At 68.3% G+C, this 55,445-nt stretch carries 57 protein-coding genes and 2 tRNA genes (1 of these 59 running past the window's edge); 35 read left to right on the plus strand and 24 right to left on the minus strand.

The annotated features are described in order from the left end of the window. From OXR60_RS15570 to OXR60_RS15585, 4 genes are all read right to left on the minus strand, one after another. A partial coding sequence (locus tag OXR60_RS15570) for a DUF2849 domain-containing protein (RefSeq protein WP_267396919.1) occupies window positions 1-119 on the minus strand: 119 nt, incomplete at its 3' end. Continuing rightward, entirely contained in the window at window positions 116-916 is an 801-nt protein-coding gene (gene cobA, locus OXR60_RS15575; RefSeq protein ID WP_267396857.1) for a uroporphyrinogen-III C-methyltransferase, read from the minus strand. The genes OXR60_RS15570 and cobA, both read right to left, overlap by 4 nt. Window positions 917-1,173: 257 nt before the next feature. Beyond that, window positions 1,174-2,586 carry a succinylglutamate-semialdehyde dehydrogenase gene (gene astD, locus OXR60_RS15580; RefSeq protein WP_267396858.1) on the minus strand — a complete coding sequence of 471 codons (1,413 nt, stop codon included), beginning with the start codon at window positions 2,584-2,586 and terminating at the stop codon, window positions 1,174-1,176. Window positions 2,587-2,806: 220 nt separating this feature from the next. Continuing rightward, window positions 2,807-4,165, minus strand: coding sequence for a protein adenylyltransferase SelO family protein (locus tag OXR60_RS15585; RefSeq protein ID WP_267396859.1), 1,359 nt, complete (start codon window positions 4,163-4,165; stop codon window positions 2,807-2,809). A 37-nt stretch (window positions 4,166-4,202) separates the two neighbouring features. Here OXR60_RS15585 and OXR60_RS15590 point away from each other — a divergent pair, with 37 nt between their 5' ends. The 3 genes from OXR60_RS15590 (at window position 4,203) to OXR60_RS15600 (ending at window position 7,806) form a co-directional block, all read left to right on the plus strand. Continuing rightward, the gene (locus OXR60_RS15590; protein ID WP_267396860.1) at window positions 4,203-5,087 is read left to right on the plus strand and encodes an alpha/beta hydrolase; all 885 of its coding nucleotides are present in this window, start codon (window positions 4,203-4,205) and stop codon (window positions 5,085-5,087) included. A 50-nt stretch (window positions 5,088-5,137) separates the two neighbouring features. Next, on the plus strand, window positions 5,138-6,277 hold the full coding sequence (locus tag OXR60_RS15595) for a glycosyltransferase family 4 protein (RefSeq protein WP_267396861.1): 1,140 nt from the start codon (window positions 5,138-5,140) through the stop codon (window positions 6,275-6,277). Window positions 6,278-6,402: 125 nt separating this feature from the next. Continuing rightward, a complete protein-coding gene (locus OXR60_RS15600) occupies window positions 6,403-7,806 on the plus strand; it encodes a nitronate monooxygenase (RefSeq protein WP_267396862.1) in 1,404 nt (467 codons plus the stop codon). Window positions 7,807-7,873: 67 nt separating this feature from the next. Here OXR60_RS15600 and OXR60_RS15605 read toward each other — a convergent pair whose 3' ends face one another. From OXR60_RS15605 to OXR60_RS15615, 3 genes are all read right to left on the minus strand, one after another. Continuing rightward, complete coding sequence (locus OXR60_RS15605; RefSeq protein WP_267396863.1) at window positions 7,874-8,071, minus strand: hypothetical protein; 198 nt, start codon at window positions 8,069-8,071, stop codon at window positions 7,874-7,876. Window positions 8,072-8,196: 125 nt separating this feature from the next. After that, entirely contained in the window at window positions 8,197-8,616 is a 420-nt protein-coding gene (locus tag OXR60_RS15610; protein ID WP_267396864.1) for a low affinity iron permease family protein, read from the minus strand. After that, entirely contained in the window at window positions 8,607-9,617 is a 1,011-nt protein-coding gene (locus OXR60_RS15615; protein ID WP_267396865.1) for a D-glycerate dehydrogenase, read from the minus strand. The genes OXR60_RS15610 and OXR60_RS15615 overlap by 10 nt, the downstream gene beginning before the upstream one ends. A 75-nt stretch (window positions 9,618-9,692) precedes the next feature. Here OXR60_RS15615 and OXR60_RS15620 point away from each other — a divergent pair, with 75 nt between their 5' ends. After that, complete coding sequence (locus OXR60_RS15620) at window positions 9,693-10,214, plus strand: SH3 domain-containing protein (protein WP_267396866.1); 522 nt, start codon at window positions 9,693-9,695, stop codon at window positions 10,212-10,214. A gap of 84 nt (window positions 10,215-10,298) precedes the next feature. Here OXR60_RS15620 and OXR60_RS15625 read toward each other — a convergent pair whose 3' ends face one another. Beyond that, window positions 10,299-11,501, minus strand: a complete 1,203-nt coding sequence (locus tag OXR60_RS15625) for an acetyl-CoA C-acyltransferase (RefSeq protein WP_267396867.1) — start codon at window positions 11,499-11,501, stop codon at window positions 10,299-10,301. Between the two features lie 130 nt (window positions 11,502-11,631). Between OXR60_RS15625 and OXR60_RS15630 the strand changes: the two genes are divergently transcribed. From OXR60_RS15630 to OXR60_RS15665, 8 genes are all read left to right on the plus strand, one after another. Beyond that, window positions 11,632-11,883 carry a hypothetical protein gene (locus OXR60_RS15630; protein WP_267396868.1) on the plus strand — a complete coding sequence of 84 codons (252 nt, stop codon included), beginning with the start codon at window positions 11,632-11,634 and terminating at the stop codon, window positions 11,881-11,883. Then, window positions 11,876-12,646, plus strand: coding sequence for an A24 family peptidase (locus OXR60_RS15635; protein ID WP_267396920.1), 771 nt, complete (start codon window positions 11,876-11,878; stop codon window positions 12,644-12,646). The genes OXR60_RS15630 and OXR60_RS15635 overlap by 8 nt, the downstream gene beginning before the upstream one ends. Then, window positions 12,643-13,101 (plus strand): hypothetical protein, encoded by a 459-nt coding sequence (locus OXR60_RS15640; protein WP_267396869.1) that lies wholly within the window; start codon window positions 12,643-12,645, stop codon window positions 13,099-13,101. Before OXR60_RS15635 ends, OXR60_RS15640 begins: the two co-directional genes overlap by 4 nt. A 170-nt stretch (window positions 13,102-13,271) precedes the next feature. Continuing rightward, window positions 13,272-15,434 (plus strand): BamA/TamA family outer membrane protein, encoded by a 2,163-nt coding sequence (locus OXR60_RS15645; protein WP_267396870.1) that lies wholly within the window; start codon window positions 13,272-13,274, stop codon window positions 15,432-15,434. Beyond that, window positions 15,434-19,690, plus strand: a complete 4,257-nt coding sequence (locus OXR60_RS15650; RefSeq protein ID WP_267396871.1) for a translocation/assembly module TamB domain-containing protein — start codon at window positions 15,434-15,436, stop codon at window positions 19,688-19,690. Before OXR60_RS15645 ends, OXR60_RS15650 begins: the two co-directional genes overlap by 1 nt. Window positions 19,691-20,444: 754 nt before the next feature. Next, window positions 20,445-21,773, plus strand: coding sequence for an EAL domain-containing protein (locus OXR60_RS15655; RefSeq protein ID WP_267396872.1), 1,329 nt, complete (start codon window positions 20,445-20,447; stop codon window positions 21,771-21,773). A 155-nt stretch (window positions 21,774-21,928) separates the two neighbouring features. Continuing rightward, complete coding sequence (locus tag OXR60_RS15660; protein WP_267396873.1) at window positions 21,929-24,250, plus strand: ATP-binding protein; 2,322 nt, start codon at window positions 21,929-21,931, stop codon at window positions 24,248-24,250. A gap of 58 nt (window positions 24,251-24,308) precedes the next feature. Then, complete coding sequence (locus OXR60_RS15665; protein ID WP_267396874.1) at window positions 24,309-24,695, plus strand: response regulator; 387 nt, start codon at window positions 24,309-24,311, stop codon at window positions 24,693-24,695. A gap of 40 nt (window positions 24,696-24,735) precedes the next feature. On the opposite strand, the gene OXR60_RS15670 is transcribed toward OXR60_RS15665, so the two are convergent. Further along, window positions 24,736-25,581, minus strand: coding sequence for a methyltransferase domain-containing protein (locus OXR60_RS15670; RefSeq protein WP_267396875.1), 846 nt, complete (start codon window positions 25,579-25,581; stop codon window positions 24,736-24,738). A 42-nt stretch (window positions 25,582-25,623) separates the two neighbouring features. Here OXR60_RS15670 and OXR60_RS15675 point away from each other — a divergent pair, with 42 nt between their 5' ends. From OXR60_RS15675 to OXR60_RS15705, 7 genes are all read left to right on the plus strand, one after another. After that, window positions 25,624-26,367, plus strand: coding sequence for a ComF family protein (locus OXR60_RS15675; protein WP_267396876.1), 744 nt, complete (start codon window positions 25,624-25,626; stop codon window positions 26,365-26,367). Window positions 26,368-26,416: 49 nt separating this feature from the next. Further along, window positions 26,417-26,674 (plus strand): glutaredoxin 3, encoded by a 258-nt coding sequence (gene grxC, locus OXR60_RS15680; protein ID WP_267396877.1) that lies wholly within the window; start codon window positions 26,417-26,419, stop codon window positions 26,672-26,674. Next, window positions 26,671-27,498, plus strand: coding sequence for a carbon-nitrogen hydrolase family protein (locus OXR60_RS15685; protein WP_267396878.1), 828 nt, complete (start codon window positions 26,671-26,673; stop codon window positions 27,496-27,498). Before grxC ends, OXR60_RS15685 begins: the two co-directional genes overlap by 4 nt. Further along, a complete protein-coding gene (locus OXR60_RS15690) occupies window positions 27,495-27,986 on the plus strand; it encodes a DUF1178 family protein (RefSeq protein WP_267396879.1) in 492 nt (163 codons plus the stop codon). Before OXR60_RS15685 ends, OXR60_RS15690 begins: the two co-directional genes overlap by 4 nt. A gap of 61 nt (window positions 27,987-28,047) precedes the next feature. Next, window positions 28,048-28,124: transfer RNA gene (locus OXR60_RS15695), tRNA-Arg, on the plus strand. A gap of 488 nt (window positions 28,125-28,612) precedes the next feature. After that, window positions 28,613-29,125: a hypothetical protein gene (locus tag OXR60_RS15700; RefSeq protein WP_267396880.1), complete on the plus strand. Its 513-nt coding sequence runs from the start codon at window positions 28,613-28,615 to the stop codon at window positions 29,123-29,125. 230 nt (window positions 29,126-29,355) lie between these two features. After that, window positions 29,356-29,481, plus strand: coding sequence for a hypothetical protein (locus tag OXR60_RS15705; RefSeq protein WP_267396881.1), 126 nt, complete (start codon window positions 29,356-29,358; stop codon window positions 29,479-29,481). 122 nt (window positions 29,482-29,603) lie between these two features. Here the strand turns inward: OXR60_RS15705 and OXR60_RS15710 are convergent, their stop codons facing one another. Next, window positions 29,604-29,864: an SWIB/MDM2 domain-containing protein gene (locus tag OXR60_RS15710; protein WP_267396882.1), complete on the minus strand. Its 261-nt coding sequence runs from the start codon at window positions 29,862-29,864 to the stop codon at window positions 29,604-29,606. A 45-nt stretch (window positions 29,865-29,909) separates the two neighbouring features. Then, window positions 29,910-30,113, minus strand: coding sequence for a DUF2945 domain-containing protein (locus OXR60_RS15715; protein ID WP_267396883.1), 204 nt, complete (start codon window positions 30,111-30,113; stop codon window positions 29,910-29,912). Between the two features lie 165 nt (window positions 30,114-30,278). Here OXR60_RS15715 and folE point away from each other — a divergent pair, with 165 nt between their 5' ends. From folE to OXR60_RS15730, 3 genes are read left to right on the plus strand one after another with little or no spacing between them, the layout of a single operon-like run. Further along, window positions 30,279-30,905: a GTP cyclohydrolase I FolE gene (gene folE / locus OXR60_RS15720; RefSeq protein WP_267396884.1), complete on the plus strand. Its 627-nt coding sequence runs from the start codon at window positions 30,279-30,281 to the stop codon at window positions 30,903-30,905. Beyond that, entirely contained in the window at window positions 30,902-31,648 is a 747-nt protein-coding gene (locus tag OXR60_RS15725; protein WP_267396885.1) for an SDR family oxidoreductase, read from the plus strand. The genes folE and OXR60_RS15725 overlap by 4 nt, the downstream gene beginning before the upstream one ends. Continuing rightward, complete coding sequence (locus OXR60_RS15730) at window positions 31,641-31,994, plus strand: dihydroneopterin aldolase (RefSeq protein ID WP_267396886.1); 354 nt, start codon at window positions 31,641-31,643, stop codon at window positions 31,992-31,994. Before OXR60_RS15725 ends, OXR60_RS15730 begins: the two co-directional genes overlap by 8 nt. A 615-nt stretch (window positions 31,995-32,609) precedes the next feature. Here OXR60_RS15730 and leuA read toward each other — a convergent pair. Next, window positions 32,610-34,265 (minus strand): 2-isopropylmalate synthase, encoded by a 1,656-nt coding sequence (gene leuA, locus OXR60_RS15735; RefSeq protein WP_267396887.1) that lies wholly within the window; start codon window positions 34,263-34,265, stop codon window positions 32,610-32,612. Between the two features lie 283 nt (window positions 34,266-34,548). On the opposite strand from leuA, the gene OXR60_RS15740 reads away from it, so the two are divergent. Beyond that, window positions 34,549-34,944 (plus strand): BLUF domain-containing protein, encoded by a 396-nt coding sequence (locus tag OXR60_RS15740; protein ID WP_267396888.1) that lies wholly within the window; start codon window positions 34,549-34,551, stop codon window positions 34,942-34,944. Window positions 34,945-34,993: 49 nt separating this feature from the next. Here OXR60_RS15740 and OXR60_RS15745 read toward each other — a convergent pair whose 3' ends face one another. The 5 genes from OXR60_RS15745 to miaA all read right to left on the minus strand — a co-directional run bounded on the left by OXR60_RS15745 (window position 34,994) and on the right by miaA (window position 40,322). Beyond that, entirely contained in the window at window positions 34,994-35,617 is a 624-nt protein-coding gene (locus OXR60_RS15745) for a YceI family protein (RefSeq protein ID WP_267396889.1), read from the minus strand. A 211-nt stretch (window positions 35,618-35,828) separates the two neighbouring features. After that, window positions 35,829-36,848: a ketol-acid reductoisomerase gene (gene ilvC / locus OXR60_RS15750; protein WP_267396890.1), complete on the minus strand. Its 1,020-nt coding sequence runs from the start codon at window positions 36,846-36,848 to the stop codon at window positions 35,829-35,831. 137 nt (window positions 36,849-36,985) lie between these two features. After that, window positions 36,986-37,501 carry an acetolactate synthase small subunit gene (gene ilvN, locus OXR60_RS15755; RefSeq protein ID WP_267396891.1) on the minus strand — a complete coding sequence of 172 codons (516 nt, stop codon included), beginning with the start codon at window positions 37,499-37,501 and terminating at the stop codon, window positions 36,986-36,988. A gap of 89 nt (window positions 37,502-37,590) precedes the next feature. Then, entirely contained in the window at window positions 37,591-39,336 is a 1,746-nt protein-coding gene (locus OXR60_RS15760; protein WP_267396892.1) for an acetolactate synthase 3 large subunit, read from the minus strand. An 80-nt stretch (window positions 39,337-39,416) separates the two neighbouring features. Next, window positions 39,417-40,322, minus strand: coding sequence for a tRNA (adenosine(37)-N6)-dimethylallyltransferase MiaA (miaA, locus tag OXR60_RS15765; protein WP_267396893.1), 906 nt, complete (start codon window positions 40,320-40,322; stop codon window positions 39,417-39,419). 10 nt (window positions 40,323-40,332) lie between these two features. Between miaA and serB the strand changes: the two genes are divergently transcribed. Next, complete coding sequence (serB, locus tag OXR60_RS15770; RefSeq protein ID WP_267396921.1) at window positions 40,333-41,211, plus strand: phosphoserine phosphatase SerB; 879 nt, start codon at window positions 40,333-40,335, stop codon at window positions 41,209-41,211. Window positions 41,212-41,278: 67 nt separating this feature from the next. Here the strand turns inward: serB and OXR60_RS15775 are convergent, their stop codons facing one another. Beyond that, window positions 41,279-42,328, minus strand: a complete 1,050-nt coding sequence (locus OXR60_RS15775; RefSeq protein ID WP_267396894.1) for an SPOR domain-containing protein — start codon at window positions 42,326-42,328, stop codon at window positions 41,279-41,281. A 172-nt stretch (window positions 42,329-42,500) separates the two neighbouring features. Between OXR60_RS15775 and OXR60_RS15780 the strand changes: the two genes are divergently transcribed. The 3 genes from OXR60_RS15780 to OXR60_RS15790 are packed head-to-tail and all read left to right on the plus strand — an operon-like array spanning window position 42,501 to window position 45,164. Beyond that, a complete protein-coding gene (locus OXR60_RS15780) occupies window positions 42,501-43,217 on the plus strand; it encodes a ParA family protein (RefSeq protein WP_267396895.1) in 717 nt (238 codons plus the stop codon). Window positions 43,218-43,219: 2 nt separating this feature from the next. After that, complete coding sequence (locus OXR60_RS15785; RefSeq protein WP_267396896.1) at window positions 43,220-43,849, plus strand: hypothetical protein; 630 nt, start codon at window positions 43,220-43,222, stop codon at window positions 43,847-43,849. A 10-nt stretch (window positions 43,850-43,859) separates the two neighbouring features. Beyond that, window positions 43,860-45,164 (plus strand): SPOR domain-containing protein, encoded by a 1,305-nt coding sequence (locus OXR60_RS15790; protein WP_267396897.1) that lies wholly within the window; start codon window positions 43,860-43,862, stop codon window positions 45,162-45,164. Window positions 45,165-45,241: 77 nt separating this feature from the next. Here the strand turns inward: OXR60_RS15790 and OXR60_RS15795 are convergent, their stop codons facing one another. From OXR60_RS15795 to OXR60_RS15810, 4 genes are all read right to left on the minus strand, one after another. Beyond that, window positions 45,242-46,459: an amidohydrolase family protein gene (locus OXR60_RS15795; protein WP_267396898.1), complete on the minus strand. Its 1,218-nt coding sequence runs from the start codon at window positions 46,457-46,459 to the stop codon at window positions 45,242-45,244. Further along, window positions 46,456-47,439 (minus strand): aspartate carbamoyltransferase catalytic subunit, encoded by a 984-nt coding sequence (locus tag OXR60_RS15800; RefSeq protein WP_267396899.1) that lies wholly within the window; start codon window positions 47,437-47,439, stop codon window positions 46,456-46,458. The genes OXR60_RS15795 and OXR60_RS15800 overlap by 4 nt, the downstream gene beginning before the upstream one ends. Window positions 47,440-47,549: 110 nt before the next feature. Next, a complete protein-coding gene (gene ruvX, locus OXR60_RS15805; RefSeq protein ID WP_267396900.1) occupies window positions 47,550-48,011 on the minus strand; it encodes a Holliday junction resolvase RuvX in 462 nt (153 codons plus the stop codon). Beyond that, window positions 48,008-49,132, minus strand: coding sequence for a DUF3089 domain-containing protein (locus tag OXR60_RS15810; protein ID WP_267396901.1), 1,125 nt, complete (start codon window positions 49,130-49,132; stop codon window positions 48,008-48,010). The genes ruvX and OXR60_RS15810 overlap by 4 nt, the downstream gene beginning before the upstream one ends. A gap of 80 nt (window positions 49,133-49,212) precedes the next feature. Here OXR60_RS15810 and gatC point away from each other — a divergent pair, with 80 nt between their 5' ends. The 6 genes from gatC (at window position 49,213) to OXR60_RS15840 (ending at window position 53,920) form a co-directional block, all read left to right on the plus strand. Beyond that, entirely contained in the window at window positions 49,213-49,500 is a 288-nt protein-coding gene (gene gatC, locus OXR60_RS15815) for an Asp-tRNA(Asn)/Glu-tRNA(Gln) amidotransferase subunit GatC (protein ID WP_267396902.1), read from the plus strand. After that, window positions 49,500-50,984 carry an Asp-tRNA(Asn)/Glu-tRNA(Gln) amidotransferase subunit GatA gene (gene gatA / locus OXR60_RS15820; protein ID WP_267396903.1) on the plus strand — a complete coding sequence of 495 codons (1,485 nt, stop codon included), beginning with the start codon at window positions 49,500-49,502 and terminating at the stop codon, window positions 50,982-50,984. The genes gatC and gatA overlap by 1 nt, the downstream gene beginning before the upstream one ends. 48 nt (window positions 50,985-51,032) lie before the next feature. After that, window positions 51,033-51,335, plus strand: coding sequence for an AbrB/MazE/SpoVT family DNA-binding domain-containing protein (locus OXR60_RS15825; protein WP_267396904.1), 303 nt, complete (start codon window positions 51,033-51,035; stop codon window positions 51,333-51,335). Continuing rightward, window positions 51,332-51,748 (plus strand): type II toxin-antitoxin system VapC family toxin, encoded by a 417-nt coding sequence (locus tag OXR60_RS15830; protein ID WP_267396905.1) that lies wholly within the window; start codon window positions 51,332-51,334, stop codon window positions 51,746-51,748. The genes OXR60_RS15825 and OXR60_RS15830 overlap by 4 nt, the downstream gene beginning before the upstream one ends. Next, window positions 51,745-53,217: an Asp-tRNA(Asn)/Glu-tRNA(Gln) amidotransferase subunit GatB gene (gene gatB / locus OXR60_RS15835; protein ID WP_267396906.1), complete on the plus strand. Its 1,473-nt coding sequence runs from the start codon at window positions 51,745-51,747 to the stop codon at window positions 53,215-53,217. The genes OXR60_RS15830 and gatB overlap by 4 nt, the downstream gene beginning before the upstream one ends. A gap of 91 nt (window positions 53,218-53,308) precedes the next feature. Then, window positions 53,309-53,920, plus strand: a complete 612-nt coding sequence (locus tag OXR60_RS15840; protein ID WP_267396907.1) for a peptidylprolyl isomerase — start codon at window positions 53,309-53,311, stop codon at window positions 53,918-53,920. A gap of 85 nt (window positions 53,921-54,005) precedes the next feature. Here OXR60_RS15840 and OXR60_RS15845 read toward each other — a convergent pair whose 3' ends face one another. Both OXR60_RS15845 and OXR60_RS15850 read right to left on the minus strand, forming a co-directional pair. Next, window positions 54,006-54,251, minus strand: a complete 246-nt coding sequence (locus OXR60_RS15845) for a hypothetical protein (RefSeq protein ID WP_267396908.1) — start codon at window positions 54,249-54,251, stop codon at window positions 54,006-54,008. Window positions 54,252-54,271: 20 nt separating this feature from the next. Next, window positions 54,272-54,430 (minus strand): hypothetical protein, encoded by a 159-nt coding sequence (locus OXR60_RS15850; protein ID WP_267396909.1) that lies wholly within the window; start codon window positions 54,428-54,430, stop codon window positions 54,272-54,274. A 107-nt stretch (window positions 54,431-54,537) separates the two neighbouring features. On the opposite strand from OXR60_RS15850, the gene OXR60_RS15855 reads away from it, so the two are divergent. Both OXR60_RS15855 and tig read left to right on the plus strand, forming a co-directional pair. Then, a tRNA-Leu gene (locus OXR60_RS15855) sits at window positions 54,538-54,622 on the plus strand. A 62-nt stretch (window positions 54,623-54,684) separates the two neighbouring features. Then, window positions 54,685-55,445: the start of a trigger factor gene (tig, locus tag OXR60_RS15860; protein WP_267396910.1), read on the plus strand. 904 nt of this gene lie beyond the right edge of the window; the window shows 761 of its 1,665 coding nt (coding positions 1-761); it begins with the start codon at window positions 54,685-54,687; the stop codon falls past the right edge of the window.

Consider the following 55,445-nt stretch of genomic DNA (forward strand, 5'->3'; position numbering starts at 1 on the left):
AGGATGCCCTCGCCGGCAAGGCCGACGTCGACCGCCTCCTCGACATGGCGCGACCAGCTCGAACCGGTCCACCATACCACATCGCCCGAGGGCAGGTCGTTGCCCGTGAGCAGCTTCATGCGCCGAGATCCTGGAGCGTGGTCGCGGCCTGCGCCCAGCGCGCGAGCTTGTCCTCGGCGTCCGACAGCTCGACGACCTCGCCGACGACGATGATCGCCGGGCTCTCGACGCCCTCGCGGGTCACCATCGCGCCGAGATCGGCGAGCAGCGTCTTGAGCGCGCGGTGGCCGGCAAGCGTGCCTTTCTCGAGCACCGCGACCGGCATGTCCGGCGCGACGCCGTCGGCCATCAGCTTGTCGGCGATGTCAGTAGCGGTGGCGACGCCCATGTAGATTACCAGGGTGCGGCCCTGGCCGGCGAGGCCGGACCAATCCTGCTCGGCGAGCCCCTTGCACTGGCCGGCGACGAAACTGACCGCGCTCGAATGATCGCGATGGGTGAGTGGCAGCATCGCCTCGGCGGCGCAGCCCAAGGCCGCGGAGACACCGGGAATGACCTCGACGGGGAGGCCGGCGGCGCGCACCGCTTCGACTTCCTCGCCGCCGCGGCCGAAAATGAATGGGTCGCCGCCCTTAAGCCGCACCACAATTGCGCCGGTCTTCACATGGGCGACGATCAGCGCGTTGATCGCTTCCTGCGGCAGGGTGTGGCGCGCGCGCTTCTTGGCGACCGAGATGCGCTGCGCGGCGGCAGGCGCGATCTCGAGCACGCGCGGGTCGATCAAACCGTCGTGGACGACGACGTCGGCGCTTTCGAGCGCCTTGACCGCGCGGACGGTGAGCAGCCCCGGATCGCCCGGGCCGGCACCGACGAGAATGACCCGCCCGCGGGCGGTGGGATCGAGGAGACTGGCCATGAATGGCAGATGCGCCGTAGCGCGCTGCGTCGCAACGGAAACCTGCTTGGGGGGTGGGTAGGGAAGCTTTTGTCGGGGGCGGAGGCGGCCCCTTTCTCCTCCTGCCGTCACTCCAGCGCAAGCTGGAGTCTCAAGCCGCTTGGGCGAGTGCTTTAGCCGAGCGACCCCAGCTTTCGCTGGGGTGACGAATGGGGGCGGGGTTGACGGATCGGGTTGACGTTCGTGATGGGGCGACGACGAAGAGCGCGCGCTCCCGCTCAGGCGTCGCGAAGGCCGATGCCGATGTTGGCGCGGGCGGTGTCGGCTTCGTTGCTGACGACGGGATAGGCGCAATAGTCGGCGGCGTAATAAGCGCTCGGGCGGTGGTTGCCGGACCAGCCGATGCCGCCGAACGGCGCGGCCGAGGAGGCGCCGTTGGTGGGGCGGTTCCAGTTGACGATACCGGCGCGGATCGTCGCCCAGAAGCGATCATACAGGGCGGGGGTCTGGCTGATCAGCGATGCCGACAGGCCGTAGCGGGTGTTGTTGGCCTCGGCGATCGCCTCGTCGAAATCGTCGGTGCGGACGATCTGGAGGATCGGGCCGAACAACTCGATGTCGGGCCGGTCGGCGATGCCGGTGACATCCATCAGCGCGGGCGTGAGGAACGGCCGCGCGGGATCGATCCGCTCGAGGTGGCGGATCGGGCGGCCGCCGCGCATCAGCAGCGCGAGGAAGCTCTCGGTGAGCTGGTCGGCGGTGTCATTGTCGATCACCGGGCCCATGAACGGTGCCGGATCGTCATGCGGCGCGCCGACGATCAGCCGGCCGACCATGGTGTTGATCGTGTCGATCAGCGGTTCGTAGAGCCGCGCCTCGACGATCAGCCGGCGCGCGGCGGTGCAGCGCTGGCCGGCGCTGGTGAAGGCGGACTGGATCACCAGCACCGCGGCCGAGTGGAGATCGGGCGTGTCCCAGACGATGATCGGGTTGTTGCCGCCCATTTCGAGCGCGAGGATCTTCTCGGGCTTGTTGGCGAAAGCGCGGTTGAGCGCGAGCCCGGTGCGCGCCGAGCCGGTGAACAGCAGCCCATCGATGTCGGCATGGTCGGCGAGCGCCTTGCCTTCGGCCGGGCCGCCGATCAGCACCCGGATGCAGCCCTCCGGCACGCCGGCGGCGCGGTAGCAATCGACCAGGAAGGCGCCGGTGGCGGGGGTCTTTTCCGACGGCTTGAACACCACGGCATTGCCCGCGAGCAGCGCGGGGACGATGTGGCCGTTGGGCAGGTGAGCGGGAAAATTATACGGGCCGAGCACCGCGAGCACGCCGTGCGGCTTGTGGCGCAGCGCCATGCGGCTGCCCATCGGCGATTCGAGCCGGCGCTGCGCGGTACGATCGGCATAGGCGCTCACCGAGATGTCCACCTTGGCGATCACCGTATCCACCTCGGTGCGCGCTTCCCACAAGGGCTTGCCGGTTTCGCGCGCGATCAGGTCGGCGAACGGCTCGTGGCGCTGGCGGATGACGTTGGCGAACCGGCGCAGGGTCTCGATGCGGACGGTGAGCGGCTGCGCCGCCCAGGCCGCCCAGCCCGCGCAGGCGGCGGCCACCTCGTGATCGACATCGCCGATGGGCGCGCGCCACAACAGGGCACCGGTGGCAGGTTCGTAGGACAGGAGCTCGTCGGCCATGCTTTCCTATCCACGGTCGGACGGGTGGCCGCAAGGGAGGGGTGGGATCAACGTGGGACAACAGGATGGGCGGTGACGCTGCTTCCCTTTCCGCTGTCATGCTGAACGTGGTTCAGCCTCCATGGCCTGCGCTGCCCGGGTGCCTGGGGTGAGCGACGGGCCATGGATCCTGAAACGAGTTCAGGATGACGGTGGGAGGAGGCGCGGTGGCGCGTTCCCGCTAGGCGAGGGCCTCGCCCATCGCCCGGATCGCGGCGACCTTGGCGTGGAGCGGCGCCCAATCGTCGTGCTCGGCGATGGCGCTCCAGATCGATTCGACCTCGTCGATCAGCATCGAGCAGGGCTCTCCCGACCAGTAAGCGTCGCGGCGTGGCTTGCGCGGGTGATAGCCGGCAAGCGCGGCGCGCAGCTCGGCCCAGGGTTCGCCATAGCCATCGGGCAGGATGCCGCCGAACGCGTCGAAGAAGAAGCGGTCGAGCGGCACCGCGGTGGTGCGGAGCGCGCGTTCGAGCGCCTGGACCAGCGCGCGATCGGTGGCGGGGTCGTGGGGGAGGAGGCCGAGCCGCCACAGCAAGGCATCGGTGATGGCGGGCTGGTAGCGCGCGCCGAACTGCTCGATCAGCGCGATCAGCGGGTCGCTGTCGGCAACGAGGCGCAGCGACGCGGCGAGCTGCATCACGTCCCAGTGGATCGCCTCGGGCTGGCGGCCGAAGGCGTAGAGGCCGGCGTGATCGAAATAAGCGGCGGTGAACTGCGGGTCCCAGATCGGCGCGAAGCGCCACGGGCCATAATCGAAGCTTTCACCGGTGAGGTTGATGTTGTCGGTGTTGAGCACGCCGTGGACGAAACCCGCCGCCATGTAGCGCGCGGCGAGGGTGGCGGTGCGGCTGACGGCATGGTCGAGCAGCGCCACCGGATCGTCGGACTCCTCGCCGTAAAGGTTGCGCAGCGTGTAGCTGACCAGCCGGCGCATCGCGGGCTCGTCTTGCTCATAGGCGAGCCGCTGGAAGCTGCCGATGCGGACATGGCTGTGGCTGAGGCGGACCAGCACGGCCGAGCGGGTGGGGGAGGGCTCGTCGCCGCGGACCAGCTCCTCGCCGGTTTCGATCAGCGACAGGGTGCGCGAGGTGGGCACGTTCAGCGCCTCGAGCATCTCGGTGGCGAGGATCTCGCGGACCCCGCCCTTGAGCGTCAGCCGACCGTCGCCGAAGCGGCTATAGGGGGTCTGCCCCGAGCCCTTGGTGCCGAGGTCCATCAGCCGGCCGGCGGCGTCGCGCGCCTGCGCGAAGGTAAAGCCGCGGCCGTCACCGATCTCGGGATTGTAGGAGCGGAACTGGTGACCGTGGTAGCGCAGCGCCAGCGGCTGGGGGAGGCTGCCGGGCAGGGGATGGAAGCGGCCGAAATGCGCGATCCATTCATCGTCGTCGAGCGTGCCGACGCCGATCTCGGCCGCGGCGGCGTCGTTGCGGAAGCGCAGCCGCGTCTCGGAGAAATCGGCAGCCTGCACCGGATCATAGAAGTCGCCACCGAGGTCGAGGAGCGCGGTGGCGGGGCGGTATGCTTGCGGGCTGAAGGGCATCTGTGGATATGGAGGTCGCTTACCCGGAGACGCAACCATGGCCGGCCATCAAAATCACGCGTGGCAAAACTGTTACTGGACGTCGCCCGACGGGCTGCGGCTGCATTATCGCGATTATCCCGGCGACGAGACGCTGGCGCCGATCCTGTGCTTCCCCGGGCTGACCCGCAACGCGCGCGATTTCGAAGCGCTGGCGGCGCGGCTCGCCGGGCATCAGCCAGGTGGACGGCGCTTGCTCGCGATCGACCTGCGCGGGCGGGGCAAGAGCGATCATGCCAAGGAGGCGGCGAGCTATGTGCCCGCGACCTATGTCGCCGACATCCAGGCGCTGCTCGCCGAGCGCGAGATCGGGTCGTTCGTGGCGATCGGCACCTCGCTCGGCGGGATCGTCGCGATGCTGCTCGCGGCGGCGGGGGCGCCGGTCCGCGGCCTGCTGCTCAACGACGTCGGGCCAGAGCTCGACCCGGTCGGGATCGCGCGGATCCGCGGCTATGTCGGCCGGGCGAGCGTGTTCCCGACCTGGATGCATGCGGCGCGTGCGGTCGCCGAGACCAATGGCGATGCCCATCCAGGCTGGCGAATCGAGCAATGGCTGGCGATGGCCAAGCGATTGTACCGGCTCAACAGCGCCGGGCGGATCGTGCTCGATTACGACCTCAAGATCGGCGAGGCGTTCCGCGTGCCGGGACAGGAAACCGGTGCCGACATGTGGGGGGCGTTCGCCACGTTGCGCACCGTGCCGGTGCTGATCGCGCGCGGTGCGCGATCGGACGTGCTCGCGGCGGCGACCGCGGCGCGGATGGTCGCGGCGCTCGACGATGCCGAGTTGGTCACGGTGGCCGGCGTCGGCCATTCGCCATTGCTCACCGAACCCGAACTCGAGGCGCCGATCGAGCGCTGGCTGGCGCGCATTTCGGGATAGCTGACGTTTCAGGATAGCGAATGGGCGCGGCGATGCTGTAGCCCGGCGCCATGTCGCAGCCGGTCAACATCCTCCACCTCCATTCGAGTTTCAGCCTGGGCGGCAAGGAGGCGCGCGCGGTGCGGCTGATGAACGCGTGGGGGACGCGCGCGCGCCACACCATCGTCTCGGGCGTGCCGGACGCGCTCGGTGCGCGGGCGGCGATCGCCCGGGGGATCAACTATGAGATCGCGCAGGACCCGCCGGCGCTGACCGGGCGACCCTCGGTGGCGCGCTACGAGGCGCTGGCGCGCTACATGCGCCGGTTCGATCTGGTGCTGACCTATAATTGGGGCGCGATCGACGGGGTGATGGCGCGGCGGGTGTTCGCCAAGGGCGCGCCGCCGCTGATCCATCACGAGGACGGCTTCAACGCCGACGAGGCCGCGGGCCTCAAGATCGAGCGCAACATCTACCGCCGCATGGCGCTCGGCGCGGCGGACGCGCTGGTGGTGCCCTCCGAGGTGCTCGAGGCGATCGCGCTCACCACCTGGAAGCAGCCGCGCGCGCGGGTCCACCGCATCGCCAACGGCATCCCCACCGCGCTTTATGCGGGCAAGCCAGAGCTGAAGGCGATCCCCGGGCTGGTGCGCAACCGCCAGGAGGTGGTGATCGGCGCGCTTGCCGGCCTGCGCGAGGTCAAGGACCTGCCGGTGCTGGTGCGCGCATGCGGCGGGCTGGCGGGCAAGTTCAGGCTGGTGATCGTCGGCGAGGGGCCGGAGCGCGACCGGATCAACGCCGCGGCGGCGGCGCTCGGCATCGCCGACCGGCTGGTTATGCCGGGGTTCCTCGACCGGCCGCACCGGTTCATGGGCCTGTTCGACGTGGTCGCGCTGTCGTCGAAGAGCGAGCAATTCCCGATCTCGGTGGTCGAGGGGATGGCGGCGGGGCTGCCGATCGTCAGCCCGCCGGTGGGCGATGTCGCGCGGATGGTGGCGGCGGAGAATGCGCCGTTCATCACCGCCAAGCCTGGCGAGGTGAAATTGCGCGATGCGCTGGAGGCGCTGGTCGCCGATTCCGATCTGCGCCGCCGGGTGGGGGCGGCCAACCAGGCCAAGGCGCGGGGCGAGTTCGACGAGCAGGTCATGATCGAGCGTTACCGGACATTATATGAGGGAGCGATGCGTCGTCCGGGGGTGTTGGCCGTTTAGCGTGGGCGGTTCGTCACGACGTCCAGTGCTGGTTCTTCGAGGCCCACGCCTAACGCATTTAATTCGCTTAGCCGGTATCATTTGGTATGGGCCGCGCGTTTGCCCCAACAGAGGTGCCCCTTAACGTGTTTAAAGGCCTGTCGCCGATCAACTACAATGGCCGCGAGGTCTGGCCGCTCGTCGAGGGCGGCAAGGGCGTTGCTGCGACCAACCACGCCTCGGCGGGGGCCTGGGCGGCGGCGGGCGGGATCGGCACGGTGTCGGCGGTCAACGCCGATAGCTATGACCCCGATGGCAAGATCATCCCGCAAATCTATCACGCGCTCACCCGCCGCGAGCGGCACGAGGAACTGATCGAGTATGCGATCGAGGGCGCCGTGCAGCAGGTGCGTCGCGCGTTCGACATCGCCGGCGGCAAGGGCGCGATCAACATCAACGTGCTGTGGGAAATGGGCGGTGCCCAGCGCATCCTCCACGGCGTGCTCGAGCGCACCCGCGGGCTGGTCGCGGGCGTGACCTGCGGCGCGGGCATGCCGTACAAATTGTCCGAGATCACCGCCTCCTATGGCGTCAGCTACCTGCCGATCGTGAGCTCTGGCCGCGCCTTCCGCGCCTTGTGGAAGCGCGCCTATTCCAAGGCCTCGGAATGGCTGGCGGCGGTGGTTTATGAGGATCCCTGGCTCGCCGGCGGCCACAACGGCCTGTCCAACGCCGAGGATCCGCTGAAGCCCCAGGATCCCTATCCGCGGGTCAAGGAACTGCGCGAGACGATGCGCGAGGGTGGCATCCCCGACAGTACGCCGATCGTGATGGCCGGCGGTGTCTGGTACCTGCGCGACTGGAACGACTGGATCGACAATCCCGAACTCGGCACCATCGCCTTCCAATATGGCACCCGGCCGCTGCTGACCCGCGAAAGCCCGATCCCGCAGGATTGGAAGGACCGGCTGACCACCATCGCCGAGGGCGACGTGCTGCTCCACCGCTTCTCGCCGACCGGCTTCTATTCGTCGGCGGTGCGCAACCCGTTCCTGCGCGCGCTCGAGGCGCGCTCCGACCGGCAGATCGCCTTCTCGACGCAGGAAGCGGGCGACCATGTCTTCCAGCTCGACGTCGGCGTGAAGGGCAAGAACTTCTGGGTGACGCGCAACGACCTGCTGCGCGCGCGCGAATGGTTCGGCGCCGGCTTCACCGACGCGCTGAAGACGCCCGACAATACGCTCGTGTTCGTCTCGCCGACCGAGAAGGGGATCATCCGCAAGGACCAGGCGGACTGCATGGGCTGCCTGTCGCAATGCTCCTTCTCGAGCTGGGCGGATACCGAGACCAACTCGACCGGGCGGCTCGCCGATCCACGCAGCTTCTGCATCCAGAAGACGCTGCAGGACATTGCCCATGGCGGCGATGTCGAGCAGAATTTGATGTTTGCCGGTCATGCCGCGTACAACTTCAAGCAGGACCCGTTCTATTCGAACGGCTTCGTGCCGAGCGTAAAGCAATTGGTCGATCGGATCCTGACCGGGGACTGATCCTGCGCGGTGTTTCTACCCCATCGCCGTGCCGGACGTGATCCGGCACGGCGGGGGAACCGATCGATCAGTCGGCGACGGTGCCGACCACGGCGCCGCCGGTGCCGCCAACCGCCGCACCCTTTTCGACGCTGCCGCCGGTCGCTGCGGCGATGCCCGCACCGCCGGCTGCACCGATGCCGGCGCCCTTGAGCGTCGAGCAGGCAGACAGGCTGGTGCCGGCGGCGAGCAGAAGGGCGGCGGTGCTGACGAGCTTGATGGTCATGGTAATTCTCCCGGTTGATCTGAGGCCGGGTGAATGCTGCAACGCAACATGGGTTCCGATCAGCAACGTAATAATACTGTAACGGTCTTGGTCGGTGGCGCTGCCGATCGCGACGTTGATCCGGTCTACAGGCGTTCGGCAAGGCTCGCCACGGTGCGTTCGGCGCTCTGGTCGCGATCGCTGCATTCGCGCTCCAGCGCGCTGCGCAGCTCCTCGATCTGATGATCGGTCATATGCTCGATGCCGATGAAGCCCGAGCGGGCGCCCTCGACGGCACGGATCAGCTCGTCGAGCTTGGCCTGCATCGCCGCGCCATCGCGGTTGCTCGAATTCTGGATCAGGAATACCATCAGGAAGGTGATGATCGTGGTCGCGGTGTTGACCACCAATTGCCACGTGTCGGAATAGCCGAAGATCGGGCCGGTGACGCCCCAGATGACGATCGAGGCGACCGCCAGCACGAACGCGCCGGGCTGGCCGGCGAAGGCGGCGATGCTGCTGGCGATGCGGGTGAAGACCCGGTCGAGCGTGCCGGCTACATCCATCCTTCGAGCACCTGGTCTGGCGGGCGGTGGCCATCGGCCCAGGCCCGGATGTTCTGGATCACCCGGTCGCCCGATGCGAGCCGGCCCTCGACGGTGGCCGAGCCCATGTGCGGGGTCATGACGACGTTGGGCAGCGCGAGCAGCCGCGGGTCGATCTGCGGCTCGTGCTGCCACACGTCGAGCCCGGCGCCGGCGAGCGCGCCGAGTTCCAGCGCGTCGACCAGCGCGGCCTCGTCGACGATGCCGCCGCGCGAGGTGTTGATCAGATAGACGTGGCGGCGCATCAGCGCGATCCGGCGGCGGTCGATCAGATTGCGGCTGTCGTCGTTGAGCGGGGTGTGGACGGTGACGATGTCGGCGGCGGCGAGCAGATCGTCGAGGTCCGCGTGGAAGGTCGCGCCGAGCTCCGCTTCGAGCACCGCGGGCAGCCGGCGGCGGTTGTGATAATGGATCGACAGGCCGAACACGCGCGCGCGCTGCGCGACCGCCTGGCCGATCCGGCCCATGCCGACGATGCCGAGTGCCTTGCCGCCGATGCGGTGGCCGAGCATGCCGCCCGGGCTCCAGCCATGCCATTCGCCCGAGCGCACCAGTTTCTCGCCCTCGGCCAGCCGCCGCGGCACCGACACGATCAGCGCCATCGCCATGTCGGCCGTATCCTGGGCGAGGACGCCCGGCGTGTTGGTGACGATGATGCCGCGGGCGCGGGCCGCCTTCAGCGCGATATGGTTCACCCCCGCGCCGTAATTGGCGATGAGCTTCAGCCGGTCGCCGGCGCCGGCGATCAGCGCCGCGTCGATCTCGTCGGTGACGGTGGGGACGAGCACGTCGCAGCTCGCCATCGCGGCGGCGAGCGCGTCGCGGCTCATCTGCCCGTCGTCGCGGTTGTTGACGGTGTCGAACAGCGCTTCGAGCCGGTCCATCACCGGATTGGCCAGTTCGCGCGTCACGATCACCCGCGGCGTGCTGATCCTGGACGAAGCATGGCGCATATCCGGCATGGCTGATGACGTGGCGGAGTGCGGCGCGGGCGTCAACGCGGTTGATGCCGGCGATGCGCTCGCTACACAGGCAGGGTGAACCACAAGCCCTTGCTCCGCTTCGCCCCTTTCCGCCCGCTGGTGATCGCCGCTGCCGCCGTCGCGACGCTGGCCACTGCCGGCAGTGCGCTCGCCGCCGACGCCAAGAAGCAGCCGCCCTATTTCGCCTCGATCACCGCGGGGCAGGCGCGGATGCGGACCGGGCCGGCGAAGAACTATCCGGCAAGCTGGCTGTACCGCCGCGCCGATCTGCCGGTGCGGGTGCTCGCGGTGTTCAAGGAATGGCGCAAGGTGGAGGATCCGGGCGGCACCCAGGGCTGGATGCTGGCCGGGCTGCTGAGCGAACGGCGCACCGCGATCGTGCGCGGCGCGGTGCCGCTCGAGATGCGCGACCGACCGTCGGTGGGCGCGCGGCTGCTGTGGCGCGCGGCGCCGGGCGTGGTCGGCCGGCTCAGCGCCTGCGCGGACGGCTGGTGCCGGCTCGACGTCAAGGGCCAGGCCGGTTTCGTCGAGGTCGGTGGCCTGTGGGGCGTCGATGCCGGCGAGCGGCTGCCGTGAGCTGACCGAGGGCGCACCACCGCCCTTTCCTCCATCATGCCGAAACGAGTTCAGCATGATGGAGGGGGGCAAGGGCGGCGCTGCTTAGTTGATCAGTTCCACCGCCATCGCGGTGGCCTCGCCGCCGCCGATGCACAGCGAGGCAAGGCCGCGGCGCTGGCCGGTGGTCTCCAGCGCCGAGAGCAGGGTGGCGAGGATGCGCGCGCCGCTGGCGCCGATCGGGTGGCCGAGCGCGCAGGCGCCGCCGTGGATGTTGACCCGGGCGTGATCGAGACCGAGATCGTGCATTGCGATCATCGAGACCGCGGCGAACGCTTCGTTGACCTCGTAGAGATCGACGTCGCGCGCGTCCCAGCCGGCCTTGGCGAGCGTCTTGCGGATCGCCGACACCGGCGCGGTGGTGAACTTGGCCGGCTCATGCGCGTGGGCGGCATAGGAGACGACCCGCGCGATCGGGGTGAGACCGAGCCGCTCGGCGACGCTGGCGCGGGTCATCACCAAGGCTGCGGCGCCGTCGGAGATCGACGAGGCGTTGGCGGCGGTGATGGTGCCGTCGGTGGAGAAGGCGGGTTTGAGCGTCGGGATCTTGGCGACGTCACCACGCGCGGGCTGCTCGTCGACCGCGACGGTGGTGCTGCCCTTGCGGCCGGCAACCTCGACCGCGACGATCTCGCGATCGAACGCGCCGCTCGCCTGCGCGGCCTGGGCGCGGTGGAGCGACTCGATCGCATAATCGTCCATCGCCTTGCGGGTGAACTGATACTCCTCGGCGGTCTCCTCGGCGAAATTGCCCATCAGCTTGCCGGGTTCATAGGCATCCTCGAGCCCGTCGAGGTACATGTGGTCGTAGAAGGTGTCGTGGCCGATGCGCGCGCCGCCGCGGTGCTTGCGCGACAGATAGGGCGCGTTGGTCATGCTCTCCATGCCGCCGGCGACGAGCAGGTCGACCGCACCTGCGCCGAGCGCGTTGGCGGCGAGGATCGCGGCCTGCATGCCGGAGCCGCACATCTTGTTGACCGTGGTCGCCTCGACATGGCTGCCGAGCCCGGCGAGGATCGCCGCCTGGCGCGCCGGTGCCTGGCCGAGACCGGCGGAGAGCACGCAGCCCATGTAGATGCTCTCCACCGCGGCCGCGTCGACGCCGCCACGCTCGACCGCGGCCTTGACCGCCGCTGCGCCCAATTGGGTGGCGCTGGCGCCGGCGAGGCTGCCCTGGAACGACCCCATGGGGGTGCGCGCATAGCTGAGGATGACGACGGGGTCGCGGGCGGGGTCGGCGGCGGACATGACAGGCTCTCCGGGTTTATGCTTTGGCGGCTATGTAGAGACGCCCAAGGCAAAGCGGAAGCTGGCTGAATGGGGCGTGCATCGTCTCGCCATGGTTTGGCCGGCGCCGATCATCGGCTAGGGCGAGGCCATGGAAGATTATATCACCGCGATCCGCTGGTTTGCCTCGATCAGCGGCATGATCGCTGCCGGCGTCGTGTCGCTCGACTGGGGGCGGCGCGACACCGGCTGGGCGATGGTGCTGTTCTGCCTCTCGGCGGTCGCGTGGATCACCGGCGCGGTGATGGCAAAGGACTGGGCGCTCGGCACCCAGAATGTGGTGCTGCTGATGATCGATATGCTCGGCGTCTATCGCTATCTGGTGCGCGATGCCGATGGCTGACGGGTCGCTTGCCGGCGCGGCGCTGTGGGCGGCGATGCTGGGCGTGCTGGGCGCGATCCTGGGCAGCTTCATCGCCGCGCTGGTGAGCCGCTGGCCCGAGGGCCGATCGGTGATGCGCGGGCGATCGGCGTGCGACGGCTGCGGGCGGACGTTGAGTAGCCTCGAGCTGGTGCCGCTGCTCAGTGCGCTGTGGTTGCGCGGACGATGCCGGCGCTGCGGGGTGCGGATTGCGCCGTTGCACTGGATCATCGAGCTTGCCGCGCTGGCGATCGGCGCCGCTGCAGGCTGGGTGGCGCCGGGGGTGGTCGGGATTGCCGGTGCGGTGTTCGGCTGGTTGCTGCTGGCGCTCGCGGCGCTCGACTGGATCGCCTTGTGGCTGCCCGACCGGTTGACCGGGCTGCTCGCGATCGGCGGGGTGGCGGCAGCGTGGCTCGGGGTGGCGCCGGCGCCGGCGGAGCGGTTGATCGGCGGCGTTGCCGGCTTTGCCGCGCTGTGGCTGGTCGCAGCCGGCTATCGGCGGCTGCGCGGGCGCGACGGGATGGGCGGCGGCGATCCCAAGTTGCTCGGCGCGATCGGGCTGTGGCTCGGCTGGCGGCTGCTGCCGGCGGTGCTGGTGGTCGCAGGGCTGGTCGGGCTCGGCGTGGTGCTAGTCGCAGCACTGCGCGGGCGGGCGATGACGCGTGACACGCAACTGCCGCTCGGCACGCTGATGGCGGTGGCAGCTTACCCGGCGTGGCTGGCGATGATAGGCTGGGCGCCATGATCGCGTTGCTTCTCGCTCTCGTCCAGGCGGCGGCCCCCGGTTCGCCGCCGGTGGGTCCCCCGGCGACCATCTCGCCCGGCGCCGCGCTGCCGCTCGGGCCGATCGGCCCGCAGGCGCTGCCCGCCAAGGGCTGCGCCGCCTTTCTGTGGAGCGCCGGCGGCGATCGCCAGTTGGTGGCGATGGCGGTCGCCGACCCCGGCATGATCCGCCTCGCGATCGGCGGCAAGACCGGCGACTATCAGCGCAGCGCGATGGCCGAGCAGGGCGGGTTCGGCTTTGGCGGCAGCAACGAATATCGCGGCGGCGATGTGGTCGCGACGCTCGATCTGCAGATCGTCACCAACGCCAATTTAACCAATGGTGCGCAAGTGCCGGCGGGGACGCTGCGGATCGATCGTACCGGCCAGGACACGCTGGTGATCCCGGTCGCCGGATTGATCGGCTGCCGCGGCTGAGCAGGGCCTTTCAGGGCGCCGCAAAGTTTGGATGATGGCCATTGCCGACGGAACCGTATTGATACTGGCACGTTGGCGAGGGGCTTGGGGGTGGGTCGAAAACGGACATCCCTGCAAAGGGGATTTTGTTGCGCGTGGCTGTTTCGACTCGACGTCATTATTGGCTTGCCGTGGCTCTGGCCGCCGCTTCTCCCGCCGTCGCACAGCTGTCCCAGCCCGGAGTCGCCCCCGCGAAAGGTCCTGACGCGCCCAAGCCCGATGCCACCCAGGTGTCGCCGGACGGCACCGGCCAGACCGATCCCAACGGCAATGCGCCGATCGTTCCCGAGGCCGAGTTCGATGCGGCGATGCCGCCGCTGAGCGGCGACATCAACGCGCCGCTGGAACCGATGCCCGCCGCGCCGGTCGCGCAGGGGACGGCGCCGGTACCCGCGCCGGCGACGCAGCCGACGGTGGTCACCACCACCGGCGACGATCTCGGCCCGGTGCCGGTCCAAAGCCCCGAGCTCGCCCAGCCGCTGCCGGCGCTCGCCAGCTACGATACCGCGCCGCTCGAGACCGCGGCCGACATTAAGGACAAGGATGCGCCGCAGATCCGTTATGCGACCGAGCTGAAGGGGCTCGACAAGCTCAAGCTCGATGCGGCGTTCAAATCGCTGTCCGCGCTCAAGAAGGGCGGCGGCAAGGCGGCCAATGCGACCCAGGTCGCGGCGCGCGCCAAGGAAGACGAATCGCTGGCGGTGCGGCTGATGAAGTCGCTCGGCTATTATGACGGCACCGCGATCTCGACGGTCGAGCAGGTGCCGGGCGAGGACGGCAAGCCGGGCACGTTGCGCGCAACGGTGACCGCGAACCCCGGCCGGCTCTACACGCTGTCGTCGGTGACGGTGAATGCCCAGCCGGTGATCCCGGCCGATCTCGTCACGCACAATCTGCCGCTCAAGGTGGGCGACCCGATCGAGGCGGCGCGCATCCAGGGTGCCGAGGCCAATGTCAGCCTGGTGCTGCCGCAGCAGGGCTATCCGTTCGTCAAGGTTGGCGACCGCGACATCCTGCTCGACGATCAGGCGCCGACCGCGACCGGCGCCTATACGCTTCCCGTCGACACCGGCCCGCGCAGCAGCTTCGGCCAGCTCGTCACCACCGGCGATCCGGTGTTCAACCTCGAGCATCTCAACGTTTTCCCGCGCTTCAAGCAGGGCGAGCTGTATGACGCGCGTAAGACCGACGACCTGCGCGACGCGCTGGTCGCGACCGGGATGTTCCGCGGCGTCTCGGTGGTGCCGCAGCAGACCGGCAAGACCAACCCCGACGGCACCGAGCAGGTCGACCTGCTGATCAACCAGACCAAGGGCCCGCAGCGCAGCCTCGCGGGCAGCGCCGGTTACTCGACCGGCCAGGGTTTCCGCGCCGAGGCGAGCTGGACGCATCGCAATCTGTTCCCCTACGAGGGCGCGCTGATCGGATCGGTGATCGGCGGCACGCAGGAGCAGGGCCTGTCCGGCACCTTCCGCCGCTCCAACGCCGGCAAGCGCGACCGCACCTTCACCGCGGTGCTGTCGGCCGATCACAGCAATTACGATGCCTACAACGCCTTCACCACCACGGTGTCGGCGCGGTGGAGCTACGATTCGACGCCGATCTGGCAGAAGCGCTTCACTTATTATTATGGCGGCGAACTCGTGGGCACCAACGAGAGCGTCTATGATTTCGACCGCGCCGAGGATGTCCGCCGCACCTATGGCATCGCCGCCTTGCCCACCCAGGTGATGTGGGACACATCGGACAATCTGCTCAACCCGACCAAGGGCTATCGGCTCAAGCTCAACGTCAGCCCCGAGACGTCGGTGCAGGGCAGCGTCAGCCCCTATGTGCGCACGATGGTGGAGGGCACCTTCTATTATCCGGTGTCGCCGAGCCTGGTGATCGCCGGCCGGGCCCGTGCCGGATCGATCGATGGAATCTCGCGCGACGACCTGGCGCCGTCGCGACGCTATTATGGCGGCGGCGGCGGCTCGGTGCGCGGCTATGGCTATCAGCGGCTCGGGCCGTTCGATCCCAAGGGAGATCCGGTCGGCGGGCGCAGCCTCAACGAATTCTCGATCGAGGCGCGTTACCGGTTCGGCAATTTCGGCGTGGTGCCGTTCCTGGATGCCGGCAACAGCTATGAATCGAGCCTGCCGACGGCGTCCGACCTGAAGTTCGGCGCCGGCATCGGTGGCCGCTTCTACACCAACTTCGGCCCGCTGCGCTTCGACGTGGCAACCCCGCTCAACCCGCGCAAAGGCGACGGCAAGATCGCACTCTACATCTCCATCGGGCAGGCCTTCTGATGGCCGAGGACAGCGCCGTGACGCAGCTCGCCGACACCACCGCGCACGAGACGGTGATCGTGACCAAGCCCCCCTTGTGGCAGCGGATCCTCAAATGGCTCCTCTGGCTGGTGCTCGGCCTCGTCGTGCTGATCGGCATCGTCGTGTTCGGGATCAACACCGATCCCGGCCACCGCTTCGTCGCCAACCAGATCGGCGGCTACAACACCGCCTCGGGGCTCAACATCAAGGTCGGGCGGATCGACGGCTCGCTCTACGGCCAGATGGTGCTGAGCGACGTGCGCGTGTCCGATCCCAACGGCGTGTTCCTCACCAGCCCCAAGCTCGCGGTCGACTGGCGGCCGTTCGCCTTCGCCAAGAATCACGTCGACGTCCGTGCGCTCTCGACCGACCTCGTCACGCTGGCGCGGCGGCCTGAGCTCAAGGCGACGCCGAGCGATCCCAACGCGCCGCTGCTTCCCGACCTCGATATCGACGTCAACAAGCTGCACATCGGCCGCTTCGTGATCGGCAAGCCGGTGACCGGCGAAACGCACATCGTCCGCATCGATGGTGCGGTGCACATCGCCGACAAGCGCGCGCAGCTCGTTACCGATGCCGCAGCGCTGAAGGGCGCCGGGATCGCTGGCGGCGACACGCTGTCGCTGCGGCTCGATGCCGTGCCCGAGCAGAACAAGCTCGACGTCAAGCTGAAGCTCAACGCGCCGGTCGGCGGCGTGGTCGCGACCATGGGCGCGCTCAAGGCGCCGCTGACCGCCAACGTCGACGGCCGCGGCAGCTGGGCCTCGTGGCAGGGCAAGGCGCTCGCCACCCTGGGCGGCGGCCAGCTCGCCAACCTCGACGTCACCGCCAAGAGCGGCCACATCGAAGTGCGCGGCTTCACCAAGCCCGGCCTCTATCTCGAAGGGCCGGTGGAGCGGCTGACCGCGCCGCAGCTCGCGGTCGCGATCGATACGACGCTCAACGACCGCAAGGCGGATACGCGGATCAAGCTCACGTCCGATGCGCTGGCGGTGGACGCCGGCGGCCTGATCGATCTGGCCGCCAGCAAGTTCGGCAATTTCGCGGTCGACGCCAAATTGCTCACTCCCGGCTCGATCATGCCCAACCTGCGCGGCCGCGACGTCACCGCGCGCGTGGTGCTCGACGGCGCGTTCGCGACGCCGACGGTGGATTACAAGGTCAGCGCCGCGGCGCTCGGCTTTGGCACCACCACGGTCGAGAATGTCTATGCCGAGGGCCTCGCCCGCGTGAACAGCGACCGCATCCTGGTGCCGGTGAACGCGCGCGCCAAGCGGGTGACCGGGCTCAACGCCGCGATCGGCGGGCTGGCGACCAACGTGCGCATCAACGGCGATTTCGCGATCTCGATGCCCAACATCCTGTCCGACAATCTCAAGATCCGTTCCGACAAGATCGATGCCACCGCGATCGTCGTCGCCAACATGAAGACCGGCCGCTACACCGGCGCGCTCAAAGGGCGGGTGAACGGCTACCGCGTCGAGAGCATCGGCATCATCAATCTCGACACCGACGCCAAATTGGTGCCGGGGCCGAACGGCGGCTTCGGCATCACCGGCCGTGTCGCCGCGCGCACCACCCAGCTGTTCAACAGCGGCGTGCGCAATTTCCTCGGCGGCAATGCCGTCGTCCGCGCGGACATCGGCTACAGCCCCGAGGGCATCGTCACCTTCCGCAATCTTAGGATGAACGCGCCACAATTCCGCATCACGCGTGGCGATGGCCGGTTCAATCCCGCCAACGGCGCGGTGCTGGTCAGCGCCGATGCCTATTCGACGCAATATGGCCCGCTCACCGCGCGGGTTACCGGTAGCGCGACCGCGCCCGTGGTGGTGCTGCACGCCGCGCGTCCCGGTGTGGGCGTCGGCCTGGTCAACCTCAATGCGCGCGTCGTCGGGCGCGGCGGCGCCTATGCGGTGACCGCCAGCGGCGGCACCAATTATGGGCCGTTCACTGCCGACGTGCTGGTCAACCCCAGCCCGCAGCTGACGGTCGACGTGCGCCGCGTGGTGTTCGCCGGGATCGTGGCCAACGGCCGGGTCGCCGCAACCAAGGCGGGGCCGTTCGCGGGCCGCCTGCAGTTCGCCGGCCGCGGCATCACCGGGGCGGTCAACCTCGGCAACCAGGGCGGCTATCAGCGCGCCGACGTTGCCGCGCGGGCGTATAACGCGACCATTCCGGGGCTCGCCGATTTCACCGTCGGCCGCGCGATCGTGAACGCCAATGTGGTGATGTACCCCAAGGCACCGTCGGTGGTCGCCGATATCCAGGTCGCCGACACCCGCTACAACAGCCTCGTCATCCAGGCGATGCGCGCCAAGGTGAACTACCAGAACGGCAAGGGCAGCGCGCAGGCGCTGCTCACCGGATCTACCGGCGTGCCGCTGCGGGTGGCGGTGAACGCCCAGCTCTCACCCAACAATTATCTGGTTGCCGCGCAGGGCCAGGCCAATGGCATCGCCTTCCGCACCGTCAATCCGGCGCGGATCACCGGCGCCGCCAAGGGCTATGCGCTGGCGCCGACGCGGATCGATTTCGGCCAGGGGCCGACGGCGGGCTCGGCGCGGGTCGCCGGCTCGTTCGGCGGCGGTGTCACCGCGGCGCAGGCGCGGCTCGACCGGCTCAACCTGTCGATGCTCTCGGCATTCATGCCCAACCTCGGCCTGTCGGGCGCGGTGACCGGCAGCCTCGACTATCGCCAGCAGGGGTCGGCGATCCCGCAGGCCGATGCGCGGCTGACGATCGCCGGCTTCCAGCGCACCGGGCTTGCCGCCGTCTCGGAGGCGGTCGACGTCCAGTTCGTCGGCAAGCTGCTCCCGGATGGCGGCGAGGCGCGGGCGCTGATCAAGCGTGGGCCGACCACCATTGGCCGGCTGGTCGCGGGGCTGCGGCCGCTGGCGCCCGGCGCCGGCTCGTGGACGACGCGGCTGATGCAGGCGCCGCTGTCCGGCGGGATCCGTTACAACGGCCCCTCGGCCGTGCTGTTCAGCCTCGCCGCGCTGCCCGAGCAGCAGCTCTCCGGGCCGATCGCGGTGGCGGCGGACTTTGCCGGCAAGGTCTCGGCCCCGCAGCTCAACGGGCTGATCCGCGCCGACAACCTGACCTATGACAATGAGGCCTATGGCACCCGCCTGTCGCAGATGAAGATCGGCGCGCGCTTCACCAACGACCGGCTCGAGCTGACCAACCTCAGCGCGCGTGCGGGCGAGGGTACCTTCCAGGCGCAGGGCAGCGTCGGGCTGGCGGCGGACAGCGGCTTCCCGATCGACATGCGGGCGACGCTGAAGGACGCGCAGCTTGCCAAGAGCGATGCGCTGAGCGCCACCACCTCGGGCACCATCCACTTCACCAACGGCCGTGACGGCGGGCTGGTGCAGGGCGATCTGGTGATCCCGAACGCGCGCTACGAGATCATTCGCCAGGGCGCCGCCGAAGTGCCCGAGCTGACCGGCGTGCGCCGCAAGAGCCAGATCGTGACGCCGCGGCCGACCGATCGGCCCAAGCCCGCGCCGGTGAGCACGATCAAGCTCGACCTGCGCGTGCGCGCGGAGAACCAGCTGTTCGTCTCGGGCATGGGGCTCGAATCCGAATGGGAGATGGACCTCAGGATCGGCGGCACCTCGGCGGCGCCGGTGATCTCGGGCGGGCTCGACCTTGTGCGCGGCACCTATTCGTTCGCGGGCAAGCGCTTCGAGGTGAACCGCGGCACGATCCGCTTCCGCGGTGGCGCGCTGACCGATCCGGACATCAACATCGAGGCGACCACCACCACGGATGGCATCACCGCGGTGCTCGATATCACCGGTACCGGCCAGCGCCCGCAGATCGCCTTCACCTCCACCCCGACGCTGCCGCAGGACGAGGTGCTAAGCCGGCTGCTGTTCGGCACCAATCCGGAGAATCTGTCGGCGACCGAGGCGATCCAGCTGGCTTCCGCGCTCAACTCGCTGCGTGGCTCGGGCGGCGGCGGGCTCAACCCGCTCGGCAAGTTGCGCTCGGCGACCGGGTTCGACCGGCTGCGGATCCTCGGCGCCGACGAGGCGACCGGGCGCGGCACCAGCCTCGCGGCCGGCAAGTACCTGACTGACAACATCTATGTGGAGATCGTCACCGACGCCAAGGGCCAGACTGCGACCCAGCTGCAGATCGCGCTGACCAAGGCGCTGAGCCTGCTCACTTCGACCGGATCGTTCGGCGGCTCGGACGCGCGCCTCAAATATTCCAAGGATTATTGAGGAACGCGCCGCCGCCGGGCGAGAGGCCATCGCCGTATCCGGGGAACACTGGAACGGGAGGATCGATGGCCGCGCCTTTTGTGATGATTGGGGAGGGCTAGGGCGCGCGGACAAGCGGCAAGGTAGATGCCTGCCGTTTGGTTCCAAGCCCGGCGTCTCGGTACAGGCCTCAAGCGAAGGCGTTGCGCCGTGACGCAGGGCCTGAGGCAAGCAGCAGCACAAGGGTGGCGAGCGTATCGCGGATGGGTGAGAGCTGCGGCTGGGCATGGCACGCGCATGAGGCGGGGTCGGGTAGCCGTGCGGCATGCCGATCGATCATGCTGCAGTTTGGTCTATTTGGGCGGGCGCCTGATGCGCGCCGCCGGGGCTGGCCTGGTTAAGCGGGTGATTCGCCCCTTGATCGATGCGCGTGCTGGCCGGCTGCTATGGGGTTCGCGAGGAAGGTTGCGGCGGCTGATCGCGGTCAGTTGCCGGCTCGGAAATCACGGACAAACTGGGATATTTCACCCACTGCCGCGCCGCCGAGCCGGCGGTAATCAGCTTACCAGGGCTTGATGTCGGTGCCGTAGATAAGTGCGATGATGAATGCCAGCATGCTTATGCTCCCTTATTATCCACCCGAAGGTGGTTAACATACTTAACAACAAATTAAGCATCTCTCAACCGCGTCTTGCGCGTCGCTCGACGGTTAACGCCCACTGAATCGGTTGCGATCTTAAGGGTATTTCAAGGGGTGGCGGGTAGCGTCGCGGCCATGACTGTCGCCCCGCGCCCAAGCCGTGAACGCCTGCAGGTTGCCAAGACAGGGCAGGCCGTGGCCGCTGTGGATCCTCGTCCGGGAATGTCGGTCGTCGGTACCCTGCAATTTCACCTGCTGATCGAGTTGGCGAACTTCCGCGAGCTGCGTCGGCTGCTCGGGTGCGCGCGCGCGGAGCTGCTGGTGGGCGAGGTGGTGGAGCGACTACAGACGCTGCTGCCCGAGGCGATCATCTCGATCGTGAGCCGGACGCTGATTGTCTGCTGTCTGCGTGGCCGCGAGGCTGCTGAACTGGACAGCTGCATCGCTGCGGTAGAGCAGGCTTTTACAGCGCCGCTGGTGATCGATGAGGAGCTCCATACGGTCGAACTGACCTTTGGCGCTGCCAGCGCACCGCTGCACATCGTCGACGAGGTGCGGATGGCGGAGGAGGCCGAGGCGGCCCTGATCGAGGCGCGCGCCGCCTACCGCGCGGTGACCCACGCGGTGGAGGCGCACCTTCCTGCCGACATCCGGCAGATTGCGCGCGAGTTGGAGCATGCGATCGACAACGACCAGTTGTTGCTGCTCTACCAGCCCAAGATCCACGTCCGGCGACAGGAGATCGGCAGCGCCGAGGCGCTGGTGCGCTGGCGTCACCCAGAGCGCGGGATCGTTCTGCCCAACGACTTCATCATGATCGCCGAAGAGTGCCATCTGATCGGCAAGATGACGCTGTGGACGATCCGCCAGGCGATCGCTGATCAGCGTATCCTCGCGGCCGACGGCCATGATCTACGACTGTTCATCAACATCTCCGGGCAGCTGCTGGCAGATGCCGCGTTTGTCCGGGCGGCTTGCGACCTGGTTGCGGGGAGCGATGCCAAGCTCGGATTCGAAATCACCGAGACGTCCGTCATTCGCGATCCCGGCAGCGCCATCGCCAACCTTCAGGTGTTCGCCGATTACGGCATCACCATCGCGATCGACGATTACGGCGCGGGCTTGTCGTCGCTCGCTTATCTGAAGCAGCTCCCCGCCCGCGAGCTCAAGATCGACAAGATGTTCGTCACCCAGCTGACCAGCTCCAACCGCGATCCGCTGATCGTGCGATCGACCATTGATCTGGCGCATGCGCTGGAAATGGAAGTGGTCGCCGAGGGGGTGGAAACGCACGCTGCGTTGGCGCTGCTGACGGTGATGGGCTGTGACATGGTGCAGGGCTTTCTGATCAGTCGGCCCGTCGCGTTGGACGCGCTGATCGTCTATCTGGCGGAGGGCAAGCATAGACCTGCAGCCAACGATCCTCGATTGAGTTTCGCCACCTTCGCCGCTGCCGCCAAATAATGATCTCAGTCCGCCGATCATGGTGGGGGCTCTGCGCCTCGGGGTTGTTGGTGTTGAGCTTGCCCGGCGCCACCCGCGCTGGGGCCGAAACAGCAACCGATGCCGTCAAGACGGATCAAGCCTTTAACGCACTGGTCGAGGAGGCAAAGGCGGCGATGTTGGCGGATCCGCGCACCGCCGTCGCCAAGGCGGTCGTCGTTGAGCAATTCGCCGATAACGTGAAGGATGTGCAGCGGCGCACCATGATGCGCGCGACCGCGCAATGGCTACGCGGCGAAGCCCATCTACGGCTGAACGACATGGCAGTGGCGCGGCCGTTGATCGCAAGCGCGTTGAAGACTGCAGCCCGCGTCGCCCCAGGCTCAGTGCTTCATGGCGACGCGCTATTGTCGGCCGCTTGGATCGCGACAACGGACGGGAATGTCGGCGAGGCGCTGGTCGACAACCAGAATGCCCATGCCATTTTCCTCAAGCTTGGCGAGGTCCGCAGCCAGTCCAAGGCATTGCAGTCGATCGGATCGCTATATGGCGGCGGCAACGACTACGTCACCGCGCTACGCTATTATGATCAAGCGCTTGCGCTTTATGTCGCCGATCCTCGGTTGAGTATCTCCCTGTACAACAATCGTGGCAATATCCTGAAGGAGCTCCATCGCTACAAGGATGCAGAAGACCAGTTTGGCAAATCGTACGATCTCGCCAGACAGATGAAGAGCCCGCTGCTGCAGATCCTCGTGTTGAGCAACATCGCCGAAACCCGCTTGGCTGCCAATGACGTGTCGGGCGGCGAGCGCGCCATCGCGGAGTGCATGCAGCTCTCCACGCGCGGTGAAGCCGCGGGATTTCGGCGGAAGTTGTACGCTTTGGCAGCGCAAGCCGCATTTCAGCGTCACGATCTGTCGACTGCCGTGCAACTGATCAACCGACGTTTCGCCGACCACGATACCTCCAGGCCGACGCTGCTTGATCGCGAGGCTCACCGCACCGCCTACCGGATCTATCAAGCGACCGGTCACGACGATCTCGCGCTTCAACACCTCGAGATTCTCAAGAAGCTCGACGACGAAGCCACCAAGCTCGCCCGGTCGACCAACGCGGCGCTGATGGCGGCGCGGTTCGATTTCGCCAATCAGGAACTCAAGATCGCCAATCTGCAGCGCGACGAGGCGCGGCGGAGCGTTGCCTATGAACAGGCGCGCGCGCGGACGCAGCAGCAGATCTTCCTCGGCATCGTGCTCGGCACCGCGATCGTGATCGCGATGCTCGGCTTCGGCATCGTCACCCTGCGGCGCAGCCGCAACCAGGTGAGGGCGGTCAATGAGGATCTCGAGGTCACCAACAACGCGCTCGGCAAGGCGCTGGCGGCCAAGACCGAGTTCCTCGCTACCACCAGCCACGAAATCCGCACGCCGCTCAACGGCATCCTCGGCATGACCCAGGTGATGCTCGCCGATGCAACGCTGGAGCATGACCTGCGCGACCGGCTGAAGGTGGTGCATGGCGCCGGGCTGACGATGTGCGCGCTGGTCGACGACATCCTCGATGTTGCCAAGATGGAGACGGGCAACCTCGCGATCGAGCAGGCGCCGTTCGATCTTCACGCGACTATCGCGGATTCGACGCGGCTGTGGGAGGATCAGGCCCGCGCCAAGGGCGTGAGCTTCGCGCGCAACCTCGCCGATTGCCCGACGATGATCGTCGGCGATGCCGCGCGCACCCGGCAGATCGTGTTCAACCTGCTCTCCAACGCGCTGAAGTTCACCGCCGAGGGGGCGGTGACGCTGACCATCGGCGCGGTCGGTGCGGATCGCTACCGGATCAGCGTCAGCGATACAGGCATCGGCATTCCCGCCGACAAGGTCGACGAAATCTTCGAATCATTCCGCCAGGCGGACACCAGTACCACCCGCCAATACGGCGGCACCGGGCTCGGCCTCTCCATCTGTCGCAAATTGGCGCAGGCGATGGGGGGCGATATCGGCGTCTCGAGCGTCCCCGGACAGGGCTCCACCTTTTCCGTCGAGCTGCCGCTGGTGCCGGCACCCGTTCCGGCGGCGCCGTGCGAGCCGGGCACGCCAGGAGATACCTGCCTGTTGATCGTCGATCGCAATCCGATCACCCGCAGCATGCTCAAGACCTTGACCGCGCCACACGCCACCGGGGTAGAGCTGGCCGGCTCGCTGGTGGACGCGAACGCTCGGCTGGCCGCAGGCGGTATTGCGCAGGTACTTGTCGACGCTGGTGTGATGGACGAGCAGAACTCGGCGGATCTGCTGCGATCCTTGGTGGCGTTGGGCGCGCCCATCACGATGCTGTGGCCTCAGGCAACGCTGGCGGAACAGCGCGGATCGCTCGTTGCTGCCGGCGTCAGCCAAATCGTCGCCAAGCCCGTCAGCGGTTCGCAATTGGTCTCCATACTTTTTCCGGCCGACTCGGCTCCTATTCAGCAGCCGGGTCTTGTGCCGCAGGCAGCATGACGCGTAGACGCGGGTCAATGTCCTGCCCCCTCTCTTCCCGCGGAAGCCGATTACGCGCATGAACGTGCTCTTCATTGAGGACGACCGGATGAACCGGCGCGTTGTCAAGGACATGCTCGATGTTGCGGGCGCCACGATGGCTGAAGCCGAAAGCGCGGAAGAAGGGTTGCAGACTCTCGACGAACAGCATTTCGATATGCTGCTGGTCGACCTGCGGATGCCCGGCATGGATGGCATCACCGCGATCAAGCACATACGCGCGCGCGGCGATGCCAAGGGCAGCGTGCCGATCATCGTGATCACCGCCGACACCGCGCTGGACCTGCGCGAGCGCTGCCTTCAGGCCGGCGCCGACGAGGTCCTGTTCAAGCCGGTGGCGATGGATGCGCTGTTCGAAGCGATGGGCCGGATCCTCGCGCGCGATGCCGATGGGATGATCAACTAGCACCGTGATCGGCACCCGTTGAGGGGCGCCGTGCTGGCAATCAGTCCGGGCGTGGCGCTTGGGCTAATGCGGCGGCGAGCGACGTGCTGCCGCTGCCGCGGCGCGCGGGCTTGGGCTGGCTGTCGTCGGGCGACCAACCGGTGAGGAACACGATCTCGAAGGTCTCATGGGTGCGGCCGTCGGCATCGGCGGCGTCGGCGAAGGCCGCGGCGGCGCGGGCGAGCGCGGCGCGCGTCAGGGCTGATCGGGTGGTGAGCAAATTGGTCGCCGCCATGCCGCGCAGATCGTCCAGCAGGCCGCCGATGCTGCGATAGCTGACGTTGACCGTCTCGACATCGGCAACCGGCAGCGCGAACCCGGCGCGCATCAGCAGGTCACCCGCCGCGCGAACATCGATCTGCGGGTGGAGTCGCGCCGCCGGGCGTTCCTGCTCGGCGTTGCGCAGCGCGGTGCGAAGCGCGCCGAGGCTGCCGGCACCGACGAAGGCACCGAGGAACAGCCCGTCGGGCCGCAGGCTGCGGCGGATCAGCGACAAGGCGCCCGGCAGATCGTTGACCTGATCGAGCACGCCGGCGCTGATCACCAGATCGAACGCGCCATCGGCGAACGGCAGATGATCTTCCTCGACCTGGACACCGCCGCTGCGCGCGGCAAAGGCGAAGCCGGGATCGGCCCGGGCGATGCGTGCGCCCGGCAGCATCAGCTCGGCCTCGAAGCTGCCGAGATCGAGCACGTTGGCGAAGGAGCGCTTCACCGCCTCAAGCCGTTCAACGATGCCATCGAGCATCACCGCGCGCAGAAAGGCGTGGCGGGGATAGTCGCCGGCCGCGGCGCGGTCGCGCCGGCGGCGCCGCGCGGCGCGATCGAAGATGTCGGGGGCGTTCACGGCCCGGCTTGTGCCCGCTCCCGCCGCGCGCGACAAGAAGGCATGAGCGGCGCGGGCAGGGGAGGGCTGGCAGGCGTGCTGGGCGGCGCGGTCGCGCTGGCGCTGCCGCCGCGCTGTGGCGGCTGCGGCGTGCCGGTGGCGGAGGATCATCGTTTCTGCGCGTCCTGCTGGAGCAGCCTGCGCTTTATCGCGCCGCCATGGTGCGCCGGCTGCAACCGGCCATTCGCGTTCGATCGCGGTGAGGGGGTGCTGTGCGGCCATTGCCTGGCGATGCCGCCGCGCCACGGCGGCGTGCGCGCCGCCGTCGCCTATGGCGATGTCGCCCGGCAACTCGCGCTGAAGCTCAAATATGGCGGGCGCACCGGTGTCGCCGAAACCATGGCGCGGCAGATGGCGCGACTGGTGCCCGCCGAGCTCGACCTGTTGGTGCCGGTGCCGCTGCACCGCTGGCGGCTGTGGGCGCGCGGCTACAATCAGGCGGGGCTGATCGCGACCGCGCTTGGGCGGCGATGCGGATGCGCGGTGGATCTCACCGTGCTCGCGCGGGCGAGGCGGACCCCGGTGCTGCAGGGGCTCGACCGGCGCGCGCGTGCCTCCGCGGTGACGGGGGCGTTCCGGATCGCCGATCGCGGCAGGATCAAAGGACGGACGATCGGTCTCGTCGACGACGTCTATACCAGCGGCGCGACGGCGGCGGCATGCACCGCCACCTTGCTCGCGGCAGGGGCCGCCGCAGTGACGGTCCTCTGCTGGGCGCGCGTGCTTGACGAGGCGACGATCGACTGAGCGGTGGACGCGGATTGACAAGCGCGCGCCCAATCCACACCTCTAGGCCATGGCCAAAGTCGAAATCTACACCAAGGCATTTTGTCCTTATTGCACCCGCGCGATGCGGTTGCTCGCCGCCAAGGGCGTGACCCCGGAGGAGACCGACATCTCGATGGGCGGCCCGCAGCGCGCGGCGATGATCCAGCGCGCCAACGGCCGCACCACCGTGCCGCAGGTGTTCATCGATGGCCGGCACATCGGCGGGTCGGACGATCTCGCCGCACTCGATGCCCGTGGAGGGTTGGACCCGCTGCTGGCGGCATGAAGCTTGCGCTTCTGCAGATGACCAGCGGGATCGATCCCGCCGGCAATGCGGCTGATCTGACCAAGGCGATCGAGGCCACGGCCGCGGGCGGGGCGGCGATGCTGTTCACGCCGGAAATGTCCGGGCTGATCGATCGTGATCGCGTCCGGGCGGCGGCATCGATCGTCGGCGAGGACGCGGACCCGGTGCTTGCTGCGGTGCGGGCCGCGGCGGCGCGCGCGGGCATCTGGGTGCATCTCGGCTCGCTGGCGATCCGCCGCGACGACGGGCGCTACGCCAATCGCGGCTTCGTGATTGATCCCGATGGCGCGATCCGCGCCCGCTACGACAAGATCCACCTGTTCGACGTCGATCTGGCGAGCGGCGAGAGCTGGCGCGAGTCGGCGAGCTATGCCGGGGGCGAGGCGGCGGTGATGGCGGCGACGCCGCTCGGCAGCCTCGGCCTGTCGATCTGCTACGATCTGCGCTTCCCGGCGCTCTACCAGGCGCTGAGTGCGGCCGGGGCCGAGCTGCTGGCGGTGCCCGCCGCCTTCACCCGGCCGACCGGCGAGGCGCATTGGCATTGCCTGCTGCGGGCCCGCGCGATCGAGAATGGCTGTTTCGTGATCGCCGCTGCCCAGGCGGGAGTTCATGAGGATGGCCGGGCCACTTATGGCCACTCGCTGGTCGTCGATCCCTGGGGAACGGTGCTGCTCGACATGGCGGAAGCGGCGGGCCTAGGCTTCGTCGACATCGATCCGACGATGGCGGCGACGGTGCGGGCGCGGATCCCGGTGATCGCGCATCGACGCCCGATCGCGCCGGTCGAGGGCGGCGGATCGTGATCGTGTTCGATCTGCGCTGCGGCGGCGGCCATGTGTTCGAGGCCTGGTTCGGCTCAAGCGCTGCTTATGAGGCGCAGGCTGCCGCCGGGCAGGTCGCGTGCCCGCTGTGCGCCGACACCCGGGTCACCAAGGCGGTGATGGCGCCCAACATTCCGGTAAAGGGCAACCGGCAGGTCGTCACGCCGCCGCAGGGCGCCGACGGTGGCGCCGCACGCGTGCGCGCGTCCGCGCCGCCCGTGGCCCCCGATCCGGCGATGATCAAGCAAGCGCTGACGATGCTCGCCGCGGCGCAGGCCAAGGCGCTCGAGGGATCGCAATGGGTGGGTGGCAGCTTCGCGACGCAGGCGCGGGCGATGCAGCTCGGCGAGGTGGCGACCAGCCCGATCCACGGCCAGGCCAGCCTTGCCGAGGCGCGGGCGCTGGCCGACGAAGGTGTGCCGATCGCGGCCCTGCCATTGCCCGTGGTGCCGCCGGAAACCTCCAACTGAACCATGGGCCGCCGCGCGCAGGCTGGACCGATCGGTGCCGGGCGGATATCTAGACCCGCGTGACTCCGTAGCTCAGTCGGATAGAGCATCAGATTCCTAATCTGGGGGCCACTGGTTCGAATCCAGTCGGGGTCACCACCTCCCTCGCCATCGCCATGTTTGTCAGTCGGGCGCCCTGTAGCGCCGGCGGCGGCAGGCTTAGCTCCCCGTCGAGTTAAGTTTATGCGTATCGCAGCCACTTGGCGCGATTGGCAAACCGACTTTCGGTTAATTGGCGTGAAAGAATTGCGTACTTCTACGACGTATACGTAAACATCGTGATTAGCTACCAGCGACTATAGACGTCGGGGGGATCGGCGTCGTGGCGGTTAGTGTAGTGACGGCGATACCGGGTGATCGGTAGCAAGATGATCGGGTTGAAGTCTGCGGAATCGAGTCGGTTGAGGCTGGTTGGCGGGTGAAAGCACAACCAAAACGGATGCGATTATAGATAAGTCAGAATAGATCGCGCCCGATCGCCGATATAGTGACCAGCTAGAGGCTGGCGGTGGCAAGGTCATGGCCGACGGGGATGATCACCTATGGATGATCAGGGATCGGTCAAGGGACGGCAGGGGAGAGGATTGATGTTGCACGGGGTGGCGCTGTATCGTGGCGCCGATCCATCTGTGGCCGCCACGTCCAAGGCAAGGCCGCGCGGCGCGCGCGCGGCCAAAACCGACCTGGCCATTACCGATGTGGTGGTCACGGCCTTGTCGGCCCAGGACGTCGTGGTCGCCGGCGGGGCTGCGCCGGGGGGCGCGCTCAGCGTTGGCGAGAGGCTGGTGGTCGATCTTGCCGGGATCGGCGAGCGCGCGGCGACGGTGATCGCGGTCGATCAGCCGGGTTGCCGCCTGGCGTTCGTCGCGCCGCTGTCCCCTGCGGAACTCGCACTGGCGCGGCGCTTCGATGGCGCGCTCGGCGACGAGCCACAGCAGCATGACAACGAAGCGGCGGCGGGGCTTGCCGTGATGGTGCCGCCCTATCCGGAGCCGGTGGTGGGCAAATATGCCGGCGCGGTGAGGGTGCTGCTGGCGGCGGGCCTGGCGGCTGGTGCCTGGGCGGCGGTGCTTGGATTGATCCGGCTGCTGCAACCGTAAGCGCGGGCGACGATGCCCTCGGCGCCGTCGGTCGAGCGCCGGCCATCGGCGGTGAATGGTTCCCCCTTGCCGGCGCGAACGCGCCGCGGCTGTAAAACCACTGCAACATGAAGGCCGTACGGGCCATGACTGAGCTCCCTTCCGGAGCGCGTGGACCGATGCGATGTACCCTGGACGCAACCTGAGCGCAGTGACGCTGTTCCGCGGCTATGTGGCCGCTGGGGACCGTTATGTCGATTAAGGCAGCGAGCAACTGGCCCAAGCCGCTGACCTTCTGGGTCTATGTGGCTGCCGGCGTCGCGCGGATCATTGCCTCGGCGATCGCCATGCCGTTCCTGTCGCTGCCGAGGCGCTGAGCCGGGCCGCCGCGTGCTGCGGCGCAGGGCGTGGTGATCAGAGAGACGTTATAGCGGTTGGATGAAGTCTTCCGGGAACGCCGCCGGCCCATGCGGGCGGCGTTCCCTGGTCGAACCGGCCTTCAGGCCTTGACGTGCTGCGAGATGTACTTGTTCATCTCAAACATCGTCACCTTGTCGCGGCCGAATACCTTCTTGAGCTTCTCGTCGGCGAGAATCTCGCGCTTGTTCTCGGGGTTCTGCAGGTCGTTGGACTTGATATAAGCCCACACCTTGCTGATCACCTCGCTGCGCGGCAGCTTCTCGTTGCCGACCACGGCGCCGAGCTCTTCAGAGGGCTGGACGGGGGCGTGGATGCCGCCGGTCTTTGGTGCAGTAGCCATCGGATTCCTTCCTGTTCGCGCCCGGTCCATTCCCGGCCACGTGAATCACGCCTTTTTCAGCGCGCCCGCCTTGTGCGCTGCCTTGCCGCCGTTGTCACTCTCTACGATAAACTGCGGTTCCTCCTTGGAAGCGCGGACCGTGTGGCCCTTGATCTGGGTGTCGCTGGTCTGCTTTTTCTCGACCTTGCCATGCGCGGTGCCACCGTGGCTCTTCCAGCTGACCTTGTCGCCGACCTTGGGATCCGTCATCGTCGCTCTCCTGATTGCTCCACCTGAAGCGCGCGACGCCGCCAAGGGTTGCACGGTTGGGGTGACGACACCTGCGCGCCCATGGTAGCGACGCAGGCAACGCGGTTCCCGCCGGAGCCGGCAGCAGGATGAACGACGTGCAGCAACCTTCCATGCGACCTGCCCATGGCTGATCAACGCGCTACCCCGGACGAGGGCGATCTGGTCGCCGCCGCCGCCACGCCCGCCGTGCCCGCCGATGTCGCCGAGGCGATCCGGACGCTGATCCGCTGGGCGGGCGACGACCCCACCCGCGAAGGGCTGATCGACACCCCACGCCGCGTCGCCAAGGCGTGGAAGGAATATTGCGCCGGCTATGGCGACGATCCCGCGCATCACCTCGAGCGGGTGTTCGAAGAGGTGGGCGGCTATGACGAGATCGTGCTGCTCAAGGACATCCCGTTCCAGTCGCATTGCGAGCACCACATGGCGCCGATCATTGGCAAGGCGCACATCGCCTATCTGCCGCGCGACCATGTCGTCGGCATCTCCAAGCTTGCCCGGGTGCTGCACGGCTTCGCGCGGCGGCTGCAGGTGCAGGAGCGGCTCACCGCCGAGGTCGCGGATTGCATCTGGGACAATCTGAAGCCCCAGGGTGTCGCGGTGGTGATCGAGGCGAGCCATGCCTGCATGACCGCGCGTGGCGTGCGTACCCCCGGCGTGACGATGGCCACCAGCCGAATGATGGGCGTGTTCCGCGACGACGAGCGCAGCCGCAAGGAAGTGCTGTCGCTGATGGGCCTGCGCGGGTGAACCGCACCGTGCTGGTGACCGGCGGCGCCAAGCGGTTGGGGGCGTGCATCGTCCGCCGGCTGGCAGCCGAGGGGCATCGGCCGGTGATCCACTACGGCAGCTCGGCGGAGGCAGCGGAGCGACTGGCCGACGAGGTCGGCGGCGTGACGGTACAGGCGGACCTTGCCGATGCAGCCGCGGTCGCCGGGCTGATCGACGCGGCACGGGCCGCGAGCGGCAGCGCGATCGACGGGTTGGTCAGCAGCGCCTCGCTGTTCGAGTATGACGCCCCCCAGGCGATCGATCGCCCGCTCGCCGAGCGGCTGCACGCGATCAATCTGCTGGCGCCGGTGCAGCTGGCCGCGGCGCTGGCGGCGCAACACGACGTCGCCGAGGGCGCCGTGGTCAACCTGCTCGACCAGAAGGTCGCAAACCTGAACCCCGATTTCTTCTCCTATACGCTGACCAAGATCGCGCTTGCCGGGGCGACGACGATGCTGGCGCAGGCGCTGGGCCCGCGGATCGCAGTCAACGCGGTCGCCCCCGGCCTGTCGCTGCCGAGCGGCGACCAGAGCGACGAGGAGTTCCGGGCCGTCGCCTCGACCAACGCCCTGCAGCGCCCAGTCGAGCCCGACGATGTCGCCGCGGCGGTGGCGTTCCTGATCGGCGCGCGCGGCGTCAGCGGCGAGACAATGTTCGTCGACGCCGGCCAGCGTTTCCTGGCGCGGCCGCGCGACGTGATGTTCGAGCGCGCACGTGGCTGACTATCTGATCATCCTCGACGCGCTGGAGGTGATGATCCGCCTCGGCATCCACCCGCGCGAGGCAGAACCGCAACGCGTGATCATCTCGGTCGAGATGACGGTGCGCTACCCGCAAGCGCCGGCCGAGGATGCGATCGACGAGGTGCTCGATTACGATTTCGTCCGCGAAGGCATCCTCGCGCTTGCCGCGGGCCGCCACTTTTCGCTGCAGGAAACGCTGTGCGAGGCGATCGCCGCCATATGCCTGGCCGATCCTCGTGTGACCCAGGTGAGCGTGCGCACCTCGAAGACCGATATCTATCCCGATGCGCGGATCGGCTGCGCAATCGTCCGCACCCGCGGCTAACCCCGCTGCGGTCGCGCACCATACCCGAAAACCAAAAAGAATTTAAGGAACGCTTGCAACCGGTCCCGTTTTGAAACATTGACCACATGCCGGCAGCAAAAGCGCCGCAGGAACAATGCAGGAGAGATGAGCGTGAACCGTCAGTTGCCGTATCAGCCGTCGACCAACCATCCGTTCGGCGCCCATGGCGTCCTGATCGCCATTCCGATGAGCCTCGCGCTCTGGGCCGTGATCGGCGCCCTTATCTTCTGATGATGATGACGGCCGGCGGGGGACGCCGGCCGGATTGATGACGGGCGCGTCGTCGCCGTTGTTAGACGTGCAGACAGGGCGCGGGCAGCGCGCCAGGGTTGAGGCCCGGATTGCGGTTGATGCCGCGTCCGATGTGCCTCCCACATCCTCTGATACCGACATCCCAGCGTACGCTGGGCGCTAGCGAGGCGCGGACGACGCGCGCCACGAAAGTACCTCAGCCGTTGCGGGATGACGGCTAGTTGGTTGATGCTTGTTTGCTTGCGACATCGGCCGGTCGCGCAGCTCCATCCTGCCATCCCGCATCGAAGAGCCGGTCGCGGTGAACGGCCTGCCACGGCATCGCCGCGCAGGCCCCTTCAGTCAGATGCGATTCGCCGCGCTGAGTACGGCGCGGACGCTGGCGGTGGCGATGTCGGTGTCGAGACCCACGCCGAACACCGTGGCGCCGCTCGCGGTGCGGCATTCGACATAGGCCGCGGCCTGGGCATCGGCGCCATGGCCGATCGCATGCTCGTTATAGTCGACCACGTCGAGCGCCGGCCCGGTATCGCCGAGCGCGGCGACCACGCCCGAGATCAGCCCGTTGCCGCGCCCCGAAATCGAGCGCTCGGCCCCATCCACCGCGACCCGGCCGACGAACAGACGATTGCCGGCGCCGCCGCTTTCCTCATAATCGCGCAGCACGAAACGATCGTCGGCGCGTGGCAGGTAGGTCGCTTCGAACCGGCCCCAGATGTCGGCAGCATTGAGTTCGCGGCTGGTCTCGTCGGCCATCGCCTGAACGTGGCGGCTGAAATCGGCCTGCAGGCGCTTGGGCAGCTTGAGCCCCTTGTCCTGCTCGATCACCCAGGCGACGCCGCCCTTGCCGGATTGCGAATTGACGCGGATCACCGCTTCGTAGCTGCGGCCGAGATCGGCGGGATCGATCGGCAGATAGGGCACTTCCCACAGCCCGTCGTTGCGTGCGGCCTGGGCCGCAAAGCCCTTCTTGATCGCGTCCTGGTGGCTGCCGGAGAAGGCCGTGAACACGAGGTCGCCGGCATAGGGCGTGCGCGGGTGAACAGGGATGTTGGTGCAATAATTGACGGTGTTGACGATGCCGTCGATGTCCGACAGGTCGAGCCCCGGCGCCACGCCCTGCGTGTACATGTTGAGCGCCACCGTCACCAGATCGCAATTACCGGTACGCTCGCCATTGCCGAGCAGGCAGCCCTCGACCCGGTCGGCACCGGCCATCAGCCCGAGTTCGGCCGCGGCGACGCCGGTGCCGCGGTCGTTGTGCGGGTGGAGGCTGATCACCACGCTGTCGCGATTGCGGATGTGCCGGCCAAACCATTCGATCTGGTCGGCATAGACGTTCGGCGTCGCGCATTCGACGGTGGCGGGGAGGTTGAGGATCAGCGGGCGCTCGGCGGTCGGCTGGAGCACGTCCATCACGGCCTCGCAGACCTCGATCGAGAAATCGAGTTCGGCAGTGGAGAAGGTCTCGGGGCTGTATTCGAAATGCCAGTCGGTGTTCGGATGCGCGGCAGCCTGGTCGCGCAGCACCTTGGCGCCGTCCACCGCGATTTGCTTCACCTGGGTGCGATCCATGCCGAACACGATCTTGCGCCACGCCGGGCTAACGGCGTTGTAGACGTGAACGATCGCCTGCTTGGCGCCGTCGAGGGAGGCGAAGGTAGTCTCGATCAGGTCGCGGCGCGATTGGGTGAGCACCTGGATGAAGACATCGTCGGGGATGCGATCGTCGCGCACCAGCCCCGAGATGAAATCGAACTCGGTAGCGCCGGCCGAGGGGAAGCCGACCTCGATCTCCTTGAGCCCGACCTTGAGCAGCAGATCGAAGAAGCGGGTCTTCTTCTCCGCATCCATCGGATCGATCAGCGCCTGGTTGCCATCGCGCAGGTCGGTGGAGAGCCATCGCGGTGCCTGGGTGATGGTGCGCCCGGGCCATTGCCGATTCGGCAGGTCGATCTGCGGGAAGGGACGGTATTTGCTGGAAGGATCGCGCAACATGGAAAAACTCTCGGGTCGGCACGGGGCAAGGCCCCACACGGGTCGCTGATATGCTCGAGTAAACCCCTCAGGGGCAGGCGCGGCCTCGCCGCGCGGCAGCCCCTAAGGGCGCGTAAGTCGAAGCGTCAGGCGGAGAGTGCGGGTCACGGCGGCGGTTCTGGCGCAGCGCCCGGGGCTTGTCCAGCCGTCTCATGCCCACTTGCATTACCGTTGATTAACCAACGGTCGGCTAGAGCAAGAAGGGGCCCGATGCTGTCCCACTAACCTACGTTGGAAGAGCACCATGCGGCAACTCGTCTATATCAGCAGCATCCATCCGCAGGCGAGCGTCGACCCGACAGCGATCCTCGCCATCTCGCGGCGCAACAATGCCCGCGCCTGCGTGACCGGGCTGTTGTTCTTCGATGGCAAGCGCTTCCTTCAGGCGCTGGAGGGTGACGAGTCCCAGGTCGAGGCAACGTTCGCGCGGATCATGACGGACGAGCGGCACCGGGCCGTGGTCGTATTGTCTGACCGCCTCATCGAGCAGCGCGAGTTCGGCGACTGGGCGATGGCCTATAATGCGCCGGCGGATGCCGCCGATGCCGCGCTGGATCGCGTGGTGGCGCTGACGGCGGGCGCCAGCCCGTCGGTGCGTGCGACATTCGAGAGCTTCGCCAAGGTACGCCGCGCCGCGTGATGGGCCAGGCGATCCGCGCGGCACCCGGGGGCGCCGCGCGAGCCGATGGTTACTTGGCGGCGAAGGCGGCGTGGATGTGCAGCTTGACCTCGTCCGAGACGACCGGCGCATAGGCGCCGACGCCGAAGTCGCTGCGCTTGATCGAACCCGTTGCGCTGAAGCCGAAGTTGAGCTGCTTGTTCATCGGGTTGTTGCCCGCGCCGATGAAGGTCGCTTCGAGCGTCACCGGCTTGGTCTGGTCCTTGATCGTCAGGTTGCCGACGATCGTCGCCTTGTTGCCGGCGTGGGGCGTCACGCTGGTCGAGACGAAATGCGCGGTCGGATATTTGGCCGCATCGAAGAAGTTGGTCGACTGCAGATGCTCGGCGAACAGCGGGAAGCTGACGCCGGGCTTGGCCATGTCGAAGGTGACATCGACCTTGGTCGCGGCGGGCTTGGCGGGATCGATGGTGATGGAGCCGGTCGACGGGCCGAACAGGCCTTCGAGGATCGAGAAGCCCATGTGGTTCACTTCCCACGCCACCTGGGTGTGCGCCGGATCGACGGCATAGGTGCCGGCGGTGATCCGCGACGCGGTGGCGGCGCCGGGCTGGCTGGCGGTCGAGGGGATGATCTGGGCGACGGCGGGTACCGCGAGGGTGGCGGCAAGGGCAGCGGCGAGAGCGTAGCGCATGGGATCGGTCTTTCGACGGAGTGGTGATGCGCCATGGTGGGGCGTTGCCTGCGTGCGGTCAAACCCCCACCGCGGCAACGGATCGTTTCGGGGGTGATCGCCTGGCGGAGGGCCACTCCCGCGACACCCCGTCCGTCCTCAGCCCGTCGCAGGGCAACGGGCTCATGTGCTCGACAGGCTCGGCACGGACGGTCGGGGTGGCGGCAGCCGCTTAGTTCTTGTCCTTGTCGACCAGCTTGTTGGCGCCGATCCACGGCATCATTGCGCGCAGCTCGCTGCCGATCTTCTCGATCGGATGCGCCGCGGCGGCCTTGCGTGCGGCCTTGAGCTCGGGCTGGCCGGCGCGGTTGTCGAGCACGAAGTTTTTGACGAAGCGGCCGCCCTGGATGTCGGCGAGCACGCGCTTCATCTCGGCCTTGGTTTCCGCCGTGATGATCCGCGGGCCAGTGGTGATGTCGCCATATTCCGCGGTGTTCGAGATCGAATAGCGCATGTTGGCGATGCCGCCCTCATAGAGCAGGTCGACGATCAGCTTGGTCTCGTGGAGGCATTCGAAATACGCCATCTCGGGCGCGTAGCCGGCCTCGACCAGCGTCTCGAAGCCCGCCTGGATGAGGTGGGTGATGCCGCCGCACAGCACCGCCTGCTCGCCGAACAGGTCAGTCTCGCATTCCTCGCGGAAGTTGGTCTCGATGATCCCCGAGCGGCCGCCACCGACCCCCGAGGCGTAAGCGAGCGCGACGTCATGCGCGTTGCCGCTCTTGTCCTGATCGATCGCGATCAGGCAGGGCACGCCGCCGCCGCGGACATATTCGGAGCGCACGGTGTGGCCCGGGCCCTTGGGCGCGATCATGATCACGTCGAGGTCGGCGCGCGGCTCGATCAGCCCGAAGTGGACGTTGAGGCCATGCGCGAAGGCGAGCGCGGCGCCCTGCTTCATATGATCGTGGAGATCGGCGGCGTAGATCGCGGCCTGATGCTCGTCGGGCGCGAGGATCATGACGATATCGGCCCAGGCCGCGGCTTCCTTGTTGGACTTGACCGCAAAGCCGGCGTCGATCGCCTTCTTGGCGGTGGCCGATCCCTCGCGCAGCGCAATCGCGACATCCTTGACGCCGCTGTCACGCAGGTTCTGGGCATGGGCATGGCCCTGGCTGCCATAGCCGACGATGGCGATCTTCTTGTCGGTGATCAGGTTGAGATCGGCGTCGCGATCGTAATAGACACGCATGGGAGTGGTCCTTTCTTCGGAAGGCGTCATCCCAGCGAACGCGGGGATCTCAGGCGGCGAGAGCGGTACGCCCGAACCTGGAGACCCCAGCGTTCGCTGGGGAGACGGGGTGGGTGGAAGACGAAAGCCGGTGAAGCTTACGCCGCTTCGCGCCCGCGGGCGATGGCGACGATGCCGGTGCGGGCGACCTCGATCAGGCCGACCTCCGCCATCAGCTCGATGAACTTGTCGATCTTCTCGCGGCCACCGGTTACCTCGAACACGAAGCTCGCGATGGTCGCGTCGACAACGCGGGCGCGATAGACGTCGGCGAGGCGCAGCGCCTCGATCCGGTGGTCGCCGGTGCCGCGGACCTTGACCAGCGCCAGCTCGCGCTCGACATGCGCGCCCTGCGCGGTGAGGTCGGTCACCGAATGCACCGGCACCAGCCGGTCGAGCTGGGCGATGATCTGCTCCATCACCGGCGGCGACGCCGTGGTGACGATCGTGATCCGGCTCACCGCCTTGTCCTCGGTGATCTCGGACACCGTCAGGCTCTCGATATTGTAGCCACGGGCGGTGAACAGGCCGGCGATGCGGGCGAGGATGCCCGGCTCGTTGTCGACGACGACGGCGAGCGTGTGGCGCTCGGTGGTTTCGGTCTTGATGTGCACTAGATCGTCACCCCGGCGACAGCCGGGGTCTCCCTGTTAGATGAGCGTGCGCCTGCGGCCTGCGATCCCGGGCGGCGCCGGGGTGGCGGCTACACCAGCGCCTTGGCCTCGTCGTCCATCTCGCCCGACACCTCGTTCGCCTGGAGGATCATGTCGGTATGCGCCGCGCCGCTCGGGATCATCGGGAAGCAGTTGGCGAGCTTCGCCACCCGGCAATCGACCATCACCGGGCCGTCATGATCGAGCATCGCCTGGATGCCGTCATCCAGATCGCCCGGCGCCTCGATGCGGATGCCCTTCCAGCCATAGGCTTCGGACAGCCGCACGAAGTCCGGCAGGCTCTCGCTGTAGCTTTCGGCATAGCGCGACGAATAGGTCAGCTCCTGCCACTGGCGGACCATGCCCATATATTCGTTGTTGAGGATGAACACCTTGACCGGCAGGCGATATTGCGTGGCGGTGGCGAGCTCCTGGATGTTCATCTGGATGCTCGCCTCGCCGGCGATGTCGATCACCAGCGCCTTGGGGTTGCCGAGCTGCGCGCCGATCGCGGCAGGCAGGCCATAGCCCATGGTGCCGAGCCCACCGCTGGTAAGCCACTTGTTCGGGCCCTCGAAGCCGAAATGCTGGGCGGCCCACATCTGGTGCTGGCCAACCTCGGTGGTGATGATCGGCGAGCGGGCATGGGTCGCCTCCCACAGCGCACGTACGGCACGCTGCGGCATGATCTCGGTGGTCGATTCCGGGAAGTCGAGGCTCTTCACCGCGCGCCAGCCGGCGATCCGCCGCTGCCAGTCGATCGTGTCGGGCCGCGGATGCTGGCGGCTCTTCCAGATCCGCACCATGTCTTCGAGCGCGTGGCCGGCATCGGCGATGATCGCGAGATCGACGCGGACGTTCTTGTTCACGCTCGACCGGTCGATATCGATATGGACCTTGCGGCTGTGCGGGCTGAACGCGTCGAGCCGGCCGGTGACGCGATCGTCGAACCGGCTACCGATCGCGACCACCAGATCGGCCTGGTTCATCGCCATGTTGGCCTCATAGGTGCCGTGCATGCCGAGCATGCCCAGCCATTGCTCGCCGCTCGCCGGATAGGCGCCGAGGCCCATCAGCGTCGAGGTGACGGGCACGCCGGTGAGGCGAACCATCTCGCGCAGCAGCTGGCTCGCCGCCGGCCCTGCATTGATGATGCCGCCGCCGGTGTAGAAGATCGGCCGTTCGGCGGCGGCGATCATGTCGACGAGCTGCTCGATCTGGGTCTGCGGCGCCTTGACCTGCGGGCGATAGGTCTTGTGCTGGATCGGGCCAGGCCTGACGTAGCGCGCCGAGGCGACCTGGACGTCCTTGGGGATGTCGACCACCACCGGCCCGGGGCGACCCGAGGTGGCGATGTGGAACGCCTCATGGATGACGTCGCCGAGCTTCGCCGGGTCCTTGACCAGGTAATTGTGCTTGGAACAGTGACGGGTGATGCCGACGGTATCGGCCTCCTGAAAGGCATCGGTGCCGATCAGCGCGGTCGGCACCTGGCCGGTGATCACCACCATCGGGATCGAATCGAGCAGCGCGTCGGTGATCCCGGTGACGGCGTTGGTCGCGCCCGGGCCCGAGGTGACGAGCACGACGCCCGGCTTACCGGTGGAGCGGGCATAGCCCTCGGCGGCATGGGTCGCCGCCTGCTCGTGGCGGACCAGGATGTGCTTCAGCCGCCCCGAGCGGAACATGGCATCGTAGATCGGCAGGACGGCACCGCCCGGATAGCCGAACACGACTTCCACGCCGAGATCGCACAGCGCCTCGACCAGGATGTCAGCTCCGCTTTTTTCTGCCACGTTCGTCGTCCCTGATGGTGTATACGTTGTTTGCGGAAGCGGCGGCTAGCGGTTAATAAAGTGCGCGTCAACCCAGCTGACTATAACAAGCTTTCAATGGAAGATGTTAATTCGCAACTTTCGGTTGTTCTGATCCATTGCTCGGGCGGTTGATTGCGAAACCAGGTGAATTGTCGCTTGGCATAGCGGCGGGTGTCGAGCTGCAGCCGGGCGAGCGCCTCGGCGCGAGACAGGTTGCCCGCGAGGTGGTCGGCGAGCGGTGCGACGCCGATCGCCCGGCGGATCGGCGCATCGAAAGCCACGTCGGTCCGCGCGACCAGCCGGGCGACCTCGTCGAGTGCGCCGCCCTCGATCATCGTGGCGCAGCGGGCGTCGATCCGTGCCATCAGCCGGTCGCGCGGCGGCAGCAGGATCGCCGCGGCGAGGCGAATACGCGCGCCGATCCCGCTGACCCGCTCTGTCTGCCAGGCGGCGAGCGGCCGGCCGGTCGCCCGCACCACCTCGAGCGCACGGGCGACGCGGGTGGTATCCGCCGGCGCGAGCCGCGCCGCGGCGGCCGGGTCCTCGGCGGCAAGCAGGCGATGCGCCTCAGCGACGGGCAATGCGCGAACGTCGGCGCGGACCGCGGGATCGATCGCGGGCACCGGCGCGATTCCGTCGATCAACGTGCGCAGGTACAGCCCGGTGCCGCCGACCAGGATCGGCAGCTTGCCCGCCGCATGCGCGTCATCGATCGCGTCGCGCGCCTCGCCTGCCCAGCGCGCGGCGGAATAGCCGCCGTCGGCGCCATCGACATGGCCGAACAGGCGGTGCTGCACGCGCGCTTCCTCGTCGGACGAGGGGCGGGCGCTGAGCAGCTGCAAGTCGGCATAGACCTGGCTCGCATCGGCGTTGATCACGACGCCCTCATGGCCGGCGGCAAGCTGCAGCGCGGCGGCGGACTTGCCGCTGGCGGTCGGCCCTGCGATGAGCGCGACCCTTGGCATGGAGGGACCCTTGTTCACGGCAACGCTGATAGCAGCAGAATCACTGGCCGCAGGGGATCTTTCCGCCGCCGCCGATCGGCTCACCGCGGCGGGCTGTGCGCCCGGCAGCGCGGCGTGGCTCGACGAGGGCAAGGCGGCCGACCTGTTGTTCGCGCTCGATCCCGCCGCCGCGCGGGCGGCGCTGGAGGGGGCGGTGGCGGGCATGGACGTGATTGTCCAGCCCTCGCTCGGTCGCCGCAAGGCGCTGCTGGTCGCGGACATGGATTCGACGATGATCACGGTCGAATGCATCGACGAGCTCGCCGATTACGCCGGGATCAAGCCCGAGGTGGCGGCGATCACCGAGCGGGCGATGCGCGGCGAGCTGGATTTCGAGGGGGCGCTCGATGCGCGGGTGGCGCTGCTCGCCGGGCTGGACGAGGCGGTGATCGCACAATGCCTGCGCGAGCGGGTGGCGATCATGCCCGGCGCCCGCGCGCTGGTGCGGACGATGCGCGCGAACGGCGGACAGGCGGTGCTGGTGTCGGGCGGCTTCACCCGCTTCGCCGAACCGGTCGCTGCCGAGATCGGCTTCGACCGGGCGATCGCTAACCGGCTGCTGATCGAGGACGGCAGGCTCACCGGCACCGTCGCCAAGCCGATCGTCGGCGCCGCGACCAAGCTCGACACGCTGCTGGCGACGATCGCGGCGCAGGGCATCGATCCGCTGCTGAGCCTCGCGGTGGGCGATGGCGCCAATGACCTGGCGATGATCGAACGCGCCGGGCTGGGGGTGGCGTATCACGCCAAGCCGGTGGTCGCAGCGGCAGCCGCCGCGCGGGTGGATCATGGCGACCTGACGACGCTGCTTTATGCGCAGGGCTACACCCGCGCCGAATGGGCCAGCTAGGCCCGCGTTACGCCCACCGCCATGGCGTGGCCATCCCGTATTGCGTCCGGGATGACCGACGCCCGGATCAGGGCGCGACGACCACGCAGGCGACCTTGCTCGCGGCGCAGGCGCGCTGCGCCGCTGCCTTGTTGGGATAACCGCCGGCCTGGAGCCGGACGACGGTGCCGGCATGCGGATAGGAGGGCTGGGCGCCGGCAAGCCGGCCACGCACCTGCGCCCATTGGCTCTGCGCATTGGCCTGGCTGCTGAACGCGCCGAGCTGGATCTTCCAGCCGCCGCCCGCGGCGCGCTCGGGCGCCGGTGCGGCAGGCTTGGGTGCCGGTGCAGCATGCGCCGTGACGGCGACGGGTGCCGGGTTCGGCTTTGGGGTCGGCTTCGGCGTCGGCTTGGCGGCGACGATCGGTGCCGGCACGCGGGCCGGGCCGTGGCTCGGCGGCAGCCGCTCCGGGCCGCCGGGGCGCTGCGCCGGGGGCACCCGCGCCTCGCCGACATTGCCGCCGGCGGCCTGCGCCACCGGGCGCGGGCGCGCCGCCAGCTGCTGGGCCAGGGCGACGCCGCGCTCGCGATCGGCGGGCGTTATATATTGGTCCATCTGCGCCAGCGTTTCCGACGCCGATTTCAGCCCCGCCTGCTGGGCGAGGGTCATCAGCGCATAGGCGCGCGGGTAATCGCGCGCCACGCTGTCGCCGTTGAACAACATGGTGCCGAGCACCAGCTCGCCACGCGGCTCGCCGCGCGCGACCGACTTTTCCAGCCACGGCAGCGCCTCGGCCTTCTTGCCGCCCTGGAACAGCGCCAGGCCGTAATTGTCCTCGGCCTGGTAATGCCCCTGCAGCGCCGCCTTGTGGAACCAGCTCTCGGCGAGCGCGGGATCGAGCGGCACGCCGCGACCGAGCTTATACGCCTGGCCGAGGTTGAACTGCGCATCGGCATCGCCCGCGACCGCGGGGCCGCGCCACTGGTCGACGGCCGCCTTGAAGTCACCCCGCGCCCAGGCATCCACCCCGGCCTTGACGTTCTGCGCACCGGCCGGTGCCGCCGCCATCAGCATCGCCATCGTCAGCGCCGCGCTCGCCATCATCGCCGTGCCCGCGACCCGCCCGATCAACCGCATCGTTTCCATCCTGTTTACTGCTCTGGGTCATCATGCCCCGGCGCGGCGCCGATGCAAAGCCCGGCCGCCGCGCGCGCCGTCTCGTCACCGCCCGGCACCTGCGGGGCCGTTAACCCCAAATTAGCCCCGACATGGCAGTCATGGTGCCAGATAGTGGGGGTTAAGGGGCGTTATGCGCGTTCTCGCGATGGCATCGCAAAAAGGTGGATCGGGCAAGACGACCCTGTCCGGGCATCTCGCCGTGCAGGCACAGATGGCAGGCCACGGCCCGGTCGTGCTGATCGACATCGATCCGCAGGGCAGCCTGGCGGATTGGTGGAACGAGCGCACCGCGGAATATCCGGCTTTCGCCCAGACCACCGTGGCGCGGCTCGCCGCCGATCTCGAGGTGCTGCGCCAGCAGGGCTTCAAGCTGGCGATGATCGACACGCCGCCGGCGATCACCATGGCGATCCAGAGCGTGATCAACGTCGCCGAGCTGGTGGTGGTGCCGACCCGTCCGAGCCCGCACGACCTGCGCGCCGTCGGCGCCACCGTCGACCTTTGCGAGCGCGCCGGCAAGCCGCTGATCTTCGTCGTCAATGCCGCAACCCCCAAGGCGCGGATCACCTCCGATGCCGCGGTGGCGCTGTCGCAACATGGCACCGTGGCGCCGATCACGCTCCACCAGCGCACCGATTTCGCGGCCTCGATGATCGACGGCCGCACCGTCATGGAATGCGATCCCAAGGGCAAGTCGGCCGCCGAGGTCGCAGCCTTGTGGGGCTACATCGCCGACCGCCTCGAAAAAAACTTCCGCCGCACCGTGTTCAGCGTGCCCACCGTCGGCGCCGGCTTCGGCCAGCGGCCGCAGGCCGGCGGCTTCGGCCGCCGCGTGGTGGGAGGGTGAGCATGTTCGGTTCGTCCAAACCGATGGGCTCGCTGTCGTCGGGCCTGCTCGCGCGCAAGGGCCAGGCGCGCCCGGCGATGCGCCCCCAGGGGTTCGGCGGCTTCGGCGGGGTGACCCAGGGGCTCGACGATCTCGGCTGGAACGACATGGGTGGCCGTGAGGCTGCCGCCGCCGAGTTGACCGTCCAGCCCGCTGCAGAGCCTGTGCCGGCATCAGAGGCGCCGCTCGCGTCCGTTGCCGTGGCGCTGGCGCCGCCGGTGGTCGCGGCCGAACCGGCAGCGCCGGTGCTGGCAGCAGTGCCGGACGCCGCCAACGAACCGATCCCAACCGTGCTGGTCGAGCGCGAGGCACTGAAAGCGAAGGTCGAGGCGCCGGTCGCCGTCAAGTCGGTATCGCTGCCGACCGCGGCGCGGCTGCGGCGCGAGACCCAGCATGCCGGCAAGGCGGCTTTCACCTTGCGGGTGGATGCCGATCGCCACCTGCGGCTGCGGATCGCCACCGCGATCACCAACCGCTCGGCCCAGGATCTGGTGACGCAGGGGCTGGACGCGCTGCTCGGCGCGATCCCCGAGGTCGAGGCGCTGGTCTCGCAGCTGCCCTGCGCCGCTGCCCCACGCAAATCGGCGAAGTGAGGAATATTCGATGAAGACGCGCATGATCTTCTCGCTCGGCCTGTCGGCTTTGGTGTTCGGAGGCACCATGATGGGCTGCACCGCCCAGGGCAGCGGCATCGCCTCCGCCAGCAACCCCAACACCGACGCCGCCGCGAAGCAGGCTGCGCGCCAGGCCGACAAGGCGCGCAAGGCGATGGCGCGCCAGGACGACCAGGCGGTGATCCACTTCGCCGAAGCGGCCGTCGAGCTCAGCCCGCGCGACGTCGGCTATCGCCTACTGCTCGCCCATGGCTATTTGCGCGCCGGGAGGTTCGGGTCGGCGCGGACCGCCTTCACCGACGTGCTCGAACTGACGCCCGACGACGGCCGCGCCGCGCTCAACCTCGCGCTCGCCGAGGTCGCGCTCGGCGACTGGTCGCAGGCGCGCCAGACGCTGGATGCCCATGCCGCGACCATCCCGGTCAGTGACCGTGGGCTCGCGCTGGCGCTCGCCGGTGATCCCGCCGCCGCGGTGCAATTGCTCAACCAAGCCGCGCGCAGCCCGGGTGCGGACGCCAAGCTCCGCCAGAACCTCGCGCTCAGCCTCGCGCTGGCAGGCAACTGGACCGGCGCCCGCGTGGTCGCCGCCGCCGACATGTCCGCCGCGGACGTCGATGCACGGCTCCAGCAATGGGCGGCGTTCGCGCAGCCCAAGGGCGCATCGGACCAGGTCGCGACGCTGCTCGGCGTCACCCCGGTGTCCGACAGCGGCCAGCCGGTCGCGCTGGCGCTCAACGCGCCGGCCGCCGCCGACAAGGCGGTGCTGGCGGCGGTCGATCAGCCGGCAGCGGCCGCGCCCGCAGCCGTGGCGGCACCGCAGCTCGCCGAGGCGGCACCTGCCGCACCGCCGATGCTCGCCAAGATCGTGTTCGCGCCCTCCAGCCCCGTGGTCCAGCCGCTGCCGACCATGATGATCCGCCCGTCGCGTCCGGCTGGGATGGCCGCCGTGCGGCCGCGGATGGCGCCCGTTTTCGCACCCGTCGCGACGGCGGCAGCGCGGGGCGACTGGGTCGTCCAGATCGGCGCCTTCGCCAACGCCGGCGTCGCCAAGGACGGTTGGGATCGTGCAACCAGGCGCTTCGGCCAGCTCGCGGGGCATCAGCCCACCGGCACCCGCTTCATGTCGCGCGACGGCGCCGTCTATCGCCTCTCGGTGAGCGGCTTTGCCCGCACCGACGCCGATCGCCTGTGCCGCGCCTATCGTGCTTCCGGCGGCGCCTGTTTCGTCCGCCGCCAAGCCGGCGACCAGATGGCGCAATGGACCAAGGCACCGCTGCAGGTCGCCGCCCGTTAAGGCGCGCCCTATCCGTTGAGACAATGCAAGCGCCGCCGGGGCATACCTCGGCGGCGCTGTTGCATTTTGCGTAGCTTTTAGATCTCCCGCCCGGCCTTCCACAGCCGCAGCACGCGGCCCTGTACCGGCAGGCCGTCGAACGGCGTGTTGCCCGCTGAGGCATGGAACGCCTCGCCGACGATCTGCCACGGCGCCGCGGGATCGAACAACAGCAGGTCGGCCGGCTTGCTCGGCTCGAGCGTCCCCGCATCGAGCCCGAGCAGTTTGGCAGGATTGGCCGCGAGCAGCGCAAACAGGCGATCGAGCGTCAGCCGGCCGTCACGGACTAGCATCAGCGCGAGCGGCAGCAGCGTTTCGGCGCCGGCCATGCCGGCGGACGAATCGGCGAACGGCAGGCGCTTTTCCTCGGGGCCGCGCGGATCGTGGCCCGAGGCGAGCACATCAATCGTGCCGTCGGCGATCGCCGCTACCGCCGCCTGGCGGTCGCTCTCGGCGCGCAGGGGCGGCGACAAATGCGCGAAGGTACGGAAATCGCTCACCGCGATCTCGGAGAGGTGGAGGTGGGCGGGGGTGATGCCGCAGGTGACGCGGATGCCGCGGCGCTTGGCCGCGCGAACGAGGTCAAAACCAGCCGCGGTGGTCACTTGACGCAGGTGCAGGCGGGCGCCGGTCTGCTCGGCGAGCATCACATCGCGCGCGATCGCCAGCGCCTCGGCGATCGCGGGCGCGGAGGGCAGGCCGAGCCGGGTCGCGGTCTCGCCATCGGTCGCGACCGCGCCGGCGGTGAGCCCGCCGTCCTCGGCATGGCTGATCACCGTGATATCGAGATCGCGGGCATAAGCGAGCACGCGCGCCATCACCCCCGAATCGGCGATCCAATGCTTGCCGGTGCCGACCGCCTTGGCGCCCGCCGAGGCGCAGACCGCCATCTCGGCCATGTCCTTGCCCTCAAGCCCGCGGGTGGCGGCGGCGATCGGGTGGATCCACAGATCGGGCTTGCCGATCAGCGCGGCGCGCTGGACGATGCCGGGATCGTCGAGCACCGGCGAGCCATCGGGCATCAGCGCGACGCGGACGATGCCGCCGGCGCGGAACGCGGCGCGATCGATCCGGGCGACGCCGCAATCGATGATCCCCGGCGCGAGCGTCTTGCCGCCGCAGTCGATCACCTCGGCCTCCGACGGCAGGTCGATCGTTCCCGCCGCGGCGACGACGCCGTCCTTGACGAGCAGGCTGCCTGGGCGAACGCCGGCGACCGGGCAGACCAGCGTGGCGTTGACGAAGGCGCGGATCATGCCCAGCCCTCCACGCCGCGGGCTCGCCGGGTCAGCACGTCGAGGCACGCCATGCGCACCGCGACGCCCATCTCGACCTGCTCGGTGATCGCGGACTGCGGCCCGTCGGCGACGGACGAATCGATCTCGACGCCGCGATTCATCGGTCCCGGGTGCATCACCAGCGCTTCCGGCACCCTGGCGAGCCGCTCGGGGGTCAGGCCGTAGCGCAGCCGGTATTCGCGGCTGGAGGGGATATAGCCGCCCGCCATCCGCTCGTTCTGGACGCGCAGCATCATCACCACATCGGCGCCGACCAGCGCCTCGTCGAAGTTGGTGAAGGGCGTCACCCCCATCCGCTCGATCGCGGCGGGCATCAGCGTCGAGGGCGCGCAGACGCGGACCTCGGCGGCGAGCGCGGTGAGCGCGAGGATGTTGGAGCGGGCAACGCGGCTGTGGAGCACGTCGCCGCAGATCACCACGCGCTGGCCGGCGATGCTGCCCTTGCGGCGGCGGATGGTGAGCGCGTCGAGCAGCGCCTGGGTGGGATGCTCGTGGCGGCCGTCACCGGCGTTGAGCACCGGGCAATCGACCTTGTCCGCGATCAGCCGCACCGCACCGCTCGACATATGGCGGATCACGATGACGTCGGCGCGCATCGCGTTGAGCGTTTGCGCGGTATCGATCAGCGTCTCGCCCTTCTTCACGCTCGAGGTGGCGGCGTGCATGTTGACAACGTCGGCGCCCAGCCGCTTGCCGGCGATCTCGAAGCTCAGCAGCGTCCGCGTCGAATTTTCGAAGAAGGCGTTGATCTGGGTGAGGCCCGCTAGCCTTTTGTCGGGTGCGGCATGGGTGCGGTTGGCGCCGATCCAGCCCTCCGCCTCGTCGAGCAAAAAGGCGATCTCATGCGGCTGGAGCCCGTCGATTCCGGTGAGGTGCCGGTGCGGGAAAACGGCGCCACCCTGGATCAGGGAAGCGGGGCGGTGGTCCGAGGCTGTCATTAAAGCGCTCGCCTACTGCCGGGCGGGCGGGGACGCAACTGCGCCGTGACGGGGCGGCCCACCGTACCGTCACGCCAGCGGACGCTGGGGTGACGAACAGGCCGGTGTCGCTAGGCCGCCACCAGCCCGTCGATCGCCCCTTGCAGGATGTGCGCGGCGGCGAGGTTGTCGATCCGCTCGGCGCGCTTGGCGCGGCTCATGTCCTGTTCGATCATGAACCGCTCCACCGCGACGGTGGACCAGCGCTCGTCCCACAGCAGCATCGGCAGTTCGAGATCGAGGAGGTTGCGCGCGAAGGCGCGGGTCGACTGGCTGCGCGGGCTTTCGCTACCGTCGAGGTTGATCGGCAGGCCGATGACCAGCCCTTTGACATGCTGCGCGGTGATCAGCGCGATCAGCGCCGCCTTGTCCTTGGTGAACTTGCTGCGGCGGATCAGCTCGGCGGGGCTGGCGAAGCTCCAGCCGGCGTCGCACAGTGCGGTGCCGATCGTCTTGGAGCCGACGTCGAGCCCGATCAGGCGGCCGCCCGCGGGTAGCACCGCGCGAAAGGCGGCAAGGTCGGTGGTGATCATCGTCTTTTCCTCGGCGCTGCGGCGGTGAACGCCGCCAGCCGGCGCCCGGCGTCGGCGCGCACGTTCGCCCAGAACAGGCTGTAATCGTACACGTGGTAGTTGTTGCCGGGCAGCACGTAATTGCCGAGATCCGGCGCGGCGCCGATCAGCAGCAGGCCGCGGGGATCGCACCGTGCCGGCACCGTGCCCGGCCGGATCATCGCGGTGGCGAGATCGGCGGACGGGTAGAGCGTGCCGAGGTTGGCGGTAGCCGGCGCCGCCGCGCCGGCGCTGCCGGTCAACGGGTTGGTGCAGACCATCGCCGTATCCTTGCGCGGACGACCATCGAAGCCGCGGGTCTGGTTGTAGGTATCGACGATCAGCGACGGATCGGCGGGCTCGGCGAAACTCTCCCATGACAGCAGGCAGCCCGGCTGATCGGGCGCGGTGCAGGCGGGCAGGCCGAGCGCGGCGAGATCGGTCGCGGCGGATACCGGCCAGCCGACCACATAAGCGGCGACGATCCGCCGGGCGAGCGGCGTGCCCGCGACCTTTTCGCGCAGCAGCCGGGTGAGGTGGAGCGCGCCCTGGCTGTGCCCCGCCAGGATGATCGGGCGGGTGGGGCCGATTTCGCGCAGGAAGGCGTCGAACGCCGCCGAGACGTCGCCATAAGCAAGGTCGAGCGCGCGGTTGGCGTCGGCGACGCTGGTCAGGAATGCGCCGAACGTCGCCTGGCGGTAGCGCGGCGACCACACGTCGCCGGCGTCGTTGAACGCGCTCGCCTGGCCGCGCAGGAAGATCGCGGCGCGTGCGTTGGTCTCGGCATCGTCGAGCGCGGCGTTCCAATGGTCGCGGCCGATGTACGAGGTCGGGTGGATGAAGAACACCGCCGCCACCGGCTTGGCCGCCGGCTGGTAGCCCGGCGGCGTCCAGCGGGCGGGGTTGTTGGCGATATCCGGACGGGCGATCCACATCCTCGGGTCGTCATAGGCGGCCGCGGCGACGCCCGGCTGCGGGCGGAACGCCTCGCTCGGCACCAGCGCCATCCGCATCAGCTGCGGGCCGTAGAGCCGGTAGGCGAGGGCGCCGCCGATCACGAGCACGATCAGCAACGCGATCACGTAGAGAAAACGCCGGGCCATCGCCCGATCATGTGGACGAGGCCGCTGCGCGAGGCAACATGAGGTTGCGCGGCCACGAGCCGCGGTGCTAGCCGCGGGCCATGTCCGTAGACACCACCACCGTGAAGAAGGTCGCCGCGCTCGCGCGCATCGCGATCACCGATGAGGACGCGGCCCATCTCGTGCCCGAGCTCAATGGCATCCTCGACTGGATCGAGCAATTGGGCGAGGTCGACACCAGCGGCGTCGAGCCGATGACCGCCGTCATCCCCAACCATCTGCGCCTGCGCGACGACGTCGTCACCGACGGCGGCATCCGCGATGCGCTGATGATCAACGCCCCCCAGGCAGAGCACGGCTTCTTCACCGTGCCCAAGGTGATCGAATAATGAACCAGCTGACCGATCTGGGCATCGCCGCGATCCGCGACGGCGTACGCCTCGGCAAATTCTCCGCTGTCGAGGTCGCCGACGCGTTCGTTGTCAAGGTCGCCCAGGCCAAGCCGCTCAACGCCTTCCTCGTCGAAACCCCCGAGCATGCGCTCGCTGCCGCCCGCGCCGCCGACACGGCACGCGCGGCGGGCGAGACGCTCAAGCCGCTCGCCGGCGTGCCGATCGGGATGAAGGACCTGTTCTGCACCAAGGACGTCGCCACCACCGCGGCGAGCCACATGCTCGAAGGCTTCACCCCGCCGTACGAATCAACGGTGTCGCAGAATCTGTGGGATGCGGGCGCCGGCATGCTCGGCAAGCTCAACATGGACCAGTTCGCGATGGGCTCGTCGAACGAGACATCCGCGTTCGGTAATGTCATCTCGCCATGGCGCCGCGCCGACGGCAGCAATGCCCCGCTCGCGCCGGGCGGCTCGTCGGGGGGGAGCTCGTCGGCGGTCGCGGCACGGCTGTGTCCGGGCGCGACCGGTACCGATACCGGCGGCTCGATCCGCCAGCCCGCCGCGTTCACCGGGATCAGCGGCATCAAGCCGACCTACGGCCGCTGCTCGCGCTGGGGCACGATCGCCTTCGCCTCGAGCCTCGACCAGGCCGGGCCGATGGCGCGCGACGTGCGCGACTGCGCGATCATGCTCGAGGCGATGGCCGGGTTCGACGCCAAGGATGCGACCTCGCTGCAGCTCGACGTGCCGCAGTGGGAGCGTGGCCTGTCGGGCAGCATGGCCGGCAAGCGCGTCGGCATTCCCAAGGAATATCGCGTCGACGGCATGCCCGAGGAGATCGAGGCGCTGTGGCAGGCCGGGATCGACTGGCTCAAGGATGCCGGCGCCGAGATCGTCGAGGTGTCGCTGCCGCACACCAAATATGCGCTGCCGGCCTATTACATCATCGCGCCGGCCGAGGCCTCGTCCAACCTCGCGCGCTATGACGGCGTGCGTTACGGCCTGCGCGACCTCCCCGATGGCGCCGGGCTGCAGGACATGTATGCCGCAACCCGCGCCGACGGCTTCGGGCCTGAGGTCAAGCGCCGGATCATGATCGGCACCTATGTGCTCTCGGCGGGCTTCTACGACGCCTATTACACCCAGGCGCAAAAGGTGCGGACGCTGATCGCACGCGACTTCGACAATGCCTGGGCAAGCTGCGACCTGCTGCTCACCCCGACCGCACCGTCGGCGGCGTTCGCGCTCGGCGAGAAATCGGCCGATCCGCTGGCGATGTACCTCAACGACGTGTTCACCGTGCCGAGCTCGCTCGCCGGGCTGCCGGCGATGAGCGTGCCGGGCGGGCTCGACAAGGCGGGACTGCCGCTCGGGCTGCAGATCATCGGCAAGGCGCGCGACGAGCAGGGCGTGCTGAACGCCGGCCTCGCGATCGAGGAACGCGCCGGCTTCACCGCACGGCCGCAGGCGTGGTGGTAGACGACGCTTCTGTAAGGTGTTACCGTTAGGTAACACGGGAGATTGCAGATGAACGTGCATTCGCCGATCACCGATGCTGCCGATGGCAACATGACCAGCAAGGGGCAGGTGCTCATCCCCAAGACCTTGCGCGACCGTGCCGGTCTGGTGCCGGGCGGCGAGATTACCGTGGGTCTTAACGCTTGCGGTGAGGTCGTCGTGCTGCCGCGCGCGGCTGCCGAAACGCCTGAGCAGCGGCGGGAGCGGATTCGCGCCGCGATTGAGTCCGTGGCTGGCACGCTGGACACCGGCTTTGCCACAACGGACGACTATATGGACGCCATCCGTCCATGGCGGAAGGAGGATTGGTGACCTTCGTCGACACGAACGTCGTCGTCGATATCCTGCGCCGTGATCCGCACTGGTTTGGCTGGTCATTCGATCGGCTCGCCCTAGCGACAGAGGCTGGCGCGGTCATGATCAGTGCCGTGGTCGTTGCCGAATTGAGCTGGACGTTTGACATGCTCGATGATCTCACCGGCAAACTCAATCGGATGAGCATGAGCACCCAATCGCTGACCGCCAGCGCGGCATTCGTCGCCGGCAAGCGTTTTCAGTCCTTTCGGCGCACCAGGCGCGACGAGGACCATCCGCGTGTCCTGCCCGATTTCCTGATCGGCGCGCAGGCGCTGGTCGACAATGCCGCGCTACTGACCCGAGACCCGCGGCTCTATCTTCGCTACTTCCCCGACCTAACTCTTATCACACCCGAGACCCAGCCATGACCGAGACAAGCTATCGCATCCAGGGCGCCACCGGTGAATGGGAGGTCGTGATCGGCCTCGAGGTCCACGCCCAGGTCACCTCCAACGCCAAATTGTTCTCCGGCGCAGCGACCGAGTTCGGCGCCGAGCCCAACACCCAGGTCAGCCTCGTCGATGCGGCGATGCCCGGCATGCTGCCGGTGCCCAACGGCGAGTGCATCCGCCAGGCGGTGCGCACCGGCATGGCGATCGACGCCAAGATCAACAAATGGTCGCGGTTCGATCGCAAGAACTATTTCTACGCCGATCTGCCGCAGGGCTATCAGATCAGCCAGCTCTACCATCCGCTGGTGGGCGAGGGCGCGATCGAGATCAGCCCCGACGACAAGAATCCCGATGCCACCAAGGTGATCGGTGTCGAGCGCATCCATGTCGAGCAGGACGCGGGCAAGCTGATGCACGATCAGCATCCGACCCGTTCCTATGTCGATCTCAACCGCTCGGGCGTGGCGCTGATGGAGATCGTCAGCCGCCCGGACATGGCCTCGCCCGCCGAGGCGGGCGCGTATCTGCGCAAGCTCCGCGCGATCCTGCGCTACGTCGGCAGCTGCGACGGCAACATGGAAGAAGGCTCGATGCGCGCCGACGTCAACGTCTCCGTGCGCAAGGCGGGCGAGGAACTCGGCACGCGGACCGAGACCAAGAACGTCAATTCGGTGCGCTTCGTGATGGCGGCGATCGATTATGAGGCCAACCGCCAGGTCGAGGTGATCGAGGCCGGCGGCAAGATCGTCCAGGAAACGCGCCTGTTCAACGTCGAGAGCGGCACCACCCGCTCGATGCGCTCGAAGGAAGACGCGCACGACTATCGCTATTTCCCCGATCCCGATCTGCTGCCGCTGGTGCTCGAGGATGATTTCCTCGAGGCCTGCCGCGCATCGCTGCCCGAGCTGCCCGATGCCAAGCGCAAGCGCTACGAGGGCCTCGGCATCTCGCCCTATCAGGCCGAGGTGTTGACCGCCGAGGTGGAGGCGGCGCGCTGGTTCGACACGCTGCTCGATGCCGGCGCCAAGCCGGTCGCGGCGGCGAACTGGACGACGTCGGAGCTGTTCGGCGCGCTCAACCGCACCGGGCGCGACATCGCCAACTCGCCGGTAACGCCCGAACAGGCAGCCGAGCTGCTCGCACTGGTCGCCGACGGCACGCTGTCGGGCAGCCTCGCCAAGCAGGTGTTCGAGGTGATGCTCAAGACCGGCGATGCGCCGGGCAAGATCGTCGAGGATCGCGGTCTCAAGCAGACCAGCGACACCGGCGCGATCGAGGCGGTGATCGCCGAGGTGATGGCCAAGAGCCCGAACCAGCTCGAGCAGTATCGCGGCGGCAAGGAGGCGTTGTTCGGCTTCTTCGTCGGCCAGACGATGAAGGCGATGGGCGGCAAGGCCAATCCCGCGGTGGTCAACGAGCTGCTCAAGAAGGCGCTGGCTGGGTAACGATCAAGCCGGTGACCGCGGCGGTTGCCAGCTGGTGCGTGATCGGTGCGGGCTACCCTTGGTCGCCTGCATGACGGATGGGAGAAGGCGGATGATGACCCAGCTTGTTCGAACCCTCGTAGCGGCGCTGGCGCTGAGTGGGACATCCGTCGCCGCGCAGCAGGCGGCCGCCCCGCTGCCGCGCGTCGCGCTCGACACCACCGCCGGGCGCATCGTGATCGAGGCCGATACGCTGCACGCGCCGATCACCGCGGGCAATTTCCTCAAATATGTCGACGGCAAGCGGCTCGATGGCGTCACCTTCTACCGCACGGTGAAGGTGCAGGACCGGTTCGGCTTCGTCCAGTTCGGCACCAACGGCGATCCCAAGCGGGTGCTGCCGCCGATCAAGCACGAGCCGACGACGCTGACCGGCCTGCATCATACCGAGGGCACGATCTCGGTGGCGCGGTTCGAGCCCGGCAGCGCGCGCGGCGATTTCACGATCAGCGTCGGCGACCAGAGCGCCGCGCTCGATGCCGATCCGAGCAAGCCGGGCGACAACCTCGGCTATGCGGCGTTCGGCCATGTGGTGGAGGGGATGGATCATATCGTCGCCATCCTCGACGGCCCGGTGTCGCCGACCGCGACGGTGCGCGGCTCGTTCAAGGGCGAGGTGCCCGAGACGGCGGTGAAAGTGCTGTCGGCGCGGCGGCTGCCGTAGCTCCAGGCGCGATCGACCTACGAGGGGCGCCACGCCGGGCGCATCGGCCAAGACGGGGGCGGCCGTACACCGCCCCGCGTCGCGGTTACTGCGCGTCGAGGTCCTGGTTCTTGACCACGCCGCCGCTGCCAGCGGTGCCGTCATATTCGCCGGTGTCGGTCATCCCCGACGGCTCGGGGCCGCCTTCGCCGCGGGCGACGGCATCGGCACGCGCCTCGACGATCTGCTCGATGTCGCTACGCGGATCGGCGCGCTCGGCGGCGGGGCTATCCGGGTTGCTCTGGGGCGCCTCGTCGGGGAGGCTGTCGGGATGGGGGTCTGAAGCGCTCATGGTCATCCTTAAACTTGGCCTTAGATTTCGGCGGGCTGCGCGGTGCCCGGATCGCCGGGGAAGGTGCCGGGCGAGGGCTGGTCGAAGTCGGGGGCCGGCGGGTTGAGCTCGGGCGGCGGCGCCTCGGGCTGTACGGGCTGGCTCGGGGCCGGGGTCTCCGGTGGCGGCTGGGTAGCCATGGCGTCTTCTCCTTCGCCCTATCAACGTTCTGGATCGGCGGCGGTTGCCTCGCCGCTTGCTCCCGCGCTACACGCTGGTATAGACGCGCGCCGAACGGCGGTCCTGTGCGGGCGTGGCGGAATTGGTAGACGCAGCAGGTTTAGGTCCTGCCATCGCAAGATGTGGGGGTTCGAGTCCCTTCGCCCGCACCAGTCCCGCTGCCGCCAGCGGGACGGCTAGCCCAAAACGATTTTCTCAAGATTGAAGGCCGAACATGCAGACTGTCGAGACGCTGAACGAGGGCCTGAAGCGGGCCTATACGCTGACCTTCACCGCCAAGGACATCGACGCCAAGGTGGATGCCGAAGTGAAGCGCGTCGCGCCGCAGATCAAGATGCCCGGTTTCCGCCCCGGCAAGGTGCCGATCAACCTGGTGCGCAAGATGCACGGCGAGGCGCTGACCCAGGACGCGCTCAACAGCGCGATCCAGCAGGGCGTCCAGCAGCTGATCGCCGACAAGCAGTTGCGCCCGGCGATGCAGCCCTCGGTCGAGCTCGGCCCCGATTACGCGCCCGGCAAGGATGCCGAGGTCAAGGTCGAGCTGGAAGTGCTCCCGACCGTGCCGGCGCCGGCGATCGACTCGCTCAAGCTCGAGCGCCTCACCGTGCCGGTCGCCGACGAGCTGGTCGACGAGCAGCTCCAGAAGTTCGCCGATCAGTCCAAGAAGTGGAATGACGCCGATGACAAGGCCGCCGAGATGGGCGATCTCGTCACCGTCGATTTCGTCGGCAAGACCAGCGATGGCGTCGCCTTCGACGGCGGCACCGGCACCGACATGGGCGTCGAGCTCGGTTCGGGCCGCCTGATCCCGGGCTTCGAGGATCAGCTGGTCGGCGTCACGCTCGGCGAGGAGAAGGTGCTCAACGTGACCTTCCCCGAGGATTACGGCGCCAAGGAACTCGCCGGCCAGGCCGCGACCTTCGACATCACCGTGAAGAAGATCCAGACCGCCGGCGAGAGCGCGATCGACGAGGA

It is taken from the genome of Sphingomonas sp. GC_Shp_5 (assembly GCF_026540855.1).
Lineage (GTDB): Bacteria > Pseudomonadota > Alphaproteobacteria > Sphingomonadales > Sphingomonadaceae > Sphingomonas.

Excerpts from the sequence above, each read along its gene's own strand:
- OXR60_RS15665 (WP_267396874.1), top strand. The coding sequence starts at position 24,309 with ATGAACGTGCTCTTCATTGAGGACGACCGGATGAACCGGCGCGTTGTC.
- OXR60_RS15715 (WP_267396883.1), bottom strand. The coding sequence starts at position 30,113 with ATGACGGATCCCAAGGTCGGCGACAAGGTCAGCTGGAAGAGCCACGGT.
- OXR60_RS15700 (WP_267396880.1), top strand. The coding sequence starts at position 28,613 with ATGTTGCACGGGGTGGCGCTGTATCGTGGCGCCGATCCATCTGTGGCC.
- OXR60_RS15810 (WP_267396901.1), bottom strand. The coding sequence starts at position 49,132 with ATGGCCCGGCGTTTTCTCTACGTGATCGCGTTGCTGATCGTGCTCGTG.
- OXR60_RS15655 (WP_267396872.1), top strand. The coding sequence starts at position 20,445 with ATGACTGTCGCCCCGCGCCCAAGCCGTGAACGCCTGCAGGTTGCCAAG.
- gatA (WP_267396903.1), top strand. The coding sequence starts at position 49,500 with ATGAACCAGCTGACCGATCTGGGCATCGCCGCGATCCGCGACGGCGTA.
- OXR60_RS15685 (WP_267396878.1), top strand. The coding sequence starts at position 26,671 with ATGAAGCTTGCGCTTCTGCAGATGACCAGCGGGATCGATCCCGCCGGC.
- OXR60_RS15825 (WP_267396904.1), top strand. The coding sequence starts at position 51,033 with ATGAACGTGCATTCGCCGATCACCGATGCTGCCGATGGCAACATGACC.
- OXR60_RS15615 (WP_267396865.1), bottom strand. The coding sequence starts at position 9,617 with ATGCCGGATATGCGCCATGCTTCGTCCAGGATCAGCACGCCGCGGGTG.
- OXR60_RS15630 (WP_267396868.1), top strand. The coding sequence starts at position 11,632 with ATGGAAGATTATATCACCGCGATCCGCTGGTTTGCCTCGATCAGCGGC.
- OXR60_RS15660 (WP_267396873.1), top strand. The coding sequence starts at position 21,929 with ATGTTGGCGGATCCGCGCACCGCCGTCGCCAAGGCGGTCGTCGTTGAG.
- ruvX (WP_267396900.1), bottom strand. The coding sequence starts at position 48,011 with ATGATCACCACCGACCTTGCCGCCTTTCGCGCGGTGCTACCCGCGGGC.
- OXR60_RS15775 (WP_267396894.1), bottom strand. The coding sequence starts at position 42,328 with ATGCGGTTGATCGGGCGGGTCGCGGGCACGGCGATGATGGCGAGCGCG.
- astD (WP_267396858.1), bottom strand. The coding sequence starts at position 2,586 with ATGGCCGACGAGCTCCTGTCCTACGAACCTGCCACCGGTGCCCTGTTG.
- OXR60_RS15795 (WP_267396898.1), bottom strand. The coding sequence starts at position 46,459 with ATGATCCGCGCCTTCGTCAACGCCACGCTGGTCTGCCCGGTCGCCGGC.
- OXR60_RS15590 (WP_267396860.1), top strand. The coding sequence starts at position 4,203 with ATGGCCGGCCATCAAAATCACGCGTGGCAAAACTGTTACTGGACGTCG.
- OXR60_RS15640 (WP_267396869.1), top strand. The coding sequence starts at position 12,643 with ATGATCGCGTTGCTTCTCGCTCTCGTCCAGGCGGCGGCCCCCGGTTCG.
- OXR60_RS15845 (WP_267396908.1), bottom strand. The coding sequence starts at position 54,251 with ATGAGCGCTTCAGACCCCCATCCCGACAGCCTCCCCGACGAGGCGCCC.
- OXR60_RS15585 (WP_267396859.1), bottom strand. The coding sequence starts at position 4,165 with ATGCCCTTCAGCCCGCAAGCATACCGCCCCGCCACCGCGCTCCTCGAC.
- ilvC (WP_267396890.1), bottom strand. The coding sequence starts at position 36,848 with ATGCGTGTCTATTACGATCGCGACGCCGATCTCAACCTGATCACCGAC.
- OXR60_RS15610 (WP_267396864.1), bottom strand. The coding sequence starts at position 8,616 with ATGGATGTAGCCGGCACGCTCGACCGGGTCTTCACCCGCATCGCCAGC.
- OXR60_RS15790 (WP_267396897.1), top strand. The coding sequence starts at position 43,860 with ATGAAGACGCGCATGATCTTCTCGCTCGGCCTGTCGGCTTTGGTGTTC.
- gatC (WP_267396902.1), top strand. The coding sequence starts at position 49,213 with ATGTCCGTAGACACCACCACCGTGAAGAAGGTCGCCGCGCTCGCGCGC.
- OXR60_RS15595 (WP_267396861.1), top strand. The coding sequence starts at position 5,138 with ATGTCGCAGCCGGTCAACATCCTCCACCTCCATTCGAGTTTCAGCCTG.
- OXR60_RS15840 (WP_267396907.1), top strand. The coding sequence starts at position 53,309 with ATGATGACCCAGCTTGTTCGAACCCTCGTAGCGGCGCTGGCGCTGAGT.
- OXR60_RS15780 (WP_267396895.1), top strand. The coding sequence starts at position 42,501 with ATGCGCGTTCTCGCGATGGCATCGCAAAAAGGTGGATCGGGCAAGACG.
- gatB (WP_267396906.1), top strand. The coding sequence starts at position 51,745 with ATGACCGAGACAAGCTATCGCATCCAGGGCGCCACCGGTGAATGGGAG.
- OXR60_RS15625 (WP_267396867.1), bottom strand. The coding sequence starts at position 11,501 with ATGTCCGCCGCCGACCCCGCCCGCGACCCCGTCGTCATCCTCAGCTAT.
- OXR60_RS15635 (WP_267396920.1), top strand. The coding sequence starts at position 11,876 with ATGGCTGACGGGTCGCTTGCCGGCGCGGCGCTGTGGGCGGCGATGCTG.
- leuA (WP_267396887.1), bottom strand. The coding sequence starts at position 34,265 with ATGTTGCGCGATCCTTCCAGCAAATACCGTCCCTTCCCGCAGATCGAC.
- OXR60_RS15705 (WP_267396881.1), top strand. The coding sequence starts at position 29,356 with ATGTCGATTAAGGCAGCGAGCAACTGGCCCAAGCCGCTGACCTTCTGG.
- OXR60_RS15605 (WP_267396863.1), bottom strand. The coding sequence starts at position 8,071 with ATGACCATCAAGCTCGTCAGCACCGCCGCCCTTCTGCTCGCCGCCGGC.
- OXR60_RS15650 (WP_267396871.1), top strand. The coding sequence starts at position 15,434 with ATGGCCGAGGACAGCGCCGTGACGCAGCTCGCCGACACCACCGCGCAC.
- OXR60_RS15740 (WP_267396888.1), top strand. The coding sequence starts at position 34,549 with ATGCGGCAACTCGTCTATATCAGCAGCATCCATCCGCAGGCGAGCGTC.
- OXR60_RS15850 (WP_267396909.1), bottom strand. The coding sequence starts at position 54,430 with ATGGCTACCCAGCCGCCACCGGAGACCCCGGCCCCGAGCCAGCCCGTA.
- OXR60_RS15800 (WP_267396899.1), bottom strand. The coding sequence starts at position 47,439 with ATGACAGCCTCGGACCACCGCCCCGCTTCCCTGATCCAGGGTGGCGCC.
- OXR60_RS15785 (WP_267396896.1), top strand. The coding sequence starts at position 43,220 with ATGTTCGGTTCGTCCAAACCGATGGGCTCGCTGTCGTCGGGCCTGCTC.
- cobA (WP_267396857.1), bottom strand. The coding sequence starts at position 916 with ATGGCCAGTCTCCTCGATCCCACCGCCCGCGGGCGGGTCATTCTCGTC.
- OXR60_RS15745 (WP_267396889.1), bottom strand. The coding sequence starts at position 35,617 with ATGCGCTACGCTCTCGCCGCTGCCCTTGCCGCCACCCTCGCGGTACCC.
- OXR60_RS15675 (WP_267396876.1), top strand. The coding sequence starts at position 25,624 with ATGAGCGGCGCGGGCAGGGGAGGGCTGGCAGGCGTGCTGGGCGGCGCG.
- miaA (WP_267396893.1), bottom strand. The coding sequence starts at position 40,322 with ATGCCAAGGGTCGCGCTCATCGCAGGGCCGACCGCCAGCGGCAAGTCC.
- OXR60_RS15710 (WP_267396882.1), bottom strand. The coding sequence starts at position 29,864 with ATGGCTACTGCACCAAAGACCGGCGGCATCCACGCCCCCGTCCAGCCC.
- grxC (WP_267396877.1), top strand. The coding sequence starts at position 26,417 with ATGGCCAAAGTCGAAATCTACACCAAGGCATTTTGTCCTTATTGCACC.
- folE (WP_267396884.1), top strand. The coding sequence starts at position 30,279 with ATGGCTGATCAACGCGCTACCCCGGACGAGGGCGATCTGGTCGCCGCC.